Annotated in this window: 34 protein-coding genes and 3 pseudogenes (1 of these 37 running past the window's edge); 5 read left to right on the top strand and 32 right to left on the bottom strand. The window is 41.2% G+C overall.

Going from position 1 to position 57,671, the window contains the following annotated elements; genetic code table 11:
• From AC58PV_RS06290 to AC58PV_RS06245, 10 genes are all read right to left on the bottom strand, one after another.
• Window positions 1–172 carry the start of an S-layer homology domain-containing protein gene (locus tag AC58PV_RS06290; RefSeq protein ID WP_497431423.1) on the bottom strand. The gene continues 521 nt to the left of window position 1, outside the view, so 172 of the gene's 693 nt are visible here — the first part of the coding sequence; it begins with the start codon at window positions 170–172; the stop codon falls past the left edge of the window.
• 304 nt (window positions 173–476) lie between these two features.
• Window positions 477–4,082, bottom strand: coding sequence for a glycoside hydrolase family 44 protein (locus AC58PV_RS06285; RefSeq protein WP_497431422.1), 3,606 nt, complete (start codon window positions 4,080–4,082; stop codon window positions 477–479).
• 166 nt (window positions 4,083–4,248) lie between these two features.
• A complete protein-coding gene (locus AC58PV_RS06280) occupies window positions 4,249–5,943 on the bottom strand; it encodes an ABC transporter substrate-binding protein (protein ID WP_497431421.1) in 1,695 nt (564 codons plus the stop codon).
• 34 nt (window positions 5,944–5,977) lie between these two features.
• Window positions 5,978–6,880 (bottom strand): carbohydrate ABC transporter permease, encoded by a 903-nt coding sequence (locus tag AC58PV_RS06275; RefSeq protein WP_497431801.1) that lies wholly within the window; start codon window positions 6,878–6,880, stop codon window positions 5,978–5,980.
• Window positions 6,881–6,910: 30 nt separating this feature from the next.
• Window positions 6,911–7,864 (bottom strand): ABC transporter permease, encoded by a 954-nt coding sequence (locus AC58PV_RS06270; protein WP_497431420.1) that lies wholly within the window; start codon window positions 7,862–7,864, stop codon window positions 6,911–6,913.
• A gap of 134 nt (window positions 7,865–7,998) precedes the next feature.
• Window positions 7,999–9,582 carry a response regulator gene (locus AC58PV_RS06265; protein ID WP_497431419.1) on the bottom strand — a complete coding sequence of 528 codons (1,584 nt, stop codon included), beginning with the start codon at window positions 9,580–9,582 and terminating at the stop codon, window positions 7,999–8,001.
• Window positions 9,575–11,377, bottom strand: a complete 1,803-nt coding sequence (locus AC58PV_RS06260; protein ID WP_497431418.1) for a cache domain-containing sensor histidine kinase — start codon at window positions 11,375–11,377, stop codon at window positions 9,575–9,577. Before AC58PV_RS06260 ends, AC58PV_RS06265 begins: the two co-directional genes overlap by 8 nt.
• A gap of 1 nt (window position 11,378) precedes the next feature.
• Complete coding sequence (locus AC58PV_RS06255; protein WP_497431417.1) at window positions 11,379–12,185, bottom strand: alpha/beta hydrolase; 807 nt, start codon at window positions 12,183–12,185, stop codon at window positions 11,379–11,381.
• A gap of 115 nt (window positions 12,186–12,300) precedes the next feature.
• Entirely contained in the window at window positions 12,301–13,263 is a 963-nt protein-coding gene (locus AC58PV_RS06250; protein WP_497431416.1) for a helix-turn-helix transcriptional regulator, read from the bottom strand.
• A gap of 431 nt (window positions 13,264–13,694) precedes the next feature.
• Window positions 13,695–17,672: a hypothetical protein gene (locus tag AC58PV_RS06245; protein ID WP_497431415.1), complete on the bottom strand. Its 3,978-nt coding sequence runs from the start codon at window positions 17,670–17,672 to the stop codon at window positions 13,695–13,697.
• Between the two features lie 884 nt (window positions 17,673–18,556).
• On the opposite strand from AC58PV_RS06245, the gene AC58PV_RS06240 reads away from it, so the two are divergent.
• The 3 genes from AC58PV_RS06240 to AC58PV_RS06230 are packed head-to-tail and all read left to right on the top strand — an operon-like array spanning window position 18,557 to window position 22,331.
• Window positions 18,557–20,089, top strand: coding sequence for a spore germination protein (locus AC58PV_RS06240; protein WP_497431414.1), 1,533 nt, complete (start codon window positions 18,557–18,559; stop codon window positions 20,087–20,089).
• Entirely contained in the window at window positions 20,086–21,198 is a 1,113-nt protein-coding gene (locus AC58PV_RS06235) for a Ger(x)C family spore germination protein (RefSeq protein ID WP_497431413.1), read from the top strand. The genes AC58PV_RS06240 and AC58PV_RS06235 overlap by 4 nt, the downstream gene beginning before the upstream one ends.
• 38 nt (window positions 21,199–21,236) lie before the next feature.
• Window positions 21,237–22,331 (top strand): GerAB/ArcD/ProY family transporter, encoded by a 1,095-nt coding sequence (locus AC58PV_RS06230; RefSeq protein ID WP_497431412.1) that lies wholly within the window; start codon window positions 21,237–21,239, stop codon window positions 22,329–22,331.
• A 134-nt stretch (window positions 22,332–22,465) separates the two neighbouring features.
• Here AC58PV_RS06230 and AC58PV_RS06225 read toward each other — a convergent pair whose 3' ends face one another.
• Both AC58PV_RS06225 and AC58PV_RS06220 read right to left on the bottom strand, forming a co-directional pair.
• Entirely contained in the window at window positions 22,466–23,848 is a 1,383-nt protein-coding gene (locus AC58PV_RS06225) for an ABC transporter substrate-binding protein (RefSeq protein WP_497431411.1), read from the bottom strand.
• Between the two features lie 214 nt (window positions 23,849–24,062).
• Entirely contained in the window at window positions 24,063–24,959 is an 897-nt protein-coding gene (locus tag AC58PV_RS06220; RefSeq protein WP_497431410.1) for a LysR family transcriptional regulator, read from the bottom strand.
• A gap of 137 nt (window positions 24,960–25,096) precedes the next feature.
• Between AC58PV_RS06220 and AC58PV_RS06215 the strand changes: the two genes are divergently transcribed.
• Entirely contained in the window at window positions 25,097–25,687 is a 591-nt protein-coding gene (locus AC58PV_RS06215; RefSeq protein ID WP_497431409.1) for a LysE family translocator, read from the top strand.
• Between the two features lie 238 nt (window positions 25,688–25,925).
• Here the strand turns inward: AC58PV_RS06215 and AC58PV_RS06210 are convergent, their stop codons facing one another.
• The 13 genes from AC58PV_RS06210 to AC58PV_RS06150 form a co-directional block, all read right to left on the bottom strand.
• Window positions 25,926–32,183, bottom strand: a complete 6,258-nt coding sequence (locus AC58PV_RS06210; RefSeq protein WP_497431408.1) for an InlB B-repeat-containing protein — start codon at window positions 32,181–32,183, stop codon at window positions 25,926–25,928.
• Between the two features lie 106 nt (window positions 32,184–32,289).
• A complete protein-coding gene (locus tag AC58PV_RS06205) occupies window positions 32,290–34,914 on the bottom strand; it encodes a family 78 glycoside hydrolase catalytic domain (RefSeq protein ID WP_497431407.1) in 2,625 nt (874 codons plus the stop codon).
• Window positions 34,915–34,936: 22 nt separating this feature from the next.
• Window positions 34,937–36,163 (bottom strand): amylo-alpha-1,6-glucosidase, encoded by a 1,227-nt coding sequence (locus tag AC58PV_RS06200; RefSeq protein WP_497431406.1) that lies wholly within the window; start codon window positions 36,161–36,163, stop codon window positions 34,937–34,939.
• A 42-nt stretch (window positions 36,164–36,205) separates the two neighbouring features.
• The gene (locus tag AC58PV_RS06195) at window positions 36,206–36,862 is read right to left on the bottom strand and encodes a histidine phosphatase family protein (RefSeq protein WP_497431405.1); all 657 of its coding nucleotides are present in this window, start codon (window positions 36,860–36,862) and stop codon (window positions 36,206–36,208) included.
• Between the two features lie 92 nt (window positions 36,863–36,954).
• On the bottom strand, window positions 36,955–38,625 hold the full coding sequence (locus AC58PV_RS06190; protein ID WP_497431404.1) for an extracellular solute-binding protein: 1,671 nt from the start codon (window positions 38,623–38,625) through the stop codon (window positions 36,955–36,957).
• A gap of 70 nt (window positions 38,626–38,695) precedes the next feature.
• On the bottom strand, window positions 38,696–39,583 hold the full coding sequence (locus AC58PV_RS06185; protein ID WP_497431403.1) for a carbohydrate ABC transporter permease: 888 nt from the start codon (window positions 39,581–39,583) through the stop codon (window positions 38,696–38,698).
• A gap of 36 nt (window positions 39,584–39,619) precedes the next feature.
• Entirely contained in the window at window positions 39,620–40,585 is a 966-nt protein-coding gene (locus AC58PV_RS06180; protein ID WP_497431402.1) for an ABC transporter permease, read from the bottom strand.
• Window positions 40,586–40,860: 275 nt separating this feature from the next.
• Window positions 40,861–42,618, bottom strand: a complete 1,758-nt coding sequence (locus AC58PV_RS06175; RefSeq protein WP_497431401.1) for a sensor histidine kinase — start codon at window positions 42,616–42,618, stop codon at window positions 40,861–40,863.
• Between the two features lie 37 nt (window positions 42,619–42,655).
• Window positions 42,656–44,269, bottom strand: a complete 1,614-nt coding sequence (locus tag AC58PV_RS06170; RefSeq protein WP_497431400.1) for a response regulator — start codon at window positions 44,267–44,269, stop codon at window positions 42,656–42,658.
• Window positions 44,270–44,380: 111 nt separating this feature from the next.
• A complete protein-coding gene (locus tag AC58PV_RS06165; protein WP_497431399.1) occupies window positions 44,381–46,066 on the bottom strand; it encodes a CehA/McbA family metallohydrolase in 1,686 nt (561 codons plus the stop codon).
• A 331-nt stretch (window positions 46,067–46,397) separates the two neighbouring features.
• Window positions 46,398–47,036 carry a methyl-accepting chemotaxis protein gene (locus tag AC58PV_RS06160; RefSeq protein ID WP_497431800.1) on the bottom strand — a complete coding sequence of 213 codons (639 nt, stop codon included), beginning with the start codon at window positions 47,034–47,036 and terminating at the stop codon, window positions 46,398–46,400.
• 501 nt (window positions 47,037–47,537) lie between these two features.
• Window positions 47,538–48,023, bottom strand: a complete 486-nt coding sequence (locus AC58PV_RS06155; protein ID WP_497431398.1) for a hypothetical protein — start codon at window positions 48,021–48,023, stop codon at window positions 47,538–47,540.
• Between the two features lie 429 nt (window positions 48,024–48,452).
• The gene (locus AC58PV_RS06150; RefSeq protein WP_497431397.1) at window positions 48,453–49,889 is read right to left on the bottom strand and encodes an aminotransferase-like domain-containing protein; all 1,437 of its coding nucleotides are present in this window, start codon (window positions 49,887–49,889) and stop codon (window positions 48,453–48,455) included.
• A gap of 118 nt (window positions 49,890–50,007) precedes the next feature.
• On the opposite strand from AC58PV_RS06150, the gene AC58PV_RS06145 reads away from it, so the two are divergent.
• Window positions 50,008–50,973, top strand: coding sequence for a DMT family transporter (locus AC58PV_RS06145; protein WP_497431396.1), 966 nt, complete (start codon window positions 50,008–50,010; stop codon window positions 50,971–50,973).
• 896 nt (window positions 50,974–51,869) lie between these two features.
• Here AC58PV_RS06145 and AC58PV_RS06140 read toward each other — a convergent pair.
• The 7 genes and pseudogenes from AC58PV_RS06140 to AC58PV_RS06110 form a co-directional block, all read right to left on the bottom strand.
• Window positions 51,870–52,955 (bottom strand): annotated as a pseudogene (locus tag AC58PV_RS06140) (MFS transporter); the annotation flags it as partial.
• A gap of 320 nt (window positions 52,956–53,275) precedes the next feature.
• Window positions 53,276–53,854, bottom strand: a pseudogene (locus AC58PV_RS06135) (aldo/keto reductase); the annotation flags it as partial.
• A 484-nt stretch (window positions 53,855–54,338) separates the two neighbouring features.
• The gene (locus AC58PV_RS06130) at window positions 54,339–55,163 is read right to left on the bottom strand and encodes a transposase (RefSeq protein WP_497431395.1); all 825 of its coding nucleotides are present in this window, start codon (window positions 55,161–55,163) and stop codon (window positions 54,339–54,341) included.
• Window positions 55,163–55,297, bottom strand: coding sequence for a hypothetical protein (locus AC58PV_RS06125; RefSeq protein WP_497431394.1), 135 nt, complete (start codon window positions 55,295–55,297; stop codon window positions 55,163–55,165). The genes AC58PV_RS06130 and AC58PV_RS06125 overlap by 1 nt, the downstream gene beginning before the upstream one ends.
• A gap of 216 nt (window positions 55,298–55,513) precedes the next feature.
• A complete protein-coding gene (locus tag AC58PV_RS06120) occupies window positions 55,514–55,969 on the bottom strand; it encodes a hypothetical protein (RefSeq protein ID WP_497431393.1) in 456 nt (151 codons plus the stop codon).
• 9 nt (window positions 55,970–55,978) lie between these two features.
• On the bottom strand, window positions 55,979–56,980 hold the full coding sequence (locus AC58PV_RS06115; protein WP_497431392.1) for a DUF3231 family protein: 1,002 nt from the start codon (window positions 56,978–56,980) through the stop codon (window positions 55,979–55,981).
• A gap of 439 nt (window positions 56,981–57,419) precedes the next feature.
• Window positions 57,420–57,671, bottom strand: a pseudogene (locus AC58PV_RS06110) (group II intron reverse transcriptase/maturase); the annotation flags it as partial.

The raw sequence follows: 57,671 nt of genomic DNA, 5'->3' as shown, positions 1-57,671 counted from the left end.
TCTGATCACCATTCATTATTCCTTTCTCCAGCAATTCCTTCACCGCAGATTGCACCGCAGATGGCTCCAATTTAGTATCCGCAGCAAATATCGCAGTTGGTGCTGCTAATGAATTTACCAACATTGCAGACGTTACTACATATTTCGTTACTTTTTTTACTTTTTCATTCATACTATAAACTTCCCTTCACGTGCTATTTTTTGTAATTCTGACTGAACCAATGTTGTATTGTTAATATCTATGGAATTCTGTATCACATCATAGAAGTGCAACCTACTATTATAATAGTTATATGTTAATCTGTATTTCTAGATTGAGTCTATGGACTATGAGTATCATAAGCGAAATTTTGTCGTTTTCTGTAGAAACATGACAATAACACTCTAGTTTCTATCAAAGACATAAAAGAAACCTAGACAGACAATAAATCTCAACAAAGAGAAATCGGCTAAACCGATTTCTCTCTTGTTGAAACTTATTGCCCCGCAGGCGTCTTCGTTAGAACAATATGACACACGGTAAGTTTAGGAATAGTATAAGAGAAAGATGATCCATTAACTTGCGTAATAGGCTGACGCTCCGTAATAACAGGACTATTGCTGTCGAATGCCCACACACGTGCAGCGGTATAAGTCTCTCCGCCGATGTGGAAGACGGCATTCATATCATGATCATAGTTTTTATTAATTGCAATGAGGTGAAGATTGTTATCGCTATCGGCGAATACAGATCCATAGATGGCACTATTCTCAATATTGTTTGTTTCAGCCTGAACCTTCACATTCCCATATTCGGACTTGTTGCCATCATAATTGTTAAATATTCTGAAAGCAGCCGAAGAATATGGAGCATCGCTTACTTGTCTTGCCGTTTTCCAATATTGCGCCGAATACACGCCTGTCTTACCGAATATACCTAACACATCTGTTGTAGCAATACCACCGGAAATATGATTTTCACCACCATAATTGTACTCCGAGAATCCAATCTTGGTATCCTCGTTGTAGAGATCAATCGACTGTTGAAGTCTGGGTATTAGAGGTAAAAAGGGAAGGAAGCTTGAGTTTCCAGTAATCCAGCTTGTTTCCTTGTAGCTAGGATCCCATAGCGTTCTTGTGGCCTGAATACGCGCTTTATTAGCCTCTATATTAGTATTCGTATCGCTTCGTGTAACTCTTACGCCACCTCCTGTTGCCTCAGGATACCAGTGGACATCGAGCACATCGAGCAACCTCTTTCCTTCTTTGGCCGATTCCCTGCGCATTTTATCCAGATAGTAATCCATATACCAGTCATAGTTGCCTTTAAGCTGGCTCCAGTCTGCCGCCAGCTGCATATTATAGAATTCGCTAAATCCATATGCCCCCAAACCGAAGATTTGCGCATGAGGATCGATATTCTTGACCGCCTTGGCCAATTCAATCGATTTATTCAGTACTTCGGCACTTCCCGCAGGTGCCGGATGCATATAGGGATGAGTTTCTGACCATAGACCAGCCTCGTTATCAATAAGATACGCTTTGATCCCGTTTGACGTACTTGCATTGCCGAAACGATTCACAAGGAAGTTTACGAATTCGTCCATATATACAACCTGATCCGTTACATTTGGTACAAGCGTGAATGGCGCGTTCTTCGTCGCTTTTACTTCTGCCCATCTGGCCGAAGGCGCCGTCTGACTTGCGCTCACACTTCCGTTTTTGTCATTAGCTACATAACCTGCGGCTTGAAGAGTAACCAACGACAAGGCGCCCTGTGCCAACGATTTCTCATGGAAGGCTGTGACCGCTATCCCCGGAACATTGTATTGGGTCGATGGCACTTCACCGTAGTAAAAAGGAACGTAATTGTCGTTTGGCTGACCAGTCGTATCCTTACCAGCATTGGACGCATTCGTCTCCCAGTTGTACGTAGTCAATCGATTGCCGCCCATTCTCCTCGACTTGAAATTCTCAGTTCCGGTCATGTTCTCATTCGTTCCATAGATGTAGGGGCTTATAGGTGCTCTCTCGGCTGTTGGATCTACCGTAAAATCAACGGTAAAGGTACCTGTCGGCGTGCTCAATGTATTCAGCTTGATCAGAGGGCTCCAGTCTCCGATAACAAGCCCATTCTTTGCTCTAACTCTGTAAGTATGCAATGAGCTTGGTGTCAAAGCGTTATGTGTAAAGGAGTTTGCGTTTCCTGCGCTCTGTGTGAACCCATCCTTTTCAACCTCGTATTCTGTAACGAATTCTTTCAGATTATCCCATGTCAAGCTTATCGCATTACTGGTCTTGGTCGCCTTAATGTTAACCGGCGCAGGCAAGATTGACGCATTCGTCATACGAACGGTAATCGGCTCACTCCAATAACCAAATATCGAATCTTGATGTGTTCTTACTTTATAGGTATGGGGTATATTCGGGTTCAACCACTGGTCTGTGAACTGCGTAGATGTCAGATTAGTAGTCACGGTACCGTCTGCATCGATATCGTAGCTCGTCGCTCCATTTACGGGTTCCCAGGTAATGAGAAGTGATGTCAGCGAAGTCGGAGTTGCCGCAATTTGTTCAGGGAATGCTGGTAAGTCGAACGGAACTGGAGAAGATCCCCACTTTAGTACGCCGGAAACCAAACCCGCGACTTTATCATTATCCATATAACTTGACGAGTTGCTTCTATACGAGTAATCGTTAGACTGATTGAAAGAAGACCAGTCACTTTTGTTCATCCATGTGTAAACACCCTTCTTTGCGCCGGGCTGCAACAAGCCGGCATCAGCGGTGAAACCGATTTCCAGAAAATGGTCAGCCGTGCCTGTCGTCATCGGCATGGAGACAATTTCGGTAAGCACGTTGCTATTGCTGTTGACTGTCGTCCAGAAATTCACAGACATCGTCTTCCATGTATCGATTGTAAAATAGTAACGGACACGGATATCACTAAGCGATATTGGCTGGCTGCCCATATTCGTAATTTCAAACCCGGGCGACAATTGTTGTGAGGTGGAATCTCCGGAGGTTTTGGTTTGCACCTTGATCGTCCCTGACACAGGCGCGGACAACGTAGTCGCCGTGATCACAGCGCTCCATTCTCCTGTCAACTGCACGTTTTTGGCTCTCACTCTGTAAGAATGTGAAGTAGCAGATTGCAATCCAGTATGCGTATAAGAAGTGGTTCCAAGACTATTTACAATCGTTCCATCCACCTCTAAATCATAGTAGGTTGCGCTAGTTACAGCATTCCAAGAGAGGCCAACAGAAGTTTGTGTAGGAACTGCCTTCAGGTTAGTCGGAGTGCCTAACGACGGCTGCGTAGGTGAAGTTACGTTGAATTGACCGGCCTGGGTGTTAGCATGATAAGTCTGGGAACGGTCTGCGTTGTATACCCCTAGCTCAACTTTGTAAGCTCCAAGCTGAGCATTTAAGGGCACATTCCAATTGGTTACGAAAGATTTGGTTTGCGAGGCAACAAATGCCTCCGTATACGTTTCTGTCTTAACGTTGGTGCCATCTGGCTGCACTATCCTTAGTTCGACTAAAGCACTTGTATCTTGACTAGCTGTAATGGCAGCACTGACACTTAATGCTCCACCAGGAGTGATTGTTCCGGGATTGACCGCTGCACTGCTCGTGAAGTTAAGGGTCTGCGTTCCGCTGCTAACTGTCACATGAGCAGCGCCAGCGACCCATTTACTCATACCGGAACTCCAACCAGCCCCAAAAATGCCTACACTTATCGTGTATGTTCCTTCAGGCAAATTAGCTGGGACATCCCATAGAAAAGGCACGTTTGTGCTGCCACTTGCTGCAATTTGAACATTATCGACGACCAGCTGTTTAACTCTCGTCAAGGAAGCATTAAAGATTTCTACATCTACCAGTACAGCTGCAGCTTGTGAGGAAGCAACGTTCACGTTCAATGTCATGCTGGAGCCTGGCGCTATGTTTGAGGGGGTAGCCTGAGCTGTAACTGTAAATGTTGCTGCTGCTTGTGCCCTGCCGGATGCACCAAATGTTAGCATAGCCTGTAAGATTAATAAAGAAACAAGTACGACGACGATGAAACGGAATGAGGCTTTATTCATGGTTAATGGCATCAACATGTTCTCCTTTCAATTCTTCTGATTTCCTTCAGAATTTTCCAGTCATCATGTCTGACCTGATGTGCTTTCCCAGCCACACCCCCCTTCACGGATCCTGTATGAATACATACAGGATCCGCTGTTCACAACCTTAAACCTAGACCTTAAATCTGGATTGAACTTATTTCCACAGCTCAATACGATCCTTCAACAGCTTGTTAAACTCCTCTTCCATCTCGTGAACACCAACAGTTTCCAAATCCTTCATGAACACTTCCCAGATCTGATCAAACTTTTCAGGTTTTGCCAGAACTGCTTCCGGCACTCTTTTCTTGACAATATCCTCCGTCTTTCGGGAAATAACATACGCAGGGCTCTGAGGAATGCTTATTTGCCAAGCGTCACCCCACTGCTTCACTGGAAAATCAGAAGTTGGCGGATAAAGATCCATCCACATACTTGCGTTATATTTAGATAATACTTCTTTCTCAATATCTGTATAACTCGCCTTAATTTGATCTTTAGAACGAATTGTTATCGTCTGACCCGTAGAATCCAGAACACCATTGCCATACTCAGGGAAGGGATACAGATAAACACCGATTCCCGTTTTCTTGCTGTATTGAGGATCGTTTAAACGCTTTGCCATTTCTTCCTGCGGAATGACACGTTTACCATTCTCGATCTTGTAATTTACGCCTTCAATTCCCCAGTTGTTCAAAATTTGAGCCTCTTCAGAAGCCAACCAATCGAGGAACTTGATTGCTCTTACTGGATCCTTGCAATTTTTAGAAATACCAATACCAGTTCCCCCAGAATATCCGCCTGTTTGGAAATCGGCATATTTGTAAGATTCGTTGAGGGTTATCGGATAAGTTCCATACATACGTCCTAGCTTACCTGCCTGTCTAAGCGCTTGCTCTGCATTTCTGTATTCCCATTTAGCATCGCTTAGCCCCAGCACACGGCCTGCCGAAATCTTAGCCACATATTGATCATATTTTTGCACAAAACTTTCAGGATCGAGTAGGCCCACGTCGTTCATATGGTTGAGCCAGCGGAAATATTCCTTTTCCTCTGGTCTCGTGTAATGATAAACTGTTTTTTTCGAATCAGGATTCACATAGAACTCGCCATCATCAGGGCCTCCCGTAGCGAATAGTGCCGGATTGGTAACTGAAATTTTATATCTCCAGTCGTCAGCCAGAACCGAGAGTCCAATTGTCGGCTGTCCATCAATCTTCGGATATTTATCTTTATAGGTTTGAATCGCCTTCTCAAAGTCCTGAAGAGTCTTAAGCTTAGGATAGCCTAATTCCTTGACGACCTCATGCTGCAGTTGAAAGCCTGTCGCTGGTTCCCATTTCTGTTCATTAACCCCGAGAGCACCCAAAGTGTAGATCGATTTATCCGTCGTGCTCCAGCGTAAACGTTTAAAATAGTCGCCGTACAACTTTTTGATATTCGGAGCGTGTTTGTCTATCAGGTCGGTAAGATCGATGTAGGCCCCTGCATCAACTAAAACATTCTCGTTCCCATGAGCAAAAATCAGATCCGGATAATCGCCGCTCGCAGCCATTAGTGATATTTTTTGTTTTTCTTCACCGACAGCATATTCCATCTTCAGCTTTACACCTGTTTTCTCCGTAATCATCTTGCCTATCGGACTTTCCATATTTTCAAAATTTGGATTCGACGTCGCACCATACATGGAGAAGGTGATTGGAGTCAGGTTATCCCCTGATTTTCTATCCACAGCAGGCGTTACTGTAGTTTTTGAATCTGACGCATCATTGATTTGGCAGCCTGTCGCCGAGACAGCAACCAGACACACGGTCGTACACAAGAAAAGCAGTTTGCTAAATTTTCTTTTCATTGATAAACCCTCTCCCTTTTTAAAATAAAATTATTCAACTTTTAACTGCACCAAGGGTTAGCCCTTTGACAAAAAATTTCTGTAAGAACGGATACACGACTAGGATTGGAGCTGTTGCGACAATCGTAATGGCCATGCGGATCGATTCTGGTGATACTTGCATCGATTGCGCACCGTCTTGATTGTGTAATTGGCTTTGGCCCCCTCCGCTATTAGCTGTGTTTTGCAATATTTTCATAAGCTCGTATTGCAGCGTCGTAAGCCCTTCTTTGCCACTGTTATACAAGAAAGTATCGAACCATGCGTTCCACTGTGCTACGGCTATGAACAGCGCAATCGTCGCCAACACTGGCTTGCATAGCGGCAGAATGATCCGCCAGTAAATCGTCCAATCGCTCGCTCCATCCAGTTTAGCGGATTCTTGAAGACTATATGGCAAGCCATCCATATAAGATCTCAGAACGAACACATTCCAGGCATTCACGAGTCCAGGCAGTACATACACCCAAAACGAATTCAGTAAATGCAGCTCCCGCATCAACATGTATACGGGCACCATTCCACCGGAAAAATAAAGCGTCAGTACCAGTACAAAAGAGACGAATCTACGCGCAAAATATTCCTTCCTACTAAGCGTGTACGCTAGCATCGAAGCACTGATGATCCCTAAAATGGTTCCCAAGACCGTGCGCAAAACGGAATTCTGGAAAGCTGTGAACAACTGGCTGTATTGGAAGATCGTTCGATAGTTTTCCAAAGTGAACTTACGTGGCCATATATAAATACCTCCTCGCACGGAGTCCGTCGAATCATTGAGCGAGATCGCTAGCACATTCAGAAAAGGATAGACCGTCAAGATTCCCATTCCAATCATAAAAATATACAAGAAACATCCAAATACTCTGTCCGCCCATTTTGAGCGTTTTCCTAGAAGCATTTCCACAGGCAGATCCCTTCCTCCCTTCCATTAAATAACACTTTCCTTAGTGATTCGCTTAAATATGCCATTCGCTGTCAGCAGCAAAATAATGCTTACCACCGAGTTGAAGATGCCGATAGCTGTGCCATATGAATATCGGCCCAGATTGATGCCATAATTAAGTACGTACAAATCCAGTACTTCAGCATAATCCTTCACTAGCGGGTTGCCAAGCAGATATTGCTTCTCAAAGCCGATACTGGTCAGCCAACCAATTGACAGGATCAACATCACCATGATCGTTGTCTTGATACCAGGCAGTGTGATATGCCAGATACGTCGGAATCGCCCCGCTCCATCGATCGTTGCCGCCTCGTAAAGTTCGGGATCAATGCTTGCAATCGCAGCCAGGAAAATAATGGAGTTCCAGCCCGTCTCCTTCCACATGTCGGAAAGCGTGACAATTAGCCAGAAAGATTTGGGTTGAGCCATGAACTGCACAGGCTCATCAATCAGATGAAGGAAAAGCAGCATTTCATTGACAATCCCACTATCGATCGAAAGCATTTTGTAAATCAAACCGGCCACAATCACCCAAGAAACGAAATGAGGCAAATAGGTAATCGTTTGGATAACCTTTTTGAAATTTGCTCTGCGAATCTCATTCAGTAAGATAGCGAATACAATTGGCACGGTATACCCAATAATCAGGCTTAGGAAACTCATGGCAAGTGTATTTCGCATAACCATATAAAACCTTTCATCCGAGAATAGCTCTACAAATTGCTCGAAACCAACCCAATTCTGCATCGAGAACGACTTACCAGGTCGATAATTCTGAAAAGCCATTGTCCATCCCCAAACGGGGATGTAATTGAATACAAACACCCACAGGACGAAGGGAAATGACATCAACATCAAGTATCGCTGCTCTGATATTTGCTGCCATAAACTTTTCCTCTTCCCTTTTGTGAGAACCCCTCTCTTCGCTATTACCTCCATTTCACTACTCCTTTGTAAACGTTTTCTTCTTGCCTTAATAGCGTAACAAATTTAATATAGTCACAATACCCGAAATATCCGCTCAATTTTCATATGAAAATTAGAGGTGTGCATCCTACATGCACACCTCCATGTTATAGCTTTGACTCATCCCTATATCCAGAGGGAGATTGCCCGACATATTTTTTGAATTTGCCATGGAAATAATCAACATTAGCATAACCGACCTGCTTCGCAACTTGATGAACCTTTAGCCCTTGCAGTAACAATTCCTTTGCTCTCTCGATTCGCAGACTGTCCAAATATGTATTGAAATATTGACCCGTTTGTTGTTTGAATAACTTCCCTAAGTAACTACTGTTGTAATGAAACATTTCGGCCAACGTCTCAAGCTTCAAATCTTTATCGTAATGACGCCGTATAAAAATTAGCATTCGGCCAAAAGCTTGATCCGTCCCTTTCACATTTACCACATCCGCTATCTCACATAACCAATTCTCCAGATCTGTGAGCAAGCTCTCGAGACAACGGTAAGCATCTATCTTGTACTGAAACGTTTCATACGGGTGCATGCTATCCCTCGGCACTGCGCTTGTCTGAGTCAAGCTGTAAATAATCTTCGTATACACGAGTGCAAAGTTCGATTTTATTCTAGATTCCGTACATTCTTCCCGTATAAGATGACGGGCCAAATCGCCGAGTATTTTGCCGATGAGCATCCGGTTAGCCGCCTCAACGGCGAACATTAGTTTCTCAACAGCATGATCTGCATGAAAGGAATCACCCTCTACTGCTTCATATGGATCAGAAAACAGCTGAGAGATATCACCTGAGTGGTCATAATCCGCAATCATCATCTCGTCTCCGCTGCGATAAATGAATGCATGGACTGCGAGCTTCATAGCCGTTCGATATGAAGCTTGCAAATCCTTCTTCCGCTTCACTTCATGTCCAATGAATACAGTCATATGCGTTTCATATTCGGCAGCTAGGTGATTTCTTGTCTCCTCGAGCATTGGTCTAATGAATGCAGTTAAAACCTCCTTCAGCAAAATAGCTGTGAAGCCTTCCAGCGTGAATACATATCCGAGTCCCTTCATTTGAATGCCTTTCTGCAACTGCAGTTTCGCAGCTTTCTTTGCCGTTTCAGTAACTTCCGCGGAGCCGGGGAGCGAAGGTTCTAACTGAACCAATAGGACTCGGTAACTCTTCCATTCCAAAGCAAGTTCCCGTACAACAGCTGAATATACTTCCTCCCCCTCATTGCCCACAACTATCTTTTGGAGCAGTTCTTCCTGATATAACTGAAGCATACTGGATTTCTGTTTCTGAGCTGTTCGTTCTTCAGACAGTAATTTGTACACACATTCCAACCGATCCTGCAGTTCATCCGGATCAATTGGCTTGAGCAAATAGCTATCGACACCATATTTGATTGCTCTCTGAGCATATTGAAAATCGGAGTAGCCCGTTAAGAGGATAAATTGGCACTTCTTGTCTTGTTTCCTAATTTCCTCAATCATGGCTAGTCCATCCATCCCAGCCATTCGAATGTCAGTTATGATGAGTTCTGGCTGCAGCTTCGCCCATTGTTCCAAACCTTGTTTGCCATTAGAGGCATCCCCAGCAATCCAGAAACCAGATCGCTCCCAATTGATAAGCGTCCTCATCCCTTCGCGGATGGACGGCTCGTCGTCTACAACCATCACTTTATACATATCCCTCCCCCTCCATTTTCAAACGTAAAGTAACCCTTGTCCCCTTTCCAGTTACGCTTTCGATCTCAAGTCCATATTCTTCGCCATCGGACAATCGAATTCTCTGATGTACGTTCTTAAGCCCGATATGCGTCTGGGCCCCCTCTTCTGGTTCATTGAGAGTATGAACTACATGGTCCAGTTGTTCAGGTTCCATGCCGATACCATCATCAATAACTGAAATTTTCAACTGCCAGTCTACAAAGTTTACGTGTATACGAATTGTGCCGGGATCCTCCTTGCATTCAAGACCATGAATAACTGCATTCTCTACTAAAGGCTGTAGGATCAGCGGGAAAATTTTGAAGGACATAGCCCCTTCCTGAACATCCATATGGAAGTTAAGTCTGTCGCCGTATCGGAATTTCTGGATTGCAAGATAGCCTTTTACGTTTTCAAGTTCTTCGGCTAAAGGAATCTTGTCATTCCCGAACTCCAAATTTTTTCGCATTAATTTGCCAAGTAGCATGACCACATGTGCAATCTCCAATTCCCTATGAAGATGGGCTTTCATTCGTATCGTTTCCAACGTGTTGAATAGAAAGTGCGGATTGATCTGACTCGCCAACATTTTCAACTTGATTTCCTTCTGCTTAACGATCAGTTGATTCTTCTGTAGGTTTGCTGTGGATACTTCCTCCATCAAATCCCGAATGCTGCTAACCATGGAATTAAACTGTCGAGACAGTTGTCCAATCTCATCCTTGCCTTCCATCTCTGAAAATGCAGAGAGATTACCCAGAGCAACCTTCTTAATCTCCTTACTCAATCTCTTCAATCGTCTTCCTAATGTATTGGAGAACACAAGGATGAGGATAACTGCGATTAACATACTTATACTGGTGATCGTAAAGCTGAACAATCGAATTCGATTGGCCTCATGAACAATCGATTGAACGGGAATAATCGAAACAATTTTGAAACCGCTCTGGCTGGCATCAGGCAAATAATTGTTCACAATTATCTTAGAGAGTTCGCCTTTGTAAACGGTTTCATTTTCAAGCAAACTTTGTCCTTGCCTCTCCGCCTCCATAACATTCAAATGCAGTTCAGCCACCGTTTGGCCGACTAAATCCGCGTTCTTTGCTGCTGCAACGAATCCATCGGCTGTAATTAACATCGTCTCAAAGGGCTCTTGGCTCAGCATAGATTGGAATACAACAGGATCTATGCCAATCACCAGCATTCCATAGTTGCTATCACCATAGAACCCGATCTTACGTATCAGACTGATCATATAGCCGCCACCAAATGTTTCATTTTTCAGGTAGCGCCATTCGATACGGCCTTTGGCATTCAATGCTTCTTGAAACCAAGCCTTGGAAGAAGTCTGGTCATCCTCATAAAAAAATTCCCAATTGTTGAGCATAGTTGCATTTTTCGTATAAAACTGGATGCCCGAAATCACCTTGTTCAGACGCATATAATCCTTAAAATCGGTATACTCAGAGTAAGCCTTCACAACCTCAAAGGTGAATTCATAATCTGTATTAACAATCGTCCTTAACGTTTTATCCAGCAAAATTTCGTTAGAGATGTTAATCGGAGTCTTCATAATTTCGTTCGTGCGATTCCTGATCTTCTCAACACTTTCCATCGACCTTCTAATCGCATTGTCCAATGCCATCTCTCTGAGAGATTGCGTTAACATGATGCCAACAAGCAGAACAGGAATCGCTACTACGACAAAATAGGATAACAGCAGTTTGTTATAAATCGTAATTGAATTTAAAAATCGAGCTAAAACTTTCAACATACTAAACTTCTCCAGATGAGGAATCAGTAGTGCCCAATTGATTATGAAGTGGAAGCCACGACAGTACCTCCTGAATACTCCGGTTCCAATATTCCCAATTGTGAGCACCAGGTCCCTCTGAATAAGTCAACGGCAGCCCTAACGCATTGCAATGGTCGCGGAAGCGAGTCGTCTGTCCATACATCGTGTCCTCAGTTCCGCAGCAAGCGTATAATAGCGGCTTTATACCATTGGTTTCCACCAGCCGAGCAGCATTTGCAAACAGATCATGCTTGGATCCTGGTATCATTTCTGAATGACCGAAGATTAATTGAAAATCCGCTATACCTTGACGATAACCATCTTCCAGATCAAGCGCACCAGACATGCTAGCTCCTGCGGCAAAACGATCTGGACAACTAATTGCCAGTTTTAACGCACCATACCCTCCCATAGATAAGCCAGCCACAAAATTTTGCTCTCGTTCAGCTGATAGAGGGAAGAAAGACCTGGCCAATTGTGGCAACTCCTCGCTAATGTAGGTCCAATATTTCCCGCCATGCAGCATATCTGTATAATAACTGCGATTCACGGCTGGCATCACAACAGCTAAACCAATCTCGGCAGCATACCTTTCAATCAATGAATAACGCATCCACGCTGTATGATCGTCAGACAATCCATGTAGTAAGTAGAGCACTGGATGCTTAACTGGACTGCCGCGAAGCTCACTCCCAATCGGAAGTCCAGACCGTTGTGGCAATAGCACATACATGGATGTTGACAAGCCTAGCACCTCTGAGTAAAAATGACAATGAAACCAAGCCATTCTGCATCCCCCTAATCTGTAAATAAACTACTATATGTCGATACTACTATGTGATACATGGAGAAGATGATCTAGCAGCCATGGAGATACTAATGATATAGCTTCCATTTCGTTTTTATCCTGTATAAATTTGTATAAGTTCCAAAAGCTGCTCCTGAATACGTTCCCGTACTTCTATAGGACTTATGACTTCAGCCTCTGAGCCTAACGAGATAAAAAAAGAAACAGCCCACATTATATAGGATGAACTCATATTCAGCTTAATAATTCCTGTTCCATCCTCGTTTACTTGTAGTCCGCTAACCAACCACACATCCATTTGGCAACGAGCTACTCCACGCTGAGTTAATCTTACTTCAAGTTCCAATTCTGACTCCATCACTTGCACTCCAAACCAATGATCTATTGCAGTATCAGTATCTATTTGGAAGTTCGATTTGGTCTCTATATCAGCCGCTTCACTTGTAATAGGCTTAATAGAATCAAATTGATCGGTGCGAATTGCTTGTACTTGACCCGTTTTGATATCCAAAGCCGGACAGTACCACAGACCGTTCATTGCATATAAACCTAATGGCAGCAGCGTACGCTTATTTTCTCCACAATACGAATTAAATACCGCTTCAACATGTGCCCTATCCAACGCAGCTTTTAATAGTACATGCAGATACGGCTGTTCAACAGTAGGTGTCCAAAAACGAAGTCTTTTCTTGAGCCGTTCTATTCTGTGTTTGACGTCATCTGGGAATGAAAAAAAAAGTTTATCAAGTAAGGTCTTAATCTCTGCTTCGAATGGAAGAGAACCGAAGTACTCCAGAGACTGACATGCGAAAAAAAGGCCGATTGCCTCATTTTCCGTAAACCGTAGTGATGGTAATGCTCTTTCTTTTAAAATCTGGTAACCTCCATTAACACCATACTCAGTAAATATAGGTAATCCTAATTGCTCCAAGTCCTGAAAATCACGTAAAATTGTTCGCTTGGATACTTCAAACTGCTCAGAGAGCTGCTTAAGAGTGAATTTCCTCTTTGAGTTCAAGGTCATCAGGAGTGAAAGAAGCCTCTGTGACTTGTTCATTGCAACCCCCCTCAAACTAAAATGCCTACTAACCTACATAATGAGAATTCACAAAACATGCAAACCAACTCTATTTCTTATTAGCGTGAAATATGTTTACGAGCTTTACGAAATACCATTCCACTTTTCTTAGTTCTACACTGGCAGATTCTTTTACTAATCTATCTTGTTTAATTAGCCGCTCTACATACATGAGCTGTGGATTTATATCATAAAATATCATATTATAAGTACTCCCTTACTCCTTATTTGGATTGCCTAGATCAAAAACAGAAATTAATCTGCTTTACTACTGACATATGGACATGTTAATCTATATGATTGCTCGGAGTCGACGGACTATGAGTATCATCGTTGAAAATTCTGAATATCCCTCCAACCAAATAAAGCCTTGCTGACAACATCGTCAGCAAGACTTTATTCATTACTAGCTATTTATTCACTGGGAGAGGAAGTGGGTTCTTGTAATACTCAATAGCTTTCTCTCTCAAAAGTCCACCATCATCGTCGCTATAATTCGCAACTTTATCATTCGTATGCTTGGAGCCATCACCCCAACCTGCAGTGATATTTGTAAGTGGAGCAGGGTTAAACACACCATTCTCATCTTCCCCTGCATCTTTAAACTTATTATAATTTGCAGTTGAAGTCGGTTGACCTGCTCCAAACATCAGCCCTTCAATACCAGAGTCGGCTAATTCTTGCATGTGAGAGAAGAAATACTCAACTTTGTTATCTTGCCAATGGCCTGGCGTGTTATTCATCGTACGGTACACTTGATTTCCTACAGGAATTTGCCATACCATTATTTTCTTGCCTATTGTATCTGAAACTGCTTTAACGAACTTTTCCCATCTGTGGAAGTTAGGCAGCGTCAAGTTGGTACGATCCAACCAATTTCCTAATTGGGGACCAGATTGTGCGCCTGAATCATTATCGTCAATATCCAGGAGCACGTAATCATAAGGCTGAATTCCATAAGGAAGATCCTTAAATCCATTCTGCACAGCAAATTCCCCAGCTTTTTTGGCCAGACCCAGCACATCTAAATTAGGATCTGTATTCTTGGTTACATCAGTCAAAGTTCCCCAGCTGTTTACATGAGGAGCCATCAATACATTAGGCGCATACAAATCACGCAGTCGAAGTAAAGCATAATTATAACCCTGATATGTATCTGGCAAACCTTCCAATTCAGGCATCCTTGTACTAGATACAGCTGCATTCAGGAATGCAGGATTATTGCCTTGCCCCGTACATTGATTATGACAACGTTTGTTATCAAGAACGGCTTGTTGTGCATAACCAGCCAAATCAGGGTCAATATGGACAACTGCGGTTTTCCCGATACCTTGTCTTCCGTTATAATTGCCTGTTCCAATTAATTGCATCATTAACTTAAATTCTTCAAAATAAGAACGCATCGCATATGGATCGTTCAATGTCATGAGATCGTCCTGAACTTCTCCGCATTTCAGACAATCAGCTGAAATGGTTTGAAGCATTTGATAGAACGTAAATACAGGTGTATATCCACGTTCTGTTGCTTTTTTTGCATAGTCATATACATATGCGCCTTCCCATTTTCCTACATTGCCTTGATCCCAGTATCTCCAGCCGTCCGCACTATTAACACCGCCATTTAAGTAACGGTACGCAAGATCCCATGGAGCTCCGGTTTGCGGCATCCAACCTGTAATACCATTTGCATCGTTGTTTGTTGCAAACACGCCAAGCTTCATCGTTTTAGCAAGTTCTGGCTTTTTTGCCGGTTTTGGAGCAGAAACATCGACAGAATTTACAACTTTAAAGCTAGCCGCTCCTTCTTCCGACTTAATTTTATGCGTCATATCTGGATTGTACAATTCTACATTAACTTTGTAAGTTCCATCAAGCACGTACTGAATGACGTCTTCTTTTGTTTTAATGGAACTTGGGTTCATCTTAATCCATTTTGGCAACGTCCAGTTCATACTGAGTGTTGCTGGCTTATCGGAAGAAATTATTTGATTCTTGAGCTCCTCGGAGTGTACCGTTTTACCAGTAAGAACATCGACGAAATTCACTTTGATGGAGACGGTAGAAGGAACTGTACTTCCAACCTTTGCAATAACATTCAGCGTCTTACCTGCGCTAATCTCTGGCTGCACAGTTATCGCAGTAAGGTCATATTCCATGGTAATACCACCTGTAACTTCGAACTTGGCAGCTGCCGGATTCGTGTAATAGACACGCACGCCGTCTGGTTTCGCTACAGAAACTTTCAACGTATAAGTACCATTGACGGCACTGCTTGACGCTGTCCACTCTGTTAGATACGTGTTGGGCACGTCTTTAGTAAATTGCACATCTTTTTGTTCTTGTCTGTCAACCAGATTTCCAACCTGATCGTATAATTCTGTAATGACAGTAGCTAATGCTGTTTCTGAGCTTGTTAATTGTGTATCGATTACTTGCTTTTCACCCGGTCTTACAATATCTGCTTTTTTCGTGCTTTTCATGATGATATCAGGAATGATGCCCCAGGAAATTTTAAAAGAAGTCGCATTTCCATTCCAACTTGATGGCCAGTTTGATCCCCAGCCTGGTGCAAAGGCAGCTACTCGAATTGTATAGTCTCCGCGCTCTTGGGAGACAGGAATATTCCAGGTTACCGGATATTGTCTGGTGACACCTGCTTTAAATACTTGGTTATCCACAAAATATTGATATACTTTCGTGTTTCCTTTATAAACCTCAACATCGACAAGTGCTTTAGCATCTACATCGCTGCCAACCTCCGCCATAATTGTCGCTGGGTAACCAGCTTCCAGAACAGGATCTACTGCTGCGTTCAGCGTCCATTTTGCTATCGATCCATTGTCTGGAATTTCACCGCCTGGCGTTGGTGAGGGTGTCGGTGTTGGAGTTGGCTCAACTACAGGCGCCGGAATGACATTAAATTGTGCAGCCGCAGCGTTCAAGTAATAAGTGTTTGTTCGCTCTGTGTTATAAATACCTAGTTCCAACTTGTATGTTCCAAGTTCCGCTTTACTGGAAGGCGTCCATTCTGTTGCCAATGTTTTAACGATTTGTTTATAGAAAGTCTCATTTGCAAATTCTTTTGCGAATACTGTCGTTCCTTTCGGATCTATGATTCTAGCTTGCACAGTTCCTGAAATATTCATATCACTTGTGGCTGCAACTTGAATCTTAGCTTTGCTTCCTACCTCTACTGAGCCAGGGGTCACTTGTGACAAGGCCGTGAACTGCGCCGCTGGTATACTCCCGTCATTTACGTTGATGACTCCTGCTTTTGCATTCCAAGCGTATTGCTTTTCCCAACCGGTTCCAAAAATACCAATGGCAATCGGGTAAGACCCTGTAGCGAGGTTAGCAGGCACTTCCCATGATAAGGGAATTTCCTTGGTAATATTCTCAGTCAACGCTTGTTTATCAAATACTTTTTGAAAAATTGGATTGCCTGTGTAAGGATCAACAATAACCACGTTAACTAGTACAGCAGCTGATTTGCTGGAAGTTACTTTAGCAGTAAAACTAGCTGTATTTCCTGCTTTTGTAGAAGTTCCATCTACAACTGCCAGAGTTGTATATACAGCCTTAGCTGCAGGATCTTCGCTCTTAATTGTAAAAGTACTGAGTTTGGTATTTTTATGGTAAACGGTACCATCAACACCAGTCAGTGTAGCTTGGAGTGTATAAGAACCAGAGGCTGTGTCCGCCGGAACGTCCCATTTCAAAGGTTGTGCTTTGGCTACGCCTTGTTCGTAAGTAACATTAGTATAGTTTTCTTCATACACTTTTTGATTGTTAACATTAAAAACGGCAAGATTCAAGTTCGCGGTCGCTTTTTTGTCACTTGTGAAAGTAGCTGATAATGCGGCTGGCGTTCCAGCAGGTATCGTGGAGGGCACTGTCGCCACAGATGTGAATACAGGTGCGCTGTTTGGTACATCATTGCCATCTGAGGCGCTTTTGACTTCAAATGGCGCAAGACCCCAGTTCCACGAAATGGATTCGGAGTAACCTGCTCCAAACACACCCAAGCTGATTGTATACTTGCCTATCGGCAAACTAGCAGGAGTTATCCACTGAACTGGATAGGAGGTTGGTGTTCCTGCGGGTAAAACTTGATCTTTCAAAATTTGTTCATAAACCTTTACTCCATTACTTCCAATTACTTGAAACTGGAATATCAGTTTTTTGTTAACAGCCGCAGAGGACGTAAGTGTAAAGTCTATTGGTTGTCCCGCCTGAACAGTTGATGTACTCGCTTTAACAGTAGTAGCTACTGATGCAGTTGCCGCCGTTGCAGACTGAAAAGGTGTAAAAGATGTAAAGGGACTCGTAAGTAAGGTTAGCGCAACAATGCTAACAGCCAGCTTCTTTTTTAAAAGTTGAACCTTCATGGTTTCTGTTCCTCCTAAGTGATGTAATAATTTCCTTACAGTTCTAGATGCCTAAAATGTAAGGGTAGTCTTATACTTATTTCTTTCCTCCTTAGGGTGCAGCATGGAATAAATTACAAAAATAATTATACCAATGAAGAGTGACATCTAATGACACCATTCGTTGGTATAGTTAAAATAATGACGAAACTTATGATTTTATGTCGATGTGTGGAACACCCATTAATTTGAACTGAGCATACGCTACTTCCTAAAGGTAGGTGATAAAGATGACCCCAACACCTGGTAGACCCAAACTAATGCATTATCCACCCGTTTGTTCCGTCCTCGAATGTAATAATACAATAAAATCGAAGGGACTTTGTAGCACACATTATCAACGTATTCGGCGCAATGATAACTTAGATATATACCGAACACAGCTCAAAATTAATGGTAAATTACTTGAAGTCAAATTACTTTCTCAGCACCTGTCAATGACTAAAAGTGGAAATGATATTAGTTACGATGAGTTAATCTTCGAATGTAGGAAATCTATGGACTTAAAACCTTATATAAAAAAGCAGATAGATATATATAAGAAAATGCTCGAGTATAAAGTGCAATCTCACAATTCCAATTTACAGCACCCTGATATCATTATTTTAAGTAAAATGATTGATATTCTAATATTGTGCAACTGGACTTTATAAAGAGGATGTTCTAATAACATTTTCAACTTCAAGAAGCTGCCCAAATGCATTATTGGGCAGCTTTATTACTTATGGACCGCGCGCGCCACTCATCTGTAACCCAATGCAATACCAAATCCCTTGCATAATATTTTTTTAATTGCCAACAATAACTTCATTGTTCAAAAGAATATGTACAATTGGAGGAAGCCAATGTCAGGTTCAAAATCTCCAATCAAGAATCAAATCACTTCGGAAAACGCTTTATTAGGTGATAAAGCGTCTTCATCGTATGTATATTCCAGCCTTGCAAATAATTTATCTTATCTGCAATCTTTGTTCCAAAATTGCCCCGATGTTGTTTTCAAACCTTACATTGTGGAAAGTACAAGTACTTACCTTATATACCTTAATGGTTTTGTTAATGATGAAAGCATACCACTTCAAGTCATTAAAAAATTGCTATCTAAAGACTTTATGGAACAATACGACCTAAGTCACCTTGAAGAGAGTATGTACACAATACCAATCAACGAAACTGATGAAATGAACGAAGTCGTCAATGAAGTTTTGAATGGGCATTCAGTCGTACTAATTGACGAAAGAGATAAGGCATTAATTTTCAAAACGAAGGGCGGCGCTTATAGACAGGTTTCAGAGCCGTCATCTGAGTCCGTTATTCGTGGATCCAAAGACGGTTTTATAGAGAACATTTCAACCAACATAGTTTTAATACGACAAAAAATACGTTCTCCTCAATTAAAGATCATACAAAAAAAGTTAGGAACGCAGACACAAACATCAGTGGCATTAGTTTATTTGGACCACTTGGTAAACCAAGAAATTCTAAAAGAACTTCAGAAAAGATTAGATCTTATTGACATAGATGGCATTCTTGAGAGTGAATATGTAGAAGAATTTATAGAAGATAATCCTTTAAGTCCGTTTCCCCAAATTCAGAATACGGAACGCCCTGATACAACTGTTGCCAGCTTGTTGGAAGGCCGAATCACTATTTTGCTAGATGGAGTACCGTCCGTACTAATTGTGCCGACAACGTTTTGGCAACTGTTACAGAGCAGCGAGGATTATTATCATCGTTTTTATTTTTCTACATTTATTAGAATAATCAGATATTTCTCCGTGTTAATTACTTTACTTCTTCCTGCCATGTACATTGCGCTATCAACCTATCAAATAGAATTGATACCTACAGATATGCTTCTCACTTTGATGGCTAGCCATGAAAAAGTACCTTTACCAGCACTCCTTGAAGCCCTCACAATGGAAGTCACGTTTGAAGCTCTCAGAGAAGCCGGTGTTCGGCTTCCTAGATTAGTCGGTCAAACCGTAAGTATTTTAGGTGCGATCGTCATCGGCACAGCCGCCGTTCAAGCTGGAATTGTTTCGGCACCTATGGTTATTGTTACGTCATTAACTGGGATAGCAGCATCCATAATACCGAAGGCAAATATTGCGGATACGCTGAGATTACTTCGTTTTCCATTGATGGTTTTAGCCGGTTTTTTGGGACTGTTCGGTATATCCATAGGTATGGTACTTTTAGGCTCTCATTTATGTAGTCTAAAATCCTTCGGGACGCCATTTATGACTCCCTTTGCCCCCTTATCCATTCGGCAACAAAAAGATGTTTTGGCAAGAGTTCCATGGGGGTTTATGCGCCAACGGCAAAATAAGGACGCGTCCCCTTATCGATTATTCAAAAGAAGGAGAAGTAACAGATGAAACGGAGCTTTTTTTTTCTCTTCAGTGTGTTGGCCTTCTCTTCGACTCTAACGGGATGTACTGACCAGAGGGAAATAAACGACGTGGCTTTGGTATTGGCTACGGGTATTGACAAGTCGAATGATGAATTTAAAGTGACCGTTCAAATTCCAATTACTGTAGGACAAGGAATCGAAGAAGGGAAGAAAAAAGCGTATTACTTGGAATCCAATACAGGTCGCAGTATACAGGAAGCCCTTCAAAAAATACAACACCAAACATCTCATATTCTAAGGTTTTCTCACCAACAGATCATCATCATTCATGAGGAGATTGCAAAAAAAAATATTAGTGAAGTACTCGATTTTGTTAACCGTGATAGAGAAACCAGACTAACGACTTATATTTATATCTCCAAAAAAAAATCTTTCGATATCTTGAATACCCCTCCCAATTCAGGTGGAGTTTCTTCTGAAGCTGTTAAGGGGATAGGTAGATTAATGGGTTTAGGAATTACAACTCGTGAATTTCTTGGAAGCTTGTATAAAGAGGGAACTGATCCGATTGCCCCCATAGTCGATATCGAAAAAGGTAAACTAGAAGTCAATCGAATAGCAATATTCAAAAAGGACAAATTGAAATTTATTTCCAATGAAACCCAAAGTCTGGGAATCCTTTGGATGAAACACAAAGCAATGGAGGGAAAATCAATAACATTCCCAAGCAAAAACGGCAAATTTGTGAGCGTTTCGGTAAGCAGTCAAAATTTCAAGATAAAACCTGTCGTTACCAGTAACACCCCCAAATTTCATATAAAAATATCGGGGAAAGGCTTTATTAGCGAAAGCGAGGAAACATTTAACCTAGAGGATACAAAAATCATTAATCAAATAGAATCCACTTTGGAATCCACGATCAAACAACAAGTTCAAGATATCTTAAAAAGTACACTAGAAAACAGTATCGATACCTTTAGTTTAGGACATTACTTATATGTGTACAAAAATGTACAATGGGAAAATGAATGGAAAGTTCAATGGGATCAAATACTCCCCAATCTCAAAATAGATGTTGACGTTAAATTCGTTATTGAAAATACAGGATTGAGTATCCATACTTCGAAGCAATAAGATTCTGCTTATGTGAGTCCAAAGGAGGAATTACTTGAATGAAGGAAAAAGTAACACACTCACAAGTAGTAATGCTATGTGCGAATGTTGTATTGACTGTATCACTCATACATTTTCCTTTGTCTCAAGTAATAATTGCTGGCGGAAACTCTTGGCTTGTTTTTTTCTTTTTGGTCCCAATCATTATCCTCTTAACTATCATTAGTTTTATTGGATTAGGCAAGATACCAATTTGGGACGTCCTTTCTACAAAAAATGGAAAATACCTATGGAGTGAGAAAAGTATTGCCCTTCTATTTGTTTTATTTGTGTCTATACTACTCCTACATGATTTACAAGCATTTGTTGATTCAATGCAAATAGCTCTCTTACCGAAGACACCGCTTACCGTAACAACAATTATTACAATATTGGTGTTAGTTTATGTGGCGCGCTTAGGATTGGGAAGCATCGCCAACTTTAATGAATTAATTTTTCCAGCCCTTTTATTTTCCATGTTGTTAGCTCCCATTCTGCTTATAAACAAAATTGACTTAATAAACGTTGTACCAATTATTAATGCAGGAACTATTCCATCATTATTACAAGCCGTATTTAATGCACTTCCATGGGCGGCTCAAACTATTATTTTGTTAGCGCTTTTAGGACAAATGACTCCTCTTAAAGGTATAAGAATAGCCACAATTTCTGGTACAATGCTTGGACTTTTCTTACTATATCTCATCATTTTCTCCGAACTTGCGATTTTCGGGGAAGACCTAATGAAGAATCAAAGTCATCCCACAATTTCTATGGACAGAGAAATGAAAATCACTGATTCTATTGATCGACTCGGTTTGGTCCTTTTTTTCTTCTGGATTCCTACCGTGTTATCGAAGATGTCTCTTGAGGTTTATGTTTTATACCGATGTTTCAATGTTATGCTCAATATAAAAAAGAGTAAGATCATGTCTTTTCTTGCACCAATCGGAATAGGCTTGCTGAAATTATTATTGTTTACAAATGTGATGACCTACAATTATTTTTATATAAAAAACAATAATTTAGGCGGAAATATCATGCTAGCTTTAGAGATACTTATCGTAGTTTTTTTCATATTTACTGTTAGAATGAAACGAAGAGCAGACAATTAATAAGAATTACGCAACGAGTTAGAATAGAAATACCATCCAAGAACATTGATGCGATTGTAATCACAATGCACCCATGTTCTTGGATGGTATTTAACTGATATTAAGCAATTTTTGGTCCTATTAATTATTTGCGATTATTCCACATTTGCTGCTGCGCCTTCCTTAAGTGCAGCCTGAGTTTTGGATTGCAGGCTGTCTAGCGCTTCGCGAATAGAAACTTTGCCTTCTGAAGATGCCTGCAGCTCCCTGTCTGCTAATACATTAAACTGCTCAATGAAATCACTAGGTAACTTATCGAAATCCTTATAGGTATCATTTTCAGCTAACGATGGTTTCAATTCATAGAAGGCTTCCAAGTGATGGCCTTGGTCATCTTTAATAAACTTTTTACGAATTGGCAAACCACCGCCCCTTTTAGCCTTCACCAATACTCTTACATAGTCCTCACTATGGATATAGTTGATAAATGTCTTGGCTGCCTCCACATTTGACGATTTGGAGTTTATAGCCAATATTGGATAAATTCCTGTAACACCATAATCTGGATCTTGTGGATTAACTGGCATCGTTACCATATCCCAATGACTAACAGCTTTATCAGGAGCTGTCTTCTGTGCTTGCTTGATCGTGTCCATAAGAGTTGAACCATCTATGGTCATAGCTACTTTTCCAGCTATGAAAGGATCCCTCAGTAGGAACTCCTCAATAGTTACGGGGCCGTTCGCCGTAGGAGGATCTTCATGGTAAATAGCATTTGATTTGAATGCTTTCAACGCCGTCTCAAATACTGCGTTCCATGATTCCGTGTTGATTGTGATTTGTTTCGTCAAGGAATTAACGTAACTGAGCCCCCTCGTGCGGCCGATGGTATCGCCCAGTTGAAAGAGGTTTTCTTGCCCCTCCCCCATTTTCAGTCCATACATCCGCTTGTCTTTGTCATCAGTTGGGAAACGGGATGCTAACTGGATTAAGTCATCCCAACTCATCTTGTTCTTAGGATACGAAATACCGTACTTGTCGAACAAATCTTTGTTGTAGTAGACCGCGGTGCTGTAAAATTCGGTAGGCAAACCATTCAATTTTCCACCACCCTTTTCCCTCAAGTAATCCATAACACCAGGGATGAGCTGATCTTCGTCGAACTTATCTTTCTTTGTAAGCAACTCAAGGTCCATCAATCGTCCTTCAGCAGACATCTTGGCGTATTGTGTGGAATCTAGCAAGAGTACATCCGGGTTATTCTTATTGACGAAATTACTTATAAAATCTTGATAGGTTTGCCCTTGTTCGGCTTTCAGATTTCCAACAGAAACGACTTCTAACTCAATGTTGGGATATAGAGCAGAAAACAACATGCCATACTGTTGATAGAAGCCCTCCTCGCTTTCGTGCATGATACGAAGCTTCACGGGTTCATTCGTTTTTTTGTTATCGCCACTTCCCATGCTGCATCCTGTCGCAAGACTTATAGTCAACGGAAACGTAAGGGCAAAATGCAATATCTTGTTTACTTTCATATTATAACTGACTCTCCATTCTATTATTGTGTGTTTGGCTGCAAATGTTTTTGAATCTTGCCATTGTTGCTATTATACCTATGAATAGTGACATTAATTGTCACCTTTCAATTAATTTACTTAATTATTGTTTAAGATATTAAAAAGAACCTTGCGTTGGTTAGTCGCAAGGTCCTTTAAGCTATCTCAAATAAGAATCAATCGGCAACCTCCGTTAAATCAAGATGTCATTCGCATTCCACATTTTATCCACTATTGAACTTATTTCAAGGAGCACAGGATCACTTTTCTTATCCTTAAGAATACCAAAATACAGGTCAATATAGAGATCGATACCTTCCCATATCTGCAGCATATTTTCTTTAGCAAACCGCATAGCTATTGGCTCAGCTAACAAGGAACAACCAATTTCTCCTTGAACCAATTTCCCAATCAAAGCCTCATCATCGACATACATGATTTTTTGGGGAACTATATCCTGTTGCACGAAGTAATCGATAGATTGTTTATAGAAGGGACAACCTTGCGTTGTCCAAATCCACGGCTTCGCTGCGAAATACTCCATGTCAAACTCCTTCTTAGGTTGTACAGCCCAGCTGTTAGGATAGACCACAACCATCTTGAAGGAATGGAGTTTGATGGAGTGTACGGCCGTATGCACAACATTTCCATAGTAAAAACCTGCGTTTATTTTGGAACTGGTCAAATTCTGGATGAAATCTTCACTTTTAACATCAAGAAAATGCAATTCCACCTTCGGCAGGCATCCCGAAATAGTCTCGATCAATCTCTCAATTTGAAGAAGCTGCCCATTTGTATTTAACCCGATTCGAATCGTCTCCATTGAATCTACCTTCAAATCACTCACTTTAAGATCGAAATTCTCAATAGAGCTGAGAATTTTCTGTGCTTCCAACAACAACTTTGAACCCTTTTCTGTCATAGTCATTCCTTTGGATGTTCGAAAAAAGAGAGAAAAACCCACTTCTTTCTCCAAGGCCTTAATGTGTGCACTTGCAGCCGGCTGACTTGTGTTTAGACGCGCTGCGGCTTCAGTCAAGTTGCCAGTACTGGCAATTTCTATAAAGGTTTTCAATTGGTAGAGTTCCAACTATCTGACACTCCCTCCAGAAGTATTTGTACGAAGTATTCCGTTTTTGCGATCGATTCAATCAGAACTTCAAATTGGACGGTATTCATTTAAATGAGATATAGTAATCCCAGTAAAACTATTAGGAGTGTACTATCATGTCTATTTTCTTAGCAATGTGTTTTTTCTCATTATCCATGTCGATTTCTCCTGGCCCAGTTAACATAACAATTCTTTCTTCTGGAGTCAATTATGGATTTAAGCGCTCATTACCTTTCGTATCCGGTTCAACAGTCGGGTTTACAATCTTGTTAACTGCTGTTGGGTTAGGGATATTCAATCTCGTGGCGCAAGTCCCCGTATTCTATGATTTTCTAAAGTATATTGGGACAGGATATATGAGTTATATTGGGTACAAGATTATGGTTTCACGTACAGAAATCGAGTTAAAAGAAGAACAACTGCCCCGTTTTCATCAAGGTGTTCTCATGCAATGGCTTAATCCCAAAGCTTGGATTGCATGTCTTACCGGCGTTTCCGTGTTTGGTTTGAATACTTCCTATTCGATGCTTCTTGCTTTTGTGTGTATTTATTTTGTCATTTGTTATCTTTCACTCAGTACCTGGGCTCTCATAGGATCAAAATTACAGTTTCTAATAAAAGTGAAGAATGGGATGAAGGTATTTAATTGGATCATGGGCGGGTCATTAATTCTTGTAGCAATTTTCCTTTTGTTTTCGGACTATTAGAATTCTTATAGAAGTGATTTTTTCTGGGGACTTCTGTTTTAAAAAATAATCTCTACCGCGTGTAAATTTAAAACGAACCTCCGAAGAAAGGGATACCCTTCCATCGTCACTAAAAAAATGCACCTCCAATTGTTAAGTTTGACTAACAATTGGGGGTGCATTTCACAAAAATAGTGGCTATTAAGTCTCTAATGGCTGATCTTAGGTGCGAAAGTTAAGTTATATAAGTTATTCTTTCTTACGGCCATATAACGTTATCAAAGGTTACTTCGGCAAATTTACTATCCGTACCCGAGGATACAGCCAATCCTGCTGTAAATGGCCCCGTAAAAGTGATGGTACGTGAGCTCCTCAGTGTCCATATGGTGCCTTCTGCAGACGTGTACGTTTTAATCGTATTCCCTATCTTTTCAACCTTTAACCATATTGGCAACGTTTCTACAGTTGTACCGTCATAATTTTTTCCTGCCCATCCATTGGTATACTCCCGATATATGCTTTTAACCTTGATGGCGCCATCGATGAAGATGCCATGATGAGCACTGTTTGCAGCTGTGCTTTGGCGAAGCATAATACCTATTTTTGTGTTCGAATTTGCGGATGCTCCTACCATAGTCATTCCCGCAATTTTGGCGATAATCGTGGCATCACCGGTCAAATTGTCCCGATACACATAACGTAAATTGTCACTCTGTCCCCAGATGTTGGTACCGGATCCTTTGACCGCTACAGTTGATCCCGCTTGCGAAGTTGTGCCTGTGTAAGTAGTACCGATATCCGCACTATTAAAGCTGTGCACCGTAATATTAGTAAAGGTTGCTTCCGCGAATTTACTGTCAGTACCTGATGATACGGCTAAACCTACTGTAAATCGCCCAGTTAATGATAAGGTACGTGAACTCCTCTCTGTCCATAGGACTCCATCTGTAGACGAGTATGTTTTAACCGTATTTCCTACCTTTTCAATCTTCAACCATATTGGCAATGTTTCTAGAGCTGTTCCGTCGTAATTCTTACCTGCCCATCCATTAGCTGTATCGCGGTATATGCTTTTAATCTTCTTGGTACCGTCGATAAATATGCCTTGATGAACGCTATTTGCATCCGTACTTTGGCGGATCATGACGCCAATCTTGGTATTCGAGTTTGCATTTGCACCTAACACGGTCATTCCATTAATTTTGGCAATGATCGTAGCGTCTCCGGTTAAATTGTCCTGGTGTACATATCGGAAAGTATCACTTTGACCCCAGATATTGGAACCGGATCCTTTGACCGTTAATATGCCTCCCAATTGCGAAGTAGTCCCCGTGTAAGATGTGCCAATATCTGCACTCGTATAGCGCTGCTGCGGTATTGCCGGAACAAAGTTTGCCGTTACCGTTTTATTAGTATTCATGACGAGGGTAGCCGGATTGGTTGTACCGCTCAGGTCACCACTCCATCCAATAAATACATAGCCTGCATTCGGCACAGCAGTCAATGTGACCTGCGTTCCCACATTATAAGGTCCGTTTGCAGGATTTTGTGTAATGGCCCCATGTTCTGCTTGGGTTGTCAATGTAAATTGAGTGGATGAATCCACAAAATTTGCACTTATTGTCTTTTGGGAATCCATGGTGATTGTCGCCGGATTCGTAGTACCATTCAGGTCACCACTCCAACCGTTGAACGTGTATCCTGCGTCAGGTGTTGCTGTCACTGTCACCACAGTGCCTGGTTCATGTGTAAAACCCGTAGGATTCGTGGATATGGTTCCATGTGCCGTATCTGCAATTAGAGTAAAGGTATTTGACGGCGTAGCGTGCCAGTTGATATCACTGAATTTCGCAGTCACGAATTTACCGTCCTGGCCTGCAGTAACTGCTAACCCTACTGTAAAAGTATTCGTAAATGTGGCAAGCGTTTGTGAACCTCTCTGTATCCAAGTCAACCCATCAACAGAGGAGAAAGTAGTTAATCTCGTCCCCTGTTTCTCCACTTTAAGCCAAATAGGAAGAGTAACAGCTTCGGTTCCCGTATACTCAGCAATGGTCCATTTATTTCCATTCCTGAATTGACTTCTAATTTTTTTATCATGGGTAATGAATATTCCTTGGTAGTTACTTTGAACAGCGTTGCCTTGCCGCACCATGATTCCCGCTCTTGCGTTACCAGCCGTTGCGTTAAATTCGGTAACCTTGGCAATAATGGCAGTATCTCCGGTTAGATTATCCTCGTATACGTACCTGAAGCTATCGTTTTCACCCCAAAGTATAAGTCCTGATGCCTTAATCGTTGTACCGTCTCCATCCTCTATTGTATTCCCTGTGTAAGTCGTTGTAATATCTGTACTTTCGTAGGACACAAATTTGGCCGATATTGTCTTATGTCCGTCCATTTTTAAGTAAACAGGGTTCTCTGATCCAACCAAATCTCCTTCCCAATAAACAAAGCTGTTCCCGCCCTCCGGTACGGCGGTGACCTTGACTATCGTATTCGGAGCATATGCGCCACCAGGGGGATCAAACACAAGGGTTCCACCGCTGATGTTCTGCACTGTCAGGATACAGATGGCTGGCATCAGGCTAAAGTTGGCTGTTACTGTCTTATTACCATTCATAAATATATATGCAGGATTGGCTTTGCCTGATAGACCATCTGACCAACCTGCAAAAGCATACCCTTCATCCGGCATTGCAGTTAGTTTAACCTGCGAGTTTGCTACGTAAAGTCCGGAATCTGGCGCCGCCGTTCCCCCTGGACCCGAATTTACAGTAAGGGTCTGCATGGCCGGCCAACTAACATGACTGAATTGGGCGGTGGCTGTTTTACCTGCTCGACCTGCTGAAGTAAACATTCCTACGGTCAACTCCACATTAGGGTCGTTCCATCCCCAGAACGTGCTCGTGTTGTAGATGTTCCAGTTAACGCCATCACTTGACCATGAAAGAATAATATCTCTGTTGATGTTTCTTGTTATTTGCAGCCAAACTGGCAAGGTCGTATCGACTGGTGCAAGCGGATAAGTATCGTAGTACGCGCCGCCCTTTCGAGTCTGTACGACGAGCTTGCCGTTCTTTACCATAATAGCGGCGTAAGTAGATTCATCTGCCAAATTTGTTCTTATTTGTATGCCGGCCACTGCCTCAGTAGGATTGTCAGTAGTCAAAGCATCGAGCTTTGCAGAAAAAACTGCATCTCCTTTTAGTCCCGCACGCAGTAGATACCTAAAGCTGTCAGGCGCGACCCCAAATTTATTTCCACTGCTGGTTAGCGTATATACCCCGTCGTTCACCTGCGTCGTACCTGGTGTGCCTGCTGGCGTTACATCCACGCTGATGAGTCCGCTTGTAGGTTTGAAATTGGCTGTTAGCATTTTGCTTCCATCAACCGTGAACTTCAGCGGGTTCGCACTGCTCGAGAGATCACCGCTCCAGCCGGTAAACAGAAATCCTGGTTTTGCCGTTGCAGTCAGTGTTACGAGGGCTCCCTCTTCATAAAGACCACCCGATACATTGGCGGGGCTGTCTATCGCTGTAGCAACATCTCCGCCTTCGGTCGCATTAATAGCAAGTGGATAGGTCGGTACCGCCGTGAAGTTGGCAGTAATCTGTTGGTTCCCATCCATATTGACAATTGCGGGATTTGTAAGTCCAGTAAAATCACCGCTCCAGCCGCTGAATTTATACCCAAAATTCTTAACGGCTGTAAGAATAACGTCTTCGCCCTCCATATAGAGTGCTTTAATTGGGTTAACCTTTACGATCCCATTTTGTGAAGTGATCGAAAGCGAATACTGAGAAAGTGGCACAAACTGGGCAGTAATGTTTTTATTGACGTTCATTGTAACTTGTATAGACGGTTCTGTACCCGTCACATCACCGCTCCAGCCTACGAATTTATAACCATAGTCTGCTTCCGCGGTAAGGTTAACCAGATCTCCATCACTGTAGTTTCCGTCCTGGTTATCCTGTGTAACTTTGCCATTCACCGCATTGACAGTGATTGCATACACAGCTGCCGTAACGTAATTAGCCGTTACATTTTTATACGTATCCATCGTAACGGTCACTGGGCTCTGTGTGCCTGAAACATCCCCGCTCCAATGGTCGAATTTATATCCCGGTTTCCCTTTTGCAGTAAGTGTAAGCTGCATTCCCTGACTGTATTTCCCTCCCGCAGGGAACACATCGCCCTGGGCGGAATTAACGGTAAGGTCATACGTATTCACGGGAATTAACGGCAGCATGCTTGCAGCGTTTGCCGACAAAATATTTACAGAATACTCATTTTGAGTGTTCCATGAGTCCGTATATCTGTACATGACAGCGTGTTCATTATAACTTGGAAATATCTTTGTTTTCGCTACCGTATTTCCTGCATCATTAAACCATGAAGGATACGGGGCACTCTGTATATCTGAACCCGGTAATCCCGGCGGAGGTTCAACCCATCCGCCATTTCCTTGCGCATGCTGAACCCATTGGTATTGGTTGATCTCATTGACAAACCACCTTGGTGATCTCTGCGGGTCTCCTAGTCCAGTAATAAACGATCTGCTTACTGCATTGCTCCCCAGTGTGTAGTCCCAAGTCTTTTGTATACGTTCCAAGTATAATGGGTTTTGTGTAACTCCGTAACCTACAACTACTGGCATCAGATTTGCACTTGTAAATCTCCACCCAATCAAATTCGGGAACCCTTCATCTTGTGTAGAAGCTCCGAACGGTGTTTGATGGTTCATTTCCGATTCTGCATAATTGATGATACCGCCATAGGCCCACTGTCTGAGAGTTTGAGAAATATACGGGTTCTCATACATGGAAACAAACGTTCCTAACCATACGCGATCCAACACCCAATTCCAATGCTTGATTGAATTGTAATTGTTTAAGTTAGTCGCCATCTCGCTAGTTATCCAGGGCATGAATTCATCTACATCTCCAGTAGCTACCATCAATGCACTGGCAGCCAGCAGCATTTCGTTAGACCATGAATGTGGAGTCCCTTCCTTGCTTACATCGTAATAGGTTCCCTCTTTCAGATAGTCAGGCTCCTGGTAATGAAGCTTGAATCCATTGTAGGCCCTTAGAGCGGCCGTTCGGTATTGCTGACTTTTTTCGGGATAGTACTCCTGCATGAGCGGTGTATTGTAGGCTTGAGCCATCACACCCGCAGCAAACAAGGTTTCTGCTTTATTAGGCCCCTGGGTTCTGTTGTAAAACATTCTGTTTAGTGCTCCGGCAAGAGGCACGTTAGTTTCATACGTACCGGTTGTAGGGTCATTGGACTGCGGCCTCAGATAATTCGTAAGAGTCCCGTCTGTAGAAGTATTCATAATAGCTTTGTACAACCAGTCGAGCTCGTATACAAGCTCATCCAGATAATCGGGTTTTCCGTTACGTGACTCGGGGATTTCAAGTGATTCCCCTTGTGCCTTGATCTGGTTAGAGAAGTATTTGGCACCCATCAACATATCGATGCCGACATAAGCTGAATTATAGGGATACTTGCCCCGATCCCCTGCATCCATGTGTCCTCCGACAAGATCAACACGCGCAGCCTCCAGATTATGGCCATTATCCATGTATAATGCCTGGTCTATCCCGTCATCTAAATGCGCAGGCGGTCGGTTCCAATGGGTATAGGCAGGGTTATCAAGTCCGTGATTTCCGTCACGCTGTGCAAACAAGGCACGTGTTATGGTATAAGCTATATCATCCTTATAAATCAAGCTGCTAATCTCAAATGGATAGGATACGCCAATACCCGGTATATATAGGTGGTACCTTCCTTGAGCCTTCAATTGGCTGAAGTCCATGGCATATATATCACTTTTTGTCCATCTATCATTAGCGAGATGAAGTGTGATATCTCCTGTATACACGCTTTTTCCTGTGTGCTCATCCACCACATAAAATTTCTTATAGTCGCTGAAATCTATACTCCCTTGCCCGGTCCAGAGGGACAGGTAGGATATCTTTGACCCTTCCGACAGGTATCCGACCTGGTTGGCATGTATAACCAGATTGGGTTTAGTTTCGTCAAATTTGAATGTAAGAGGTCCTGCACTGGCAACCGCTGAATTTATGGATATGGTATAGGTTTTCCCTTCTTTGAATTTGACAGTAGAGGGTATTTTGAGATATGCTCTATAAAACACTTGAATTTTTCCAATATTTCCCGTTAATGTTGGGTTATAGGGAGCCTGTTCGGGAAAATACCTATAATTGACCAATATAGGGGTTACTCCGCCGGAAAAGTTCGGATCATCATTGCTGGTAATCGTGTAATAATCTGTATTCGTTACATGAGCATCAGAGTAAGGGTTGTCAACAAGGCATATTTCCATCCATTGCGAATTGATAACGCTTGCATAAGATAATTTGGGATCGGGCGCTATAGGCGCACGCTCCTTCAACGCAAACGCTGTACTGCCTGAAGTACTAAAAAGTATACATGCAATCGTGATTAACAAAAATGCCAGTATCCTTCGCGTGTTAGTTTTCACCATCTCGAATTTCCTCCTAAATAATATTATCATGACGTTCGCCGATAAATTGTACTACCCCAGAGTTTACTATTACATGACTAACCACCTCCTTTTCAACACGCTCTATTTAATTGAGGTTTTTCACTTTAAAGTAGTGATCTCCTGAACCTACAGCATAAATAGTAAAATTCCCTTCTCGCCTCACGCGTCCTTCCTTATTGAAATCAATTGAAAAAATACCATTTTCATATATAATGCTTTCCAAATCATCGGATGGTACATATACATCTGCTGTTGAATTAGGGGGGATGGTAATTTTGAATTCAAGATGTGTGCTGCTTTTCTGCCAGCTTGATTTCACCATTCCTCTGATTGTTTGAATTTGTGCACTTGCGCTATTCATATCATTCGGGATATAAGGCTTAATCCTTATTTTCTCGTATCCTGGTTTTGCGGGTGAAATTCCGGCAATGTGCTTATAAAACCAGGCACTGAGTCCTCCTATAAGGAATGCATGGTTATTGGATGACCTATTATCAGAAAAGCTTTCAAGTGCCGATGTTGAATCATATTCCTTAATCCAGTACCCCCAACATCCTTTGTTTGTATTGTTAGCGAGGTAGTAGGCAATATCATTCCTTCCGTTATCCGCCAGTGCCGCTATAATAGCCTCTGCCCCAAGACATCCCACTGTCATGGTCTCTCTAGTCAAAATATCCTCTACCAGGCTGTCTAGCACAGCCGATTTACAGGTATCCGGGGCAAACTCTAGGTAAAGAGCAAGGGCATTTGCTGTTTGAGAATTGGTGTCATAGTACCTGTTTTCTTTTAGGAAAGCCGTATTAATTGCTTCTTTTACTTTGAACGCCAGGCCTGAGTATAAGGCCATATCGTCTATATATCCTAACTCCTCCGCCATTTTTGATATTAATACCAGACACCTATAGTAGTAGGCCGTAGCAAGAAATGGTTTAGAGATGTCTTTAATGCTTCCAAACCAATCTCCGAACATGAGGCTGTTTTGCAGCAGATAACTACTGTCCAGATGATTCCTGAAGGAAGTCAGACACTTTGCCATCAAGGAGTAATGCTTCCCTATAAACGCCTTATCTCCATACGCCAAGTAATAGTCCCAAGGAATAAAAATAACCGCGGAAACCCATGGCATGTCATAGGAATACTCATGACCTTCACTTGGGCATATAAGAGGGACCATGCCATTCTCCAATTGGCAATCGGAAATATCGTCAAACCATTTATCAAAGAAAGCAGCCATATCGAAATTGAGGCAATCCGCCTCTGAATGGCAATGCGCATCCCCAAGCCATCCTTGTCTTTCTCTTGAAGGGCAATCCATGGGGACCGACACGAGATTGGATCGGAATGACCACACTGCACTGTGCTGAAGCCTTGTTAACAGATCATTAGAACAACTGAATTCTGAATAATTCAGAATATCGTTATGTATAACCTTAGCTGTAATCTGATCTGGTGTAAGTTTTCCAGGGTAACCGGAAATCTCTACATACCTGAAGCCATGGCATGAGAATTTGGGCTGATACGTTTCTTCCCGGGCACCTTTAAGAATGTACTCATCAAACTGGGGTTGCGATTCTGCAAGCCAGCCTGCTTCAATACTGCCGGAATTGATAGTTCCATCTGAATTTATACATTCTGCATATCGGAGAATGACTTTATTACCCGCTTGACCTGTCACAGTCAAACATAAGGTCCCGAACATATTTTGACCAAAGTCAACAACATAGGTATCCTCTTGCTTCTCGGAAATGAATACAGCCTTTATTTCTTGAATACAAGTTATCGGCTGTAATTGTGCAGTCAGCATCAGGGGGCCGCTTTCAGGAATTGGCCTGCCCCATAAATCGTCATTATAGCCAGGCATATCCCATCCATCAGGTTCGAGTCTTGCATCATAGGTTTCACCTTTGCCCTCGGAGATACTGCCTCCTGCATAACGCAAGGCTACATATGGGCCCTTTTTAAGCCTTTTCCACAAGTGGTCACTCGTAATTATCTCGGAAGAACCATCGGTATACCGGATATCGAGATGAAAGATGACCTTTCTTGTATGCATGATCCCTATGGCATTAGGGCCTGAAATGATTAAATCTGTAACATCATACGTACGATACATACTCCGTGTAAAATGAGTCTGGCCCGGACTGATTAAGTCTTCACCAACTTTGACACCATTCATCCGCAATTCATAAGCATTCGCCTTGCTGCCGGTAGCACCAATATAGACTCTTGCCGATGATATCTGAGCATTCTCCTGTGTTACGAATTCCCTGCGCTCATAATAAATGGCGGTAGGACTATTCGGATACTCACAGTTAAACCATCTGCATTGCCAGTCCTCGGAATGATACATGCCAGTTTCAAAGTAAGTTGCTTCGCTCCATGGCGATTCATTGCCATCCTGGTCCCATAGTTTTACCTTCCACCAATAACGGCTTTTGGAAGCAAGCGTACAGCCATCGTAAATAACTGCATTTTGCCTATTAGAGTCAATCTTATGACTATCCCACATATCGCCTATATGATTGTCAATATTGGACATATGAGAAGCTACGATGATTCTATATGCCGTTTGTTTAAAATCTGGCCCGGTATTCTCCATTTCCCAGCTCAATTTTGGCTGTGGCTTGTCGATCCCCAGAGGCGTTATAAAATATTCACATCTAAGCTTAGTAATTATCCCTGTATATTCAGTCGCTTTTATATGTTCCATAGCATCTTACCTCACTCACTTATCAAATCTTCCCTATCATTTCGTCATCCATAACACACTTATAAGCAAAAATATACATCCCGGCAGACCATGCCTGATAGGACATACCGGAAGGCATTCCGCTTCTCCCGTTCAACCATTCGTTGAACTCCCAATCAAACCGCCTTCCAATCTGGTTCGCTTTTGCCAGGTTTTCCAGTTCCTCTAAGGCAAATTCTCTTTTTCCTGCTTTCGCCAGTGCTGCAACATAAAACCCTCCAATGAAAGGCCATATGCCTCCGTTATGATACTGATACTGCAGGTTTAAATGTGCATTTCTGTAATATTCGCGCCAGTCTTTATCTCCAGGCATGATCGGCGGGTAGTTAGCCATGATGGGATATGGCCTGTTCATACCCGTTTGTATAAAATGGTCTATAATTGTATTTGCTTTTACATCGTCTGCAATGTCAAAAAGGATAGCCAGGCTGTTGCCAAGAGCATCACAGTGATGTCCAAAATCCCTGAAAGATGCATAGGGCAAATAGAACTTACCAAACCAATACAATTCACTGCTCATCCTAATAATCCTTAGCCACTCTTGACAGTAACCATTGTCGTTAACGATTTTTGTTTTTTCTTCCACATCTCCAGGCCAAAGCAAGAGATTCAGCTTTGTTTTTACATCTTCTGCTTTAGACAGACTCTCCTCGCCGCTTTCTCCATTCAGCTCCAGTATGTTGGCATATTCTACGAGTGCTTTAACATATAAGACATTGTCATAAAGGATGTTCCCTCTGTTTGCATACAAGTCTCCCCAGTCCGCAGCTTCTTGGACCTCGAGCAAACCGCAATTGTTGCTGTCCTGATATTCAAGCCAAAGCATTGCTTTCTTTATGGATTCCAAATTCCTTCTAAGAAAATCCATATCCTTATATCGCTTGTAGTAGACTCCGTGCCCAATGACATACCATGGATTACTGTCTACAGCACCTTGGGACGATTCAATTCCCGGCTTATCTACATCAACGGATAATGGGATCATGCCAAGTCTGGTTTGATATTTTGAAAGCGTGTCTAGTGTGTTCCTAAAGGAATTTTTAAACACCTCATTTTCTACTAAGGATGCGCCTAAAAAAGTAATAATACTATCCCTTGCAAATACCTGATTATACCCCTCCGATAATGCAGATGCTTTTGCACCAATTGCATGCATGCACCGCTCTACTACATGAATGGATTGTCTATATGCTTCTTCAATAATGTTCAATTTTCAGCCTCCCCCAATATGTTGTATCCACTATTCAACTGTCTATTTGCCTATCTGATGAAGCGCTGGAATAAGTAATTTAGGATAATAGATTCCTTTTTGTTCTACAAAATCAATTACTGCTACCCCTGTATGTTCCAAAGAAAAGCTTCCAATTGGAAAAGGTCTAACACCAAGTAAAAAGTTTAACAATACGCCTAGAGAACCTCCATGAGCAAACACGACAATAGAAAGCTCTTTAGCATGTTCCTTAGGTACATAACCGCCCATACGGCTATGTATGCCAATCTCACTCATCAACTTTAAAAAGGGCGGAATTATTCTTGCGCACATGTCATAATAGCCCTCACCCAATTCCGTTTTCCAGGTTTCCTCCGCATAGGCATCCCCAGTTTGTCGTTGGATTTCCTCAAATACAGTACTAGGCACATTTTCCAGATTCCGATCCGGCATCCATTCATATATAAATGGCAATATCCTTATATCCATTTTCCTTCCGGCCAGAACAACCTCCGCAGTTTGCAGCGCCCTACCGTAGGGAGAGGAAAATGCATAGTCATATTTTTCATTTTTTAAAGCCTCCCCAGTTGCCTCAGCCTGCAGGATTCCAAATTCGGATAGACTCCCTTTAACTGGTCGTTCAGGGCATATAAAGGGGTCTCCTGCTATTTGTCCATGCCGTATGAAAGTTAGTCTCATGATTCTCTCCTTCGTTCATAATAAAGGCAATGAATGAAGTCTAATGTCTCCATCCATTGCCATTTTCTACCATTTAAACTTTTTTGATTGGATTATTTCCCTGCTAATTGTTTCACGTACTGTTTATGCATCTTTGTCATATACGCTTCAACCTGAGCAGCACCGGCAGCATCAAGATCTTTCACATACTTCGCAAACTCAGCTTCAGCCTCCGCCTCTGATTTGGCCAATATGACGGAGAAGGCATTGTCGTACAGCCTCTTATCCACAGCCTGCTGTTTCGAGATTGTATCTGTATCCGCTCCAGCCATCAGATCGCCTATAGTGGTTGAGTCGTACCAGTATGGACTTAATGCCTTGTCTCTTTGCTGCGCCCGTGTATTGTTTGTTGCAACAGGATCATCCTTCAAGATCCAGTAAGTTCCCCAGCTGGTTTTACCAAGGTCTGATCCTACAAGTCTGGAATATTGACTCATACCAGATTCTTTTTCAATATTTGCTTGTTTTTCACCAGAAAGCCATCTATCCAGATAAGACTTTACCAATGTCGGCTTACCGTCAACCATGTCCCATTGAATCCCTTTTGGTCCATTCATGGCCAAGAAGTTTCCTTCTTCAGTTGTCAAGTAATTGAGCAACTTCATTGCAGCTTCCGGATTTTTCGCTTTGTCGGTGATGATAAGCGCTCCTGTACCCTTTTTGCTTACAGATAATAAGGTTGGTTTATCAGCGGTAGGAAATTTGAATACAACGTTTTGGAAATACATTTTTTCAGCATTTGGCAATTTCGCGTCCGTGTAGGTCTTCAAAACGTCAAAGGTTTGGTTCCAACCGCCGATATGAGCTGCAACTCTTGCCGTACTAAGCTTGGATTTCTGCCATGTCGCATAGTCTTGTGTAAATGCTTCGGGATCAATTAATCCTTCACGATACAGTTTGTTGTAAAATTTAAGAACATCCTGAGCCCAAGGCGCCTTTGGCCAGAATTTCACAACATCATCCGCTCCCATATAAAGCTTTGAATCTGCCGGTGAACCTGCCATAGCAAGCATGCCAAAGTAAGGAGATCCCCAGTTACGATTGAATCCGCTGAGCGGATACATCGTTTGTCCATCAGAGGTTTTTGGATATTTCTCTTTTACACTCTTCAAATAATTGTACACGTCATCTGATGTTTCCAGCTTTGGAGAACCAAGCGCTTCGTAAATATCCGTCCTTACCTGTAAGCTATACCCGTATCCTGGTGGAGTAGCTCCTTCCGGTAAATAGGTGTTGGTTAAGTGATAAATGTTACCGTCGCTTTGTTTGAGCATGTTAAGCGCTGAGCCGTACTTCTTTTTCAGATCCGGACCAAACTTATCAATCAAATTATTTAGCGGAATAGCTATTTTATCGGCAATTACTTTCGTAGGATCAGATAACATAATTAGATCTGGATATTCTCCACTGGCGAGAACAACATTCAATTTGTCTTTTCCATTTCCTGAATAGACATCCCATTTCAACTTAATGTTCAGTTTTTCCTCAATTGCTTTGGCGACAGGGTTACTTTCCCAGAAAGGATCTCCTGTAGGGAAATTCGGTGTACCGCCAGCAGAATTAACAATCGTTAACACGGTCGGCGGTTCTTTCACTGGGCTCGTCTGGCTGCTGGCAGCAGGTGTAGCGGTGTTGGTTACCGTGTTCGAACTACATGCGCTTAGAACAGTGATACACAATGCTGTAGCAACGATCGAGCTTACCATTTTTGAATTCGTTTTCATTACATCTGACACTCCCTTTTTATTATTATGAATAGTTTCCGCTAGGCTTTTCTGCTAACCTGAAACTTTATCATCCTTTAACAGCACCTACCGTAAGTCCGCCAACAAAGTATTTTTGTAGAAATGGATATATCATGACAATAGGGATTGTAGTGATGGTGATGGTCGCCATCTTGATGATTTCAGGTGTGAGAATGGAACCTGATTGTTCCAGTCTGGCCGCTTGCGCAGGGTCTGTTGACTGAATCTGTGTCTCCATTAGTATGTTTACAAGAACCCCTTGCAGGGTTGCCAACTCCTTCGAACCTGAAGTAAACATGAAGGTATCGAACCATGTGGTCCACTGCGCGACGCCAATCATTAAGGCGATTGTTGCCAATACGGGAGTCGACATGGGCAGTATGATGCTTCTTAACGTCTTTAATTCAGATGCCCCATCGATTCTAGCTGATTCGGATAAGGAAGGCGGGAGATCTTCGAAAAACTGCCTCATGACCATCACGTTCCAGACACTAATGGCACCAGGGATAATATAAACAAGAAAGTTATTATATAAGTGTAAATTTTTAAAGAGCATGAATTCCGGGATCAAGCCCCCTGAAAAATACATGGTGAAGATAAAGAAAAATAAGATAGCTCTTCTAAATATCAACTCTCGGTTAGCTAACAGATAAGCAAGAATCGCCGTACTTATTAGACCAAGTAGTGTTCCTAATACAGTCCTCGCAATACTGATATATGTCGCATGCATCAAGCTGCTTTCATTGAAAATAGCTGCGTATGCTTCTAATGAGAATTTTCTAGGCCAGAAATAAATACTCCCTCTCATGGCATCTCTTCCCTCATTCAAGGACACAACCAATATGTTCCAGAAAGGAAATGCTGCTAAGAATGCAATCAACAACAGAAAAACATAATTGCATACATAAAACAACCGTTCTCCCGGTGTTATTTTCATCTGACACCCCCATTACCGGATTTTAAATGTATTCCTCTAAAATATACCCATTTTCAGAAATTTCCTGCATAAATAATTGCATAGTACAATCAACACCAATCCGGCCACACTTTTAAACAAACCCACAGCGGCTCCATAGGAGTAAGCTGCCTGTTGTAAGCCATATTTCAGTACATAAGTGTCCAACACCTCTGAATGCCTGATATTCATCGGATTTTGCAAAAAAAGCTGCTGGTCTAATCCGGCGTTCAATATGTAGCCTAAACCAAAAGTAAATAGGAGGACGATGGTAGGCAAAATGGTAGGTAATGTAATACTGGTTATTTGTTTAAATTTACTTGCTCCATCCATCATAGCGGATTCATACATTTGTTTATCAATTGATGTGATTGCAGCTATATAAATGATCGAATTCCATCCAATGTTTTTCCACACATTAAGCCCTGTAACCAAAGGCCAGAAGTTCTGCTCTTCCCCTAGAAAGTTAATCGGCTTATCAAGTATATTCATATGAATTAAAACGGAATTGACCGGTGCAAGTTCATCAATGGAGAATAGCGTCATCGCCATTCCCGCTACCACTACCCATGAGATAAAGTGTGGTAAATAGGAGACAGTTTGTACCAACTTCTTAAACACGGCGTTTCTAACTTCGCAAATCAATATGGCAAATAGAATGGCCGCAATGGTTGAAAACACAAGATTCAACGAACTAATGACGATCGTGTTACGCATGACAATGGAAAAATCAGGACTTTTAAAAAATGATTCAAAATAAGTGAAACCAATCCATTCTCCTCCAAATGGTGTTCTAAAGGAAAATTCTCTGAAAGCTAGTAGGGCGCCATACATCGGAACATATTTAAAGATTAAGATAAAAGTGATAAACGGGATTAATAATAGAAGATGAACTTTCTGCCTTTTAATTTTCTTTATTAGGGCATTTTTTCTATAACTGGCTTTCATACCTTGCTTAACGCTCGAAATACTTGATAATCTCAACGAATTCCTCCCCAATCCCAAATGTAATTCTGCATCTGACTTATCTTAATCACTCACCGACATCTTTAATTATGATGGGGCAACCCTTTATTTTCAATTTAAGTATCCATCGAATGATATAAGTAACCGTATCATTTTGAATGCAAATCACATATAGATATAAACATTTTCAATGAATAACAAAACCCAAGATGGCGCCTATCCAGGAAAAAAAAGCAGGGTATTTATTGGGATTATCAAAGTCCCAAGAATACCCTGTGGATGATATATGTGTATTAGACACTTAACTCCTGTTTGTTTTCAACGGAAAAAGATATTTCTACAATGGTTCCGGGGTTTCCATGATACACATGAATACTGGCATTGCTGTAGAATATTTTGAGACGCATAAACGTATTCGTGACACCATAACCCACTTTGTAGTCTGAAACTTCTCCATTATTCAGACGTTTAATGTATGCGATAAAGTTCTCGTTTACCCCCATACCGTTATCGGCAATCGTGATTACAAGGTTATTTCCATTTTTGTAAATATCCACTATGATGTGGATGATATTCCCATGTACTCTGCCATGAATAATACTATTTTCAACAAATGGCTGTATGGTCATTTTACTAATCAATAGGTCTTCGTATTCTTTTTCTACACGAACCGTCAGCTTGATCTGGTCACTGTGACATAAATTTTGTAGCGCGACATACTTTTCTATCAGTTTGATTTCGGATTTAATCGCTATGATGTCTCGCCCCTGACTAAGAACGAGCTTATAAAAATCACTTAACAGGTCGATGATTGTGACTATTTTATTTTCATTTTTGTGGAAAGCTATCCATCTCACTGCCGAAAGTAAGTTATATAGGAAATGGGGATTCATCTGCTTCTGTAAATACTTGATCTCACTTTCAACCTTCTGTCGTTCTCTCTTTGCGATATCTTCCGTAAGTCCTTCAATCGTCAGTGCCATATTGCATAATGTATGATCAAGGGCAGAGATTTCACGGATGCTGCTTCGATCTGGTACTATTATTAAATTGCCTTTTTCAATTGCTCTAATTTTTTTCACAAGTTTTTCTATATTATGTGCAAATTTCGTAGAAAACAGGATAGCTAGTAACACGCCAATCAGCACAAAAAAGCATGTACAAATCATGACATACCTAGCTATAGATCGTTTTTCCTTCTCTAACTCATAGGCGTCGTAGAGGATAACAACATTTAATCCGTTATTGACTTTCCCGTAATAGGAATAGTAGAAGTTACTACCCTGCTTTAATTTTGAATAGACCTTATCCCTTTCAACATTTTTTTCCACGTTGTCCAGTGTTTCCTTCCCAATTTGAACCTTCTGATTGGATCTGAAAACAATATTTCCTTCACTCAGTAAATAAAACAAGTATTTAGCATCCTCTTCTACTTTATACAAATTGCTTAATCTTGCTTGATTCATTTCTATGGCTAGAATTCCACCCGGCAGGTTAATATTGAGGTACTTAAGCAAAAGGATTTTGGTACCCTCGCCCTCCTCCTCATAAGTTACCCAAACATCCTTCCCGCGAGCATCAATCGCCTTTTTCATCAGATCCTGCCTCTTAAAGCTCTCCATACTTTTGATATTTTTACCGTCCGTAATAAGTTCAGGGTCCATTCTATAAATGGAAATACTTTTGATATCATTGTTTGTCGTTATATAGTTTTCAAACATATTATTAATGCTCATAAACTGGTTAAAAAGAACATAATCGACATTGCCGGCATTCTTACCAAGAAAAAAGCTCGTTATTGTACTATCGGAATATATGCTTCTGGCCGTCAACTCACTGTTTTTCATGATGTTCTCTACGCCATTGAGCGCTTGGGAAGTAGCATAGTGCATAAACTCCTCATTTTGCTTATTAAGAGTCTGGTTTAATCTGCCGTATATGATTGAGCTGATGGTAACCGAACAAATGAGAACAATAAGGATATTGAAGGCAAGTATGATGTGAAAAAATTTGAAATCATTAGTTTTGATGCGAATCACATTTTTTCTCATTACCTTGTACGCCCCATTAACATACGTCTTTTTTATTTTAGTTCATAAACTTGTTTCGATAATCCCCTGGTGTCATCTTAATGTAGTTTTTGAACACGATGTTAAAATAAGTGCTGTTTTCATACCCCACCATCTCGCCAATTTCATGAACTTTATACCGGGTCTGCGTTAATAATTCCTTTGCTTTACACATGCGTAGGTTCGTCAAATATTCCTGAATGCTTATCTTCATTTTTTGCTTAAATACAATCCTTAGGTAATTTGAACTCAAATATACCCGATCTGAAAGGTAGGTAAGGGTAATCGGTTTCTGATATTCGTGATTTAGAATATGTAATATTTCATTGATGATGTAATCATCTTTGTTTAGTTTTTTCCTTCCCATATACGAAGATATGGATTTTAAGATCTTACTGGTATACAGGATAATATCGGGGATTGTCTTGGAATTAATAATTTCCTTAAAAATGTCTACTTCTTCTTCGGCAATTTTCCCAAAGCTTTCACCCCTGCCTGCCATTTGCATGGATAAGTTAGAAAACAATAAAATAAATAAGCTTTGGATACTGTCCATTTTGTGGTTCGGGTCAACTAGTATTAAATGAACCAGCTTGCTTATTGCCTCCTCACAACTCTCTCCCTCACATGCCAAGTCAATTATTTGTGAAATTGTAGCTTTAATATCTCGCTGTTCCGTTTCCAATGAAACAGAATGAGCTTCATTACCCTCCGCATAAAAAACAATATGTCCATACCCTAAGGCTATTTTTCGGCTTGTAGCAAATCTGGATTGTTTATATGCGATGTGCAGCTCCTCAATATTCGCAAATACATCACTAACGCCGATAATATAATTATAATTATTTTCCTTGGATAAGTTTTCGATTTCTTTTTCAATATCGTTTATGATCCAAGAACCTTCCTCATTCCCTCGAACTAGCGTATGAAGCAGGACAATGATTCCTTTGCCTGAATACTTGATCAAAATCACATTCTTATTGTTGCAAATGCTTTCAAGTTTGTATAGAACCACGTTGAGTAAGTCAGAATTTTGAAAAATATCCGTATCCACACCAAACTCAAACTCGATTAACGCCAACTTATACATCCCAATCATTCTCAGCTTGAGATCATTTGCCTGAACAAACAATGATTTGCTATCGTTAGAGCTTTTTCCCGATGTGATTAATTCCTCAAGAAATTTGGATTGCAAATAGTGAAGATTATTTTTAAATTGTTCAACAATCTTAGTATTCTCAAGACTCGTAAGTTTTTCATCAACTAGAATGGATGTAGTCTTTTTAATAACTGCTATTAATTCTTCTTGTTTTAAAGGCTTGATCAAATAACTTAACGCCCTTACTTCCATCGCTTCTTGAAGTAGGCTGACATCTTCATGTCCGCTGGAGAAAATGAATTTGACATCAGGACAAAACTTTATAATATTTTTGGCCATCTCAATTCCGCTCATACCCGGCATTTTCACATCACTGATGATGATATCGGGCATAAGTGTTTTCGCTTTTTCCAGTCCATCCAAGCCATTGAACGCCGTTTCCACTTGCCGAATACCTAAAATATCCCAATTCATGTAATTTTGTAAAGCATTTCTTTCAAAATCGTTATCTTCAACAATGAGTAGTTTGGTCATGGATCATATACCTTTTCCTTTGTGATTTCAGGATCATGCACCACTACAATAGAGTCATTATATGGATATAAAATAGTTTATCATACCAGTATTTGTATGGGAAGAACCGCCCTAGAAGCTGATTTGAAGTTTAACTTTGCTTAATATTTTTTTTATGCGGGCAAGTTCAAAGTATGATGCAGGCACTTCTCCGGGAGCATACTGTTTGTCTTGATTAAAATAACCAAAGTACAGTTTCTTAAATATTTGTTGTAATTCGTCCATTTCAAACAGTTTCACTTTCTTTACAGTCCCGTCAACCTCAATATTCACTACAGAAGCAACTTTGATCATACAATTGATTTCCTTTGAAAAATTTGACTTATTCAGGTTATCATCAATCCAGAAAAGACCGTCTACAGGTTTTCCATCCTTAAGGACACTTAATGTCAAATCTGATTTAAAATCCCTGTTCTCAAAGGGAGTGTTTCTTATATAAACCGGATTCGTGATGGCTACATTTCCAGCAAAATCATAACACTTTGCAAGCACATAGCTGTCCTGGCTAATTTTCAGTTTTTCCTTCAGAACATACCTACTATCATTTATTCCATGTTCTATCGTAACTTTACCGTTAACAATGATTTGGATTTTACTAAGAGGCGCCTGGTAACATTGGAAGGCTTCTATCTCAATATTAAATTCCTCCTCTTCTTCATAGCTCAGGACTGCTCCCTGCTTTTGATCGTTCACATGAAATAGGATTATAGGGCCTGAGGAAACCGTATTTCTTCCTGCTTTTACGGATGTACATAAGGAATCAATGCTAAAATCGTCTAGATAGGTGTAAGTTTTAAACTTAAGATGCTTCATTACAGTCGTGTCAAAAGTATGATCCGATTCAGCTACCCCTGGCATAAAATAACCATTGTTCAATACATCATACCAAAGCTCCTGGTAATGGATATGATCACTGTTATACCCCATGATAACCATAGCATCAATTGATTCCGCCAGAATTTCAAACCCTAAAGTTGCTGCAATATTCGATATAAATTCCCCGTTATGATGCCACCAACTAGTCGGATGGGCAGCCACCGCAACAGAGTTTGGGCCTCTTTCCTTTCCAAGTGCTTCATAGGGGTATGAAATGTCGTATTCCGGTTCTTCTCCAACTTTAGTAAAAAGCCATGGATCCCATGCTCGATCATAATATTGGCTATAAGGAGGCATCTGATCATAATTCATTAAAAACATATGCCCATAGCGACATTTTACAATTTCATTACCAATATCCAGAATAAAACTGCTATTGTCTACCGCTTGAATAATTTCTGAAAACTTTTCCCTGTAGGGAACCATTTCAATATCACTATTATTCGTATCTTGCATATGGGTCTCCTGATCATATGGCGATCCGGCAAACAGGAAATTGAAATCTTCTCCTTGCATAATTGTAGATGCATGTTCAAGGTTCCCTATTGTTGATTTTTTATTTCTTGACACATGAGAGTGCGCATCAAAGGAATATAGGCCAAGACTTTTCGTGTCAATCATTTCCTTCAAACATACCTCTAAAGTAATATCCCTTCCGTTAATTTCCACCTTTTCCTTCACAGGCTGATATAAATTCCCCTTATAGAATTTAACATCGTAAATACCAGGTACCAGTTCAAATTCATATTCGCCATTACAATAGACTGTTAGCTTATTACTGCCATCTACGGTACCATCATTATTGTTTTGAAACGTACATAAATTGATTTTACAAAATGTTGCTTCCTTTTTTTCGTTATAAATAAATATTTTTAATTTCATTGATATTCTCCTACTTCAATGTAATATTTACCTTGTTTTCTATTCTTAAAAACTTTAATTTGAGGCCATTAATTTTATTATATAACTGTAAAACAATCATCTACAATTCAAATATACATCGAAATATATAGCTATAATTCACACTTGAATTTTTACATTATGATAAAAACAAACATTTTTGATAAATAAAAATAAGCCCAAATAATTACTTTGCACCTCTTTTAATGGGCTACATTGCAATTTAGAATCGACTTCCGAGAGATATTAAAGCGTTTTCAAGAATATCCAGAAACCCAGAAGTATGGGTTTTCAAAATACACTTCCCTTTTTCCTATTCTAAAAATTTCGACATTTTTTCTCGTAAATCTTGATTTAATTGATTCAGATACTCACCTAGAGCGGCTATCTCTTCAATCGAACCAAGCTGCTCTTCTGTTGAATTTAAAACGGTTCCAACATTAAGAGCAGTTGTTTGGGAGACATGATTCATTTCTGCCACAGATGCGGCGATTTCTTCAGAACTTGCAGATAGCTGTTCTGCGACTGCAGAAACATCGTGGATTTGTTCGGTGACATGTCTGGCACCTGAAAGAATCCTCTTAAACGTGTCACTCGTTTCAGTTACCTTTTGTACGCCAGTACTTACTTCTCTACGAACATCCGTCATAGCTCTTATTGACTGCTCATTTTTTTTTCGAATGTCTTCAAGAATATGTGTGATTTGTTTACTTGCCTTCGCTGACTGTTCCGCAAGTTTCTTGACTTCTCCAGCAACAACAGCAAATCCCCTACCATGTTCACCAGCCCGTGCAGCCTCAATGGCAGCATTCAGAGAAAGCAAATTCGTTTCTGCCGCAATGCCAGTAATAAATGCAATAATTTCGCTTATCTTGTTAGTACTCTCGCCCAAAGATTGAATGAGCATATCGGATTCATTTACTGATTCAGTAATGGAATCCATTTGTGTCATAACGCTTTGCAAAGAAATGCTGCCTATTTCCGCTTCTTCAGCAGATTTCATGGACGCTTCAAAAACAATGGCAGAAGTTTCGGCTATTTTGGAAATACCTTGCGCCATTTCTTCCATAGAACGTGTACTTTCCTCACTAAATGTAGCTATTTGAAGACTTCCTTGAGAAATTTGCTCAGTACTTACTTTAATAGCTGACATACCTCGTGTACTCTCAGAAGCCGTTGCCGAAAGTTCATCTGAGTATGAGGCGATCTGCTCTGTTGATTCGACTAGTTCCATAATCGCCAAGCGATGCGCACGATTTAAACTTGTAGAAGCTACAACTGCTGTTTCAGTTTGTACGGAAAGAGTCGCTTCGTTTTCGAGTGACTTGAAGCTCAATCTATTAATGGGACGTTTCCCTACTGCAATTAAGTAACCTCTCTTTAAACCTATTAGTAACTTTTTAGCATTTATTTTTCCAATCACTTCTATTCAGTCCTTTGTCATAGTTTTCAGCTACAATCTAATGATAAACTCTCCTCCACCATTCATGTTGACTTCCTCAATGGTAGCTAATGATTGGAATTTACGAGCAAAACCACGCAAAATACCTAAGTTAACCATTGCTGGGTAAGGAACATTGCAAATAAAACGAATTGTCTGGGGATTTTCTTGAATACATTTGTATTCACCATAGTTCCCATTACGATGATTCATTTTGTAGGCTACATCCAACAGGGCAACTGCTTTCTCAAAACTATCAATTTCCGGAGGAAAAACCGAGTTCTTAGGAATGTATTTACCTATTTCAAGCAACAAATTGTTCCCAACAGAAGCAGAAAGATCTGTAATTACTGTAATCACATGGTCCAGTGAGTACCATGCTTCTATATCTAATTCTGCAATTCCTTTTTCTGCAAGAAGTGTCTTGACCCTTTTCTGAAATACCCCGCAACCCTCAATGACACTCTTAACGGCTGATCCGTGAACTTCAACAGACATTTTCAAATCCCCCTCTAAAAACTATTAAAAATCCCAAACAATGATGAAAAAGTATAAATAAATTTTATACTACATACCCCGAAGAGTCGACGGACTATGAGTATCATCTCAATCCTAAACGCGAGGTATTTGCAGTCGCAAGGTGCTAAGTATATGAAGGATATTGGGTAGCCTACGGCTACGTTCTTAGAAATCGTAATGTTGAAATAGATTAGTCTCCGCGATTCATTGCAGTCTCACCGGTGCGAGAAAGTTCAACAATACAACGCCATCGCTGAGGGTGTAGAAATTCCGGAGATATTAGTAAGTTTCGCTCGGCGATAAAAAAAAGAAGAACTCGAGCTCACTCTTCGAGATTATGTTAATCCACATCAGCGCCTGATGCTTAAAACCATTCTAACCCACATCGACTCCCCCATGAGTATGATTTCAGTGCTGCCCCCTTTTTGAGTTCGACTCTAGCATCCAAACCCCAACCAACCTTCCCAGCCCCTCCTTCAATTGCACTTCATTCACAAAAGAATAACACAACCGTATCCATGACTTCAGCTCTCCTGAAGGATCGAAGATCGTCCCAGGAACAAAGGAGACAGACTTTCCAATACTTTTCTCAAATAGAGCTTCTACAGAGACCCCCTCTGAAAGCTTCACCCATAAGTTCAACCCGCCTTGCGGACTGACCCATTTCCAACCGGTGGCGGACAATGCGTCTTCCATTATATTTTTTCGGATATGCAGAGCTGTTCGGAGCTTCTCAATATGCTGCTGCAATCTCACCGATGTAAAGTAATGTAGAAAGATCTTTTGGTTCAGCAACGGAGTTCCATTGTCGGACAGTGATTTGGCTGTTATCAGATGCTCCATCATGGACCGCCTACTGGCTACAGCACAGATGCGGAGTCCCGGGGCCACATATTTACTAAAACTGCGAATATACACGACCCAGCCTTCCGTATCATAGGTGAAAATTGGCGGCGGAGGCTCCTGCTCAAAATACATATCATGAAAGGCATCATCCTCTACTAGCAGACACCGATATCGTTCAGCCAGTTCCACAAGCTGCTTTCGTTGATGCGAGGGAACGGTGTAACCCGTTGGATTATGAAAAGTAGGATTCAAGTAGAAGAAACGCGGCTTATACTTCATCATTAAAGCTTCTACATACGCAAGATCATAGCCGTCTGGACGAATATCTATGGGTAAAAGACGCGCCCCCTGTTGACGAAGAATATCAATAGCCGCGCTGTAGGTAGGTCGCTCCACAAGCACTGCATCCATAGGTCGGATAAGAATTCTTGAGATCAAATCAATGGCCTGCTGCGCCCCCGAGGTTATTAACAACTCGTCCGCAGAAACTTGAATGCGATGCCGCTGCAGCATATAGTCCGCAAGAGCTTCCCTCAGCTCTTCATCTCCTTGCACATTTGAGTAAGTACCCATCAGCTTGGGGTATATATCAAACACCTTTTTCACATATTCGGATAAAAAAAGATTAGGCAGCAGATTCGGATCAATAAGAGCCTGAGAAAATTGGTAAACAACCGGAATTCTTTGGATTTCGGATAGATGGTTTCTCAATAAACTTGAGGTAACTATGGTTGTGTCCTCGAAAGGCTCCAACATCTTGCTGCTTGGATGTACATAATAGCCGGATTTATCTTTGACAACTACCTTACCATCCTGCTTTAACAGCTGATAAGCCTTGAAAACCGTCAATCGATGGACCTGCAACTCCTCAGCCAGCACCCGGATGGAGGGCAGCTTATCATGCTCCTTCCACTCTCCGCGGCCAATCCGATTCAGGATATAATCATACACCTGCTTAAATAGATGGTTCGAATCTTCCATCGCCGGTAAATTTTTCATGTCTGCTTCACCTCCACTCCCCTTATTTTACACTAAATTCTCTTCATCTGTTCTATGGCAACTCATCTGTTCTGTCTCCTCCCCTATATGATGATTAACAAGAGAGGGATGATATTGCATGATTATTGTTAACTACGTACTAGTTTGCTTGATATTTGGTACGACCTTTTTGGGTATCAAAATTGGCGTGGATGCCGGAGCGCCCCCTTTTTTCTCGGCGGGACTGCGTTTTTTTGTAGCGGGTTTGATTCTTTTTACATGGATGGTATGGAAAAAGAAAGCGAAAGTGTCTCTCCTGCTGCGCAAGGAGCATTTGTTAACAGGGATAGGCTTAACTTTCGGAACCTTTTCAGCGCTCTATTGGGCCGAGCAATATGTAGAGTCAGGAGTTGCAGCTGTCTTATCAGGCACAGCACCGATTATGATATTGCTGATACAATCGGTACTTCTTCGCCAAAAGGCAAATATAAAGTCAATCTATGGTTGCATGGTAGGTCTCGCAGGGGTCATTATTTTACTGCTACCCAGTCTATCGGTTAAGGCGAATTTGTTATGGATGATGGGAGCGGTCATCATTTTAATCGGAGAAATCTTCTACGCATCCGGTACCCTGTATTCCAAGCAAGTCATCACGCGGTTTCCGAATACTTCACCTATAGCACTCAATGCAGCTCAGATGTTGTTTGGAGGTCTCCTGATGCTCCTTATGTCACTTTTCACCGAGAACATGAATCTCCAGACTATGCTTACGCTAAAAACCAGCGGTTCACTGCTTTATCTAATCGTCATTGGGTCCATGGTGGGACACAGTATGTACTATTGGCTCGTTGCTAGAACGAATCCTGTATTCCCATCCACCTGGCTCTACATCTCCCCGTTGATCGCGTTGGGCGTAGGCGTGTTGTTTTATGAAGAGCAGATTTCATGGTTAACGGTACTTGGGGGAATTACAATCATTGCGGGTACGGTACTAGTGAATGTAGATGCTTTGAGGCAATGGATTGCTCAAGCTCAATTAAGCCGACTACAACGATTTATAGGAACATTGGGGAATACAGCAGGTCAGAAAAAAAGGAACCATTAGGCTTCTTATGGAAATCCATTTAAATAAAAAAACAAGCCCGAAAACCTGCATATTCTTACTGTTTATATAATTACCAATACTTGTAAGGGTGGTTGCTCTTTCCGTAAAAACAATTATGAAACTGCTGTCGTTAGTTTAGCTAGTTACTGATCAGTCTACTGCTTGTCGGCAATCGGACAATGTTCTTGTCACGAATCGGGAATCGGATCAAGTTCTTGTCAACCGACACCAGCACGGGTGCACTTTTATATTGGCTATGTTAAACCTTAATGTAGATTCTGGGTTAAAAGTTAACCGTTTTAAATAAAGAAATTACAGTTATATTGAAGGTTGCCAGCGATATGACTTGCAATAAAGCGTCTGGAATGCAAAAAACAGCCAGTTCAAAAAAATCCACCGAACTTGCCTTCTCTTTAATCCACTTTTCACTATTTATGTACGTACTTAAAATCATAATTAATTTATAAAAAGGTTTCCATCTTTAGACTTGAATTATACTACCCGTTTGTTCAGTGAAAAAAGCCGACCGTCCCATCCATCACATGAATAGGAACCGACATAGAGTTCCCATTTTTCACTATCGTCTAATTCTTGAGCAAGATTTCTTTATTCTTTTCTTTAAATCCATAGTTAAATCCACTCCTAACAATCGTTACACATATAATTATAGAACGATTGTTAGTATTACAGTTGCCGGTTCTACTCCATCAGGAAGTACTTTAGCATTAATTGGCTGAGTAGATTTTGGCTCAATATGATTAGTCCTGTTATCGGATCGAGCAGGTTCCATTATAAGTAACGAATATGGCAATGTCGGTGATACGGTGCCAACGGTTTAATTACGACTATACGAACGAAATCAGGAATGCCCTGAGAGTACATCCCTGTTTCTTTACTTATGCTTTAGCAGGTTTTGCTGGAATGGTCCCCGCTATTATGCCTTTTCTTATGGTGAATAACAGGGTAAGAAGGGCAAGAGTTCCGATTATGACAGCCATTAACCAGATCGCGGAGTTGAAGCCAAGTGTGCTGGATGCAACTCCTCCACCATAAGCGCTTGAACCTTGGAATAAATAGGCGCCGACATATACAGCTGACAAAAACTGAACACGATTCTGGACAGTTGAGTTAATTGCGGCAAGGCCAATTGCTCCAGAAGCTGAGAACCCATACGCAAGACCACCAAATATTGACGAGCTCATAAATAACAGGAATGAATGATTTTCTGCAGCAGAAATGAGCAGTACCGTTGCAACAGCAATGGAAGCCATTCCTATACGAATCGATGTTACAGGTTTTAAACGACCAGCTATGGTTGCACTAACCGAAGCCAGCAAGTAGGAAATGGATAATACCGTTCCAATAACAAGAATGTCTTGAGTACCAATGACATCACGGGCGATTTGGGCTCCAAGCGATAACAATATTGCCGTATTTGCAAAACCGATGCCTATTGCCAAGGTAGCCAAAAGGTAAACTCTCCATAGACCTTTCGGTACTTTTACACCTTGTAGTTTAAAGGCAGGTCTTGTTGCAAATTGCGTTGTTGTTACCTTCGGAAGGAACAAGCACAAAATGATGCTTAATAACACAAGAACGGAAAGTACCCAATAACTGAAATACAGCGGCGAAGGAGCATATTTAATGAGCGCTGCTCCGACAATTGTTGCAAGAAACAGACCAACTACCTGCGTAATCGTATTTATGGATCCAGGCAACTTTTTATTAGAGGAAGGATTATACTCCACAAGTGCAGCTGCTCCAGAACCAGCCGTTAATCCTACTCCAAAGCCTTGAACCACTCGGCCGACAAACAACCAGACTACATTTTGAGCCGTTGAGAAGATTACTGCCGCGATTAGAAGGAAAACAAGTCCGGTAATTAACGTATTCCTACGCCCGATGTAGTCAGAAATATTCCCTAATAAGAACAGAACCAAGATAAGGAAGATAGGATAAATCGAGAATATGCCTGTCGTTACTGCTTTGGAAAGATGTCACTGTATGGCATAGACCGGAAACTCAATAGATGGTGCTGTACTGGACCACAAGCTGATAGTTAGTACCCACGCAACAATCCAAAAGGATGTTTTTGAAGATATAGTTTTCATGATTTGGCCTCTCTCTGAACAATCAGTCTTTAATATTCCGAAAATTTTCATAGCTCTTGGACAGCACTTAATAAAGACAGCCAATGAACGGGTATACTAAAAGAATGACCGTTCTTAAAATACTAGGTAGACTTGTTTCCCAGATGTCTTCGAATAATCTCATACAGCTTTACTCCATGCACTCCCGAGCGTCAGGAAAGTCGATAGACGGCGAATGGGTCGCCGTGACGAAACCTATCGCTAATTTTATTCAAGCGATCATATACATTATCGGACAGCTTCAGGTCGTCCGCAGCGAGATTGTCTTGAAGCTGCTCTAGGCGGGTAGCACCAGCTATGACACTCGCTACGGCAGGACGCTTCAGCAGCCAGGCTATGGCGAGTACAGCGGGTTTAACCCCCAGTTCGTCCGCTAGCGCTGCGAGCTGTCTGCCGAGCCCGTCCGCCGGACCTCCCATGAATCTGCGGAACGTGGGGTCTGTGACCGCACGAGAGCCTTCCGGTGTTTCCAAGGCAGATGCATACTTTCCCGTCAGGATGCCACCTGCGAGCGGGAAATAAGGGATCAGCCCGATGCCCTGATCCAGACACAGCGGTATCAGCTCGGCCTCGGGTGTACGGTCCGCAAGTGAGTAGCTCACCTGGGTACATACGTAGCGCGCAAGCCCGTGCCGCTCGCTTTTGCCCAGCGCCTTCATCAGCTCCCAGGCTGCATAGTTGGATGCGCCGATGTAACGAACCTTGCCGGCACTGATAAAATCCTGCAGCGAGCAACTTTATTGGAAATTATCAAGACAAAAATTAAAAACCTTTGATTAAATAAGGGGTTTCACATGTTAGACATATCTAATATGTGAAACCCCTTATTGTTAAACTAACGTTCTCCGTCCCTCAGTATTAAGGATTTATCTCACGTAAACTCCTCATTCGCAGGATTTCATCACTTTGAAATATAGTAATCCGAAGAATACTAGGTTGTTACGACCGTAATGTATCCTTTTAAGGCATGCGGGAACAGAGGAACATATGTAATATTTCCCCATATCATACTCTACTGCACGCATACTCCACAATCCCCTGGAGATTGACCATCCCAAGGCTCTACGGGTCGTCGCCCTTACATGCTTCGTTACACCTATCCAAGGTGTGGAGACCGATTGCGTTTAGCGGATGGGTCTGTGCCCTTTTGGAGAACGAACTCGGTCCTCCGTGCTTTCTTTTTTGAAGTCCTGCGAATGAATCAATTTACGTTAGTTAGAAGGCGTTAAGCAGCCTGAGTAGCCTGAATGACCGATTTTTCAGAGTAAATGACTCCTCGGAATGTACCATGCCAACTAAGATTCTTGCCAGTTTTACAAGCAACTTAAATATCGACTTCTGCTTACTTATGTGTTTAACTTGCACATTATTCTCATGTAATTGCTTAAATATAGGATTTATTCCCACTAATGTTAAGGTGGCTAGATACAAATATTTTCGAAGTGTGGAATCCCCTCGTTTGGAAAGTATGATCTGACCTTTACGCTTTCCAGACGTGCTCCCTGCTAAATTTAAACCGGCCTTCCGTAACAACTGACGACCGTGAGCGTATTGCTTCAAATCACCCGCACCAGACAGAATTGCTGCAATATAGTTTGTGCCCAAACCTTTAACGGAGCGAAGTTGGTAACCAATTGGGATATCACCAAGTAAAGCTACGATTTCTTGTTCGATTTGGTTCAATATACCATCAATGCGCTCGTACTCTTCTAGTAAGCGATGCAGATCCTGTTTGACCTCATTCAGCGCTACAGTTTCCCCCACGCTTTGAACCGCTTTAGAGAGTAGTTCAGCGGTCTTCTGAATGCCTGTGGAGCCGCCAGCTCGTTTCATATATTTTCGCCAACCTGTAATAACTTCGGACGTAGATTGACTTTTTAGATCAAACGGAGACGGGAACTCTTTGAGTGTAGCTATGGAGCGTGGGCAGGTCCAATCTTTAAACACAGAAGCATACTCAGGGAAGCGTATGTCCAGCCATCGGATGATCCGATTCTGCATCCGAACACTATTTGTGACCCAATATTCTCGATCATTCATTAGGGTTCGTAACCTCTGAAAATGGTAGCTTGAGCTACTTGAGTTTCCTTTGCCATATCAATGCCCACAACTAGATGTGAAGTAGTAATTCGTTCGATACGTTGATTTTGTCCGTCTGATTGCTTAAACTTCATAATAAGAGCGCCTCCTTGATGGTGTTGGGTGTCTACCCGTCGACAAACCCATCATACCGAGGAGCTCCTTTTTTGACAAAGCCCATTTCTTAGGCTATACAGGAATCTTTAGCGGAATGACTTGGACCAAATTTCTGTAATAGTTCTGCTAGGCGAGTATACAACGAGAAAATGGAAAAAAATTTAAAGCCTCTGATGGAAAATCCATCTATGGCTCTATTTAGACATAAGACATTTGCATAATTTTTTAGTGAGTTGACCACTGACTAATCCAGGTATTACAAATAACATCGGTAGCCATACCGGACCAAGCAACACTCCAAAAATCTTTAATTTTGAAGAGTAAATCAACCCTACGGTGACAAAGTAAGCAGTAAGCACAAATGGCAGAAAAGAAAAGTGGTCTTTTGCTCCTCCTGCTTCTTTGAATGCGTCCCACATTGAAAAGAAATACAAGCACGGATAAAACATGAGCCACTCATAATTCGTTTGCTGAATTGCTACTGAAATATTGCCTTGAAAACTTAAGATAATCACTTCGTTTAAATTCGATTGAATATTAATAAGCCCTTCTAAAAAAACAAAGAGTAGTCCCTTCAATAGTTGTTTATTCAGAATTTGAGAAAACCCTGGTAATGCTATGCTCCATAAAATGGCTTCTGCACTTGTCATTAGGCTTAACTACTTAAGCATTAAGGCATTTCGATCTTCAGCCATAGGAGGTTTCTCAAACCATCCTCTTTCTAACATAAGTTCTGCTCCGTCCTCTGAAAATAATAATTGTTCGCCGATCAGTTTTATATATTGGGCAGATAAATCTCTTCTCATACAAGTAGCTTGTCCAGCACCATAAAATCCGACTGCTGATGATGATAAGAATCCGATGTGAAACATGATGAGTTTATCAGAAAATGGCGGTGTTGTTGAATTCGTAACCATTGACTCCCAGGAAATTGGGAAATTCAAATTACTTTCCATAAAGAATGTACTAAATACTTCCGTTATTTTAGTGGAAAGTTTTAATCCTCTTTGTAGGTACTTTTTCACCTTTTCATCATTAGCTACTTGAGCAAATGCCATAGATATTGCTTTGCTCAAATACGTTTTATTCATATTAAAAGTAATGTTACTAATTTCAATTGCGCTTAAGGGTCTGCGTTTTTCAAGCCAGCCAGTCAGGAACTTTTTATCCGCCATTTCGGGAATTTCCGGGGAATGAATATACGGAGGTCTCGTATAGATCCCTTTTGATAAGGCTACATCCATTATCTCGTTGTATAATTTAATCGTTTCATAATTGCACTCCGTATAATATTCACGAATATCCACTCTTGAGGAAACTTGTAATGAAACAGAATAGCCTGTCATTCCATGAAAAGTCATAACTAATAAGTAATTCAAAAAAAGACCATCTAAAAATAACCTTGGGGCTTTTGTATTGACATCTTGTTCCGTAAAACCATAGGGTATTGGAAAATTTTCTTTCATAAGGAATTCTTTTATTTTGACTACATGCTTTTCTGATAAATTCAGCGCGGTTTTATAAATGTTTTTGATTTCTGGATCCTCAATGATCTCTAATGCATATTTACTGAAGCAAATAGACAATGTATCGTTCATATATTGAGACCATAATGCGGCAATTTCTGTAGATGTAAGCATAGCAGTCGTATTAAGATTCATCTTGTTAGCCTCCAATTTTTATTATGATTATTTAAAAGATACCCATTCTTTCAAAAATAATTCTTATGCATATAAAAAACATCACCGCGATTGGTGACGTAAGAATTCACATCTAATTTATTTATTAGGCAATCCATAAATACTATCCGATCAATAGATGAGAAAATAACAAATTTCTTTTGAGAAGAGTTATAGACTCACTAAAAATCAAATACGATTTGTATCATAAGTTGAGAGCCTCAAGTACGTTATGCTGCCCGTTAGTTCAGCAACAGGTTCGATTTCTTCTTAACTAAGTAGCTATTAACGCATATCCTCATTCATTAACCCCCTAAAAAAAAAAAAAAAAGTAGGGGAACCACTCTCATGGCTCCCCCCTTATCGAACCGCACGTGCCCTACTAAGGCATACGGCTCACCAACGTGATTCAACTTGAACTTCAGTTTGTGGCTAACCTTTGGGCACATTGTATTTTCCGAGCGCGTTCAGTTGTGTAATATTTCTGTCCGCGTTTCTTCATTCTTTCAATTTCCTGGGCTCTCTTCGTTTGCTGTTTGTTCTTCAGGTACTGGATGTATTCATCCAGTGTTTGGCCGTTTTGCTTATGGTAATAGAGCCAAAACGCTGGGATTAAACCTATTCGGACGAAAAACTCATTGTTCCACTTTGTCTGCATGGTGTACCCTTTTCT

It is taken from the genome of Paenibacillus sp. J22FR83 (assembly GCF_059691955.1).
The sequence above is the reverse complement of the archived record's forward strand: the minus strand, read 5'-3'. Positions and strand labels throughout refer to the sequence as shown.

Coding starts and splice junctions, on each gene's coding strand:
- AC58PV_RS06155 (WP_497431398.1), bottom strand. CDS start 48,023: ATGTCTGTTGAAGTTCACGGATCAGCCGTTAAGAGTGTCATTGAGGGT.
- AC58PV_RS06250 (WP_497431416.1), bottom strand. CDS start 13,263: ATGAACAAGTCACAGAGGCTTCTTTCACTCCTGATGACCTTGAACTCA.
- AC58PV_RS06280 (WP_497431421.1), bottom strand. CDS start 5,943: ATGAAAAGAAAATTTAGCAAACTGCTTTTCTTGTGTACGACCGTGTGT.
- AC58PV_RS06145 (WP_497431396.1), top strand. CDS start 50,008: ATGATTATTGTTAACTACGTACTAGTTTGCTTGATATTTGGTACGACC.
- AC58PV_RS06170 (WP_497431400.1), bottom strand. CDS start 44,269: ATGACCAAACTACTCATTGTTGAAGATAACGATTTTGAAAGAAATGCT.
- AC58PV_RS06165 (WP_497431399.1), bottom strand. CDS start 46,066: ATGAAATTAAAAATATTTATTTATAACGAAAAAAAGGAAGCAACATTT.
- AC58PV_RS06210 (WP_497431408.1), bottom strand. CDS start 32,183: ATGGTGAAAACTAACACGCGAAGGATACTGGCATTTTTGTTAATCACG.
- AC58PV_RS06265 (WP_497431419.1), bottom strand. CDS start 9,582: ATGTATAAAGTGATGGTTGTAGACGACGAGCCGTCCATCCGCGAAGGG.
- AC58PV_RS06195 (WP_497431405.1), bottom strand. CDS start 36,862: ATGAGACTAACTTTCATACGGCATGGACAAATAGCAGGAGACCCCTTT.
- AC58PV_RS06225 (WP_497431411.1), bottom strand. CDS start 23,848: ATGAAAGTAAACAAGATATTGCATTTTGCCCTTACGTTTCCGTTGACT.
- AC58PV_RS06230 (WP_497431412.1), top strand. CDS start 21,237: ATGAAGGAAAAAGTAACACACTCACAAGTAGTAATGCTATGTGCGAAT.
- AC58PV_RS06120 (WP_497431393.1), bottom strand. CDS start 55,969: ATGACAAGTGCAGAAGCCATTTTATGGAGCATAGCATTACCAGGGTTT.
- AC58PV_RS06285 (WP_497431422.1), bottom strand. CDS start 4,082: ATGCCATTAACCATGAATAAAGCCTCATTCCGTTTCATCGTCGTCGTA.
- AC58PV_RS06275 (WP_497431801.1), bottom strand. CDS start 6,880: ATGCTTCTAGGAAAACGCTCAAAATGGGCGGACAGAGTATTTGGATGT.
- AC58PV_RS06255 (WP_497431417.1), bottom strand. CDS start 12,185: ATGGCTTGGTTTCATTGTCATTTTTACTCAGAGGTGCTAGGCTTGTCA.
- AC58PV_RS06240 (WP_497431414.1), top strand. CDS start 18,557: ATGTCAGGTTCAAAATCTCCAATCAAGAATCAAATCACTTCGGAAAAC.
- AC58PV_RS06185 (WP_497431403.1), bottom strand. CDS start 39,583: ATGAAAATAACACCGGGAGAACGGTTGTTTTATGTATGCAATTATGTT.
- AC58PV_RS06260 (WP_497431418.1), bottom strand. CDS start 11,377: ATGTTGAAAGTTTTAGCTCGATTTTTAAATTCAATTACGATTTATAAC.
- AC58PV_RS06245 (WP_497431415.1), bottom strand. CDS start 17,672: ATGAAGGTTCAACTTTTAAAAAAGAAGCTGGCTGTTAGCATTGTTGCG.
- AC58PV_RS06190 (WP_497431404.1), bottom strand. CDS start 38,625: ATGAAAACGAATTCAAAAATGGTAAGCTCGATCGTTGCTACAGCATTG.
- AC58PV_RS06215 (WP_497431409.1), top strand. CDS start 25,097: ATGTCTATTTTCTTAGCAATGTGTTTTTTCTCATTATCCATGTCGATT.
- AC58PV_RS06115 (WP_497431392.1), bottom strand. CDS start 56,980: ATGAATCTTAATACGACTGCTATGCTTACATCTACAGAAATTGCCGCA.
- AC58PV_RS06130 (WP_497431395.1), bottom strand. CDS start 55,163: ATGAATGATCGAGAATATTGGGTCACAAATAGTGTTCGGATGCAGAAT.
- AC58PV_RS06160 (WP_497431800.1), bottom strand. CDS start 47,036: ATGACACAAATGGATTCCATTACTGAATCAGTAAATGAATCCGATATG.
- AC58PV_RS06125 (WP_497431394.1), bottom strand. CDS start 55,297: ATGAAGTTTAAGCAATCAGACGGACAAAATCAACGTATCGAACGAATT.
- AC58PV_RS06270 (WP_497431420.1), bottom strand. CDS start 7,864: ATGGAGGTAATAGCGAAGAGAGGGGTTCTCACAAAAGGGAAGAGGAAA.
- AC58PV_RS06235 (WP_497431413.1), top strand. CDS start 20,086: ATGAAACGGAGCTTTTTTTTTCTCTTCAGTGTGTTGGCCTTCTCTTCG.
- AC58PV_RS06205 (WP_497431407.1), bottom strand. CDS start 34,914: ATGGAACATATAAAAGCGACTGAATATACAGGGATAATTACTAAGCTT.
- AC58PV_RS06150 (WP_497431397.1), bottom strand. CDS start 49,889: ATGAAAAATTTACCGGCGATGGAAGATTCGAACCATCTATTTAAGCAG.
- AC58PV_RS06175 (WP_497431401.1), bottom strand. CDS start 42,618: ATGAGAAAAAATGTGATTCGCATCAAAACTAATGATTTCAAATTTTTT.